This is a genomic window from Pseudomonas sp. WOUb67 (genome assembly GCF_050058005.1).
GTDB classification, from domain to species: domain Bacteria; phylum Pseudomonadota; class Gammaproteobacteria; order Pseudomonadales; family Pseudomonadaceae; genus Aquipseudomonas; species Aquipseudomonas putida_R.
The window spans coordinates 6,334,575-6,389,620 of sequence record NZ_CP170112.1 but is presented as its reverse complement, the minus strand read 5'-3'; the positions used below and the strand labels follow the sequence as shown (position 1 = coordinate 6,389,620).

Annotated in this window: 54 protein-coding genes, 1 tRNA gene and 1 riboswitch (1 of these 56 only partly in view); of the genes, 29 read left to right on the top strand and 26 right to left on the bottom strand. The window is 63.0% G+C overall.

Annotated features, from left to right (window positions below):
• The 9 genes from ABOC32_RS28260 to ABOC32_RS28220 all read right to left on the bottom strand — a co-directional run.
• Positions 1–587, bottom strand: partial view of a SulP family inorganic anion transporter gene (locus ABOC32_RS28260; protein WP_426809684.1) — the start only. It extends 1,126 nt beyond the left edge of the window; only the first 587 of its 1,713 coding nucleotides appear in the window; it begins with the start codon at positions 585–587; its stop codon lies beyond the left edge, outside the window.
• Positions 588–1,458: 871 nt separating this feature from the next.
• Positions 1,459–2,559 carry a redox-regulated ATPase YchF gene (ychF, locus tag ABOC32_RS28255; RefSeq protein WP_426809683.1) on the bottom strand — a complete coding sequence of 367 codons (1,101 nt, stop codon included), beginning with the start codon at positions 2,557–2,559 and terminating at the stop codon, positions 1,459–1,461.
• A 24-nt stretch (positions 2,560–2,583) separates the two neighbouring features.
• Positions 2,584–3,168, bottom strand: coding sequence for an aminoacyl-tRNA hydrolase (pth, locus tag ABOC32_RS28250; protein ID WP_196132817.1), 585 nt, complete (start codon positions 3,166–3,168; stop codon positions 2,584–2,586).
• Between the two features lie 79 nt (positions 3,169–3,247).
• Complete coding sequence (locus ABOC32_RS28245) at positions 3,248–3,841, bottom strand: 50S ribosomal protein L25/general stress protein Ctc (protein ID WP_043204082.1); 594 nt, start codon at positions 3,839–3,841, stop codon at positions 3,248–3,250.
• A gap of 118 nt (positions 3,842–3,959) precedes the next feature.
• Entirely contained in the window at positions 3,960–4,901 is a 942-nt protein-coding gene (locus ABOC32_RS28240) for a ribose-phosphate pyrophosphokinase (RefSeq protein WP_003247410.1), read from the bottom strand.
• 47 nt (positions 4,902–4,948) lie between these two features.
• Positions 4,949–5,023, bottom strand: a tRNA-Gln gene (locus tag ABOC32_RS28235).
• A gap of 20 nt (positions 5,024–5,043) precedes the next feature.
• On the bottom strand, positions 5,044–5,904 hold the full coding sequence (gene ispE / locus ABOC32_RS28230; protein ID WP_426809682.1) for a 4-(cytidine 5'-diphospho)-2-C-methyl-D-erythritol kinase: 861 nt from the start codon (positions 5,902–5,904) through the stop codon (positions 5,044–5,046).
• 4 nt (positions 5,905–5,908) lie between these two features.
• Positions 5,909–6,526 (bottom strand): lipoprotein insertase outer membrane protein LolB, encoded by a 618-nt coding sequence (lolB, locus tag ABOC32_RS28225; protein WP_426809681.1) that lies wholly within the window; start codon positions 6,524–6,526, stop codon positions 5,909–5,911.
• 4 nt (positions 6,527–6,530) lie between these two features.
• Positions 6,531–8,252 (bottom strand): tetratricopeptide repeat protein, encoded by a 1,722-nt coding sequence (locus ABOC32_RS28220; protein ID WP_426809680.1) that lies wholly within the window; start codon positions 8,250–8,252, stop codon positions 6,531–6,533.
• A 741-nt stretch (positions 8,253–8,993) separates the two neighbouring features.
• Between ABOC32_RS28220 and ABOC32_RS28215 the strand changes: the two genes are divergently transcribed.
• From ABOC32_RS28215 to ABOC32_RS28185, 7 genes are all read left to right on the top strand, one after another.
• Positions 8,994–9,164 (top strand): hypothetical protein, encoded by a 171-nt coding sequence (locus tag ABOC32_RS28215; protein WP_426809679.1) that lies wholly within the window; start codon positions 8,994–8,996, stop codon positions 9,162–9,164.
• Positions 9,165–9,258: 94 nt separating this feature from the next.
• On the top strand, positions 9,259–10,536 hold the full coding sequence (hemA, locus tag ABOC32_RS28210; RefSeq protein ID WP_426809678.1) for a glutamyl-tRNA reductase: 1,278 nt from the start codon (positions 9,259–9,261) through the stop codon (positions 10,534–10,536).
• Positions 10,533–11,615, top strand: a complete 1,083-nt coding sequence (gene prfA, locus ABOC32_RS28205) for a peptide chain release factor 1 (protein ID WP_016501505.1) — start codon at positions 10,533–10,535, stop codon at positions 11,613–11,615. The genes hemA and prfA overlap by 4 nt, the downstream gene beginning before the upstream one ends.
• Positions 11,615–12,445 carry a peptide chain release factor N(5)-glutamine methyltransferase gene (prmC, locus tag ABOC32_RS28200; protein WP_426809677.1) on the top strand — a complete coding sequence of 277 codons (831 nt, stop codon included), beginning with the start codon at positions 11,615–11,617 and terminating at the stop codon, positions 12,443–12,445. The genes prfA and prmC overlap by 1 nt, the downstream gene beginning before the upstream one ends.
• Positions 12,439–13,194 (top strand): molybdopterin-synthase adenylyltransferase MoeB, encoded by a 756-nt coding sequence (locus tag ABOC32_RS28195; RefSeq protein WP_426809676.1) that lies wholly within the window; start codon positions 12,439–12,441, stop codon positions 13,192–13,194. The genes prmC and ABOC32_RS28195 overlap by 7 nt, the downstream gene beginning before the upstream one ends.
• Complete coding sequence (gene murI, locus ABOC32_RS28190; RefSeq protein ID WP_426809675.1) at positions 13,187–13,984, top strand: glutamate racemase; 798 nt, start codon at positions 13,187–13,189, stop codon at positions 13,982–13,984. Before ABOC32_RS28195 ends, murI begins: the two co-directional genes overlap by 8 nt.
• A gap of 106 nt (positions 13,985–14,090) precedes the next feature.
• A complete protein-coding gene (locus ABOC32_RS28185; protein WP_086978183.1) occupies positions 14,091–14,609 on the top strand; it encodes an acyloxyacyl hydrolase in 519 nt (172 codons plus the stop codon).
• Between the two features lie 122 nt (positions 14,610–14,731).
• Here the strand turns inward: ABOC32_RS28185 and ABOC32_RS28180 are convergent, their stop codons facing one another.
• From ABOC32_RS28180 to ABOC32_RS28160, 5 genes are all read right to left on the bottom strand, one after another.
• Positions 14,732–15,430: an SDR family oxidoreductase gene (locus ABOC32_RS28180; protein ID WP_426809674.1), complete on the bottom strand. Its 699-nt coding sequence runs from the start codon at positions 15,428–15,430 to the stop codon at positions 14,732–14,734.
• 11 nt (positions 15,431–15,441) lie between these two features.
• Positions 15,442–16,869, bottom strand: coding sequence for a deoxyribodipyrimidine photo-lyase (phrB, locus tag ABOC32_RS28175; protein WP_426809673.1), 1,428 nt, complete (start codon positions 16,867–16,869; stop codon positions 15,442–15,444).
• Positions 16,860–17,759: a MerR family transcriptional regulator gene (locus tag ABOC32_RS28170; protein ID WP_426809672.1), complete on the bottom strand. Its 900-nt coding sequence runs from the start codon at positions 17,757–17,759 to the stop codon at positions 16,860–16,862. The genes phrB and ABOC32_RS28170 overlap by 10 nt, the downstream gene beginning before the upstream one ends.
• Positions 17,749–18,717, bottom strand: a complete 969-nt coding sequence (locus tag ABOC32_RS28165) for a YbgA family protein (RefSeq protein ID WP_426809671.1) — start codon at positions 18,715–18,717, stop codon at positions 17,749–17,751. Before ABOC32_RS28165 ends, ABOC32_RS28170 begins: the two co-directional genes overlap by 11 nt.
• 100 nt (positions 18,718–18,817) lie before the next feature.
• The gene (locus ABOC32_RS28160; protein WP_426809670.1) at positions 18,818–19,804 is read right to left on the bottom strand and encodes an NAD(P)/FAD-dependent oxidoreductase; all 987 of its coding nucleotides are present in this window, start codon (positions 19,802–19,804) and stop codon (positions 18,818–18,820) included.
• Positions 19,805–19,991: 187 nt separating this feature from the next.
• Between ABOC32_RS28160 and ABOC32_RS28155 the strand changes: the two genes are divergently transcribed.
• Both ABOC32_RS28155 and hemH read left to right on the top strand, forming a co-directional pair.
• Complete coding sequence (locus ABOC32_RS28155; RefSeq protein WP_426809669.1) at positions 19,992–20,897, top strand: TIGR01777 family oxidoreductase; 906 nt, start codon at positions 19,992–19,994, stop codon at positions 20,895–20,897.
• Positions 20,898–20,910: 13 nt separating this feature from the next.
• Entirely contained in the window at positions 20,911–21,924 is a 1,014-nt protein-coding gene (gene hemH / locus ABOC32_RS28150) for a ferrochelatase (protein WP_426809668.1), read from the top strand.
• Between the two features lie 104 nt (positions 21,925–22,028).
• On the opposite strand, the gene ABOC32_RS28145 is transcribed toward hemH, so the two are convergent.
• Positions 22,029–23,303, bottom strand: coding sequence for a uracil-xanthine permease family protein (locus ABOC32_RS28145; RefSeq protein ID WP_016501493.1), 1,275 nt, complete (start codon positions 23,301–23,303; stop codon positions 22,029–22,031).
• A 2-nt stretch (positions 23,304–23,305) separates the two neighbouring features.
• The gene (upp, locus tag ABOC32_RS28140) at positions 23,306–23,944 is read right to left on the bottom strand and encodes a uracil phosphoribosyltransferase (RefSeq protein ID WP_016501492.1); all 639 of its coding nucleotides are present in this window, start codon (positions 23,942–23,944) and stop codon (positions 23,306–23,308) included.
• Between the two features lie 160 nt (positions 23,945–24,104).
• Between upp and ABOC32_RS28135 the strand changes: the two genes are divergently transcribed.
• The 3 genes from ABOC32_RS28135 to ABOC32_RS28125 all read left to right on the top strand — a co-directional run bounded on the left by ABOC32_RS28135 (position 24,105) and on the right by ABOC32_RS28125 (position 25,542).
• Entirely contained in the window at positions 24,105–24,662 is a 558-nt protein-coding gene (locus ABOC32_RS28135) for a hypoxanthine-guanine phosphoribosyltransferase (RefSeq protein ID WP_338799373.1), read from the top strand.
• A gap of 50 nt (positions 24,663–24,712) precedes the next feature.
• Positions 24,713–25,183, top strand: coding sequence for a hypothetical protein (locus ABOC32_RS28130; RefSeq protein WP_426809667.1), 471 nt, complete (start codon positions 24,713–24,715; stop codon positions 25,181–25,183).
• Positions 25,184–25,251: 68 nt separating this feature from the next.
• The gene (locus tag ABOC32_RS28125; RefSeq protein WP_426809666.1) at positions 25,252–25,542 is read left to right on the top strand and encodes a PA4642 family protein; all 291 of its coding nucleotides are present in this window, start codon (positions 25,252–25,254) and stop codon (positions 25,540–25,542) included.
• Positions 25,543–25,719: 177 nt separating this feature from the next.
• On the opposite strand, the gene mqo is transcribed toward ABOC32_RS28125, so the two are convergent.
• Positions 25,720–27,228, bottom strand: a complete 1,509-nt coding sequence (gene mqo, locus ABOC32_RS28120) for a malate dehydrogenase (quinone) (protein ID WP_426809665.1) — start codon at positions 27,226–27,228, stop codon at positions 25,720–25,722.
• A 601-nt stretch (positions 27,229–27,829) separates the two neighbouring features.
• Positions 27,830–28,063: a hypothetical protein gene (locus ABOC32_RS28115; RefSeq protein ID WP_426809664.1), complete on the bottom strand. Its 234-nt coding sequence runs from the start codon at positions 28,061–28,063 to the stop codon at positions 27,830–27,832.
• A gap of 145 nt (positions 28,064–28,208) precedes the next feature.
• Between ABOC32_RS28115 and ABOC32_RS28110 the strand changes: the two genes are divergently transcribed.
• Positions 28,209–28,793: a YajG family lipoprotein gene (locus tag ABOC32_RS28110; protein ID WP_426809663.1), complete on the top strand. Its 585-nt coding sequence runs from the start codon at positions 28,209–28,211 to the stop codon at positions 28,791–28,793.
• Between the two features lie 169 nt (positions 28,794–28,962).
• Here the strand turns inward: ABOC32_RS28110 and ABOC32_RS28105 are convergent, their stop codons facing one another.
• The gene (locus tag ABOC32_RS28105; protein ID WP_003247353.1) at positions 28,963–29,169 is read right to left on the bottom strand and encodes a hypothetical protein; all 207 of its coding nucleotides are present in this window, start codon (positions 29,167–29,169) and stop codon (positions 28,963–28,965) included.
• A gap of 159 nt (positions 29,170–29,328) precedes the next feature.
• On the opposite strand from ABOC32_RS28105, the gene ABOC32_RS28100 reads away from it, so the two are divergent.
• A complete protein-coding gene (locus ABOC32_RS28100; protein WP_426809662.1) occupies positions 29,329–29,589 on the top strand; it encodes a hypothetical protein in 261 nt (86 codons plus the stop codon).
• A 117-nt stretch (positions 29,590–29,706) separates the two neighbouring features.
• On the opposite strand, the gene ABOC32_RS28095 is transcribed toward ABOC32_RS28100, so the two are convergent.
• The gene (locus ABOC32_RS28095) at positions 29,707–30,873 is read right to left on the bottom strand and encodes a 1-acyl-sn-glycerol-3-phosphate acyltransferase (RefSeq protein WP_426811668.1); all 1,167 of its coding nucleotides are present in this window, start codon (positions 30,871–30,873) and stop codon (positions 29,707–29,709) included.
• A gap of 125 nt (positions 30,874–30,998) precedes the next feature.
• Here ABOC32_RS28095 and ABOC32_RS28090 point away from each other — a divergent pair, with 125 nt between their 5' ends.
• From ABOC32_RS28090 to ABOC32_RS28075, 4 genes are all read left to right on the top strand, one after another.
• Entirely contained in the window at positions 30,999–31,181 is a 183-nt protein-coding gene (locus ABOC32_RS28090; RefSeq protein WP_019472473.1) for a CPXCG motif-containing cysteine-rich protein, read from the top strand.
• Positions 31,181–31,441: a putative signal transducing protein gene (locus tag ABOC32_RS28085; protein WP_016501480.1), complete on the top strand. Its 261-nt coding sequence runs from the start codon at positions 31,181–31,183 to the stop codon at positions 31,439–31,441. The genes ABOC32_RS28090 and ABOC32_RS28085 overlap by 1 nt, the downstream gene beginning before the upstream one ends.
• A 15-nt stretch (positions 31,442–31,456) precedes the next feature.
• Positions 31,457–32,077 (top strand): SOS response-associated peptidase, encoded by a 621-nt coding sequence (locus ABOC32_RS28080; protein ID WP_426809661.1) that lies wholly within the window; start codon positions 31,457–31,459, stop codon positions 32,075–32,077.
• Positions 32,078–32,174: 97 nt separating this feature from the next.
• Positions 32,175–32,993, top strand: a complete 819-nt coding sequence (locus ABOC32_RS28075) for a M48 family metallopeptidase (protein ID WP_264361769.1) — start codon at positions 32,175–32,177, stop codon at positions 32,991–32,993.
• Between the two features lie 151 nt (positions 32,994–33,144).
• Here the strand turns inward: ABOC32_RS28075 and ABOC32_RS28070 are convergent, their stop codons facing one another.
• The 3 genes from ABOC32_RS28070 to ABOC32_RS28060 form a co-directional block, all read right to left on the bottom strand.
• Complete coding sequence (locus ABOC32_RS28070; RefSeq protein WP_234227570.1) at positions 33,145–33,726, bottom strand: TMEM165/GDT1 family protein; 582 nt, start codon at positions 33,724–33,726, stop codon at positions 33,145–33,147.
• A gap of 90 nt (positions 33,727–33,816) precedes the next feature.
• A riboswitch (yybP-ykoY riboswitch) is annotated at positions 33,817–33,957 on the bottom strand.
• 39 nt (positions 33,958–33,996) lie between these two features.
• Positions 33,997–34,995, bottom strand: coding sequence for a methyltransferase (locus tag ABOC32_RS28065; protein ID WP_426809660.1), 999 nt, complete (start codon positions 34,993–34,995; stop codon positions 33,997–33,999).
• A 52-nt stretch (positions 34,996–35,047) separates the two neighbouring features.
• Complete coding sequence (locus tag ABOC32_RS28060; protein ID WP_426809659.1) at positions 35,048–36,013, bottom strand: 2-hydroxyacid dehydrogenase; 966 nt, start codon at positions 36,011–36,013, stop codon at positions 35,048–35,050.
• A 160-nt stretch (positions 36,014–36,173) separates the two neighbouring features.
• Here ABOC32_RS28060 and ABOC32_RS28055 point away from each other — a divergent pair, with 160 nt between their 5' ends.
• From ABOC32_RS28055 to ABOC32_RS28015, 9 genes are all read left to right on the top strand, one after another.
• On the top strand, positions 36,174–37,856 hold the full coding sequence (locus ABOC32_RS28055) for a fatty acid--CoA ligase (RefSeq protein ID WP_426809658.1): 1,683 nt from the start codon (positions 36,174–36,176) through the stop codon (positions 37,854–37,856).
• A 332-nt stretch (positions 37,857–38,188) separates the two neighbouring features.
• Positions 38,189–40,075 carry a DUF1302 domain-containing protein gene (locus ABOC32_RS28050; RefSeq protein ID WP_426809657.1) on the top strand — a complete coding sequence of 629 codons (1,887 nt, stop codon included), beginning with the start codon at positions 38,189–38,191 and terminating at the stop codon, positions 40,073–40,075.
• 25 nt (positions 40,076–40,100) lie between these two features.
• Complete coding sequence (locus ABOC32_RS28045) at positions 40,101–41,465, top strand: DUF1329 domain-containing protein (protein ID WP_426809656.1); 1,365 nt, start codon at positions 40,101–40,103, stop codon at positions 41,463–41,465.
• A gap of 447 nt (positions 41,466–41,912) precedes the next feature.
• On the top strand, positions 41,913–44,630 hold the full coding sequence (locus ABOC32_RS28040; RefSeq protein WP_426809655.1) for a LuxR C-terminal-related transcriptional regulator: 2,718 nt from the start codon (positions 41,913–41,915) through the stop codon (positions 44,628–44,630).
• Positions 44,631–44,789: 159 nt separating this feature from the next.
• On the top strand, positions 44,790–46,397 hold the full coding sequence (locus tag ABOC32_RS28035) for a response regulator (protein ID WP_426809654.1): 1,608 nt from the start codon (positions 44,790–44,792) through the stop codon (positions 46,395–46,397).
• The gene (locus ABOC32_RS28030; protein ID WP_284356244.1) at positions 46,394–47,086 is read left to right on the top strand and encodes a sensor histidine kinase; all 693 of its coding nucleotides are present in this window, start codon (positions 46,394–46,396) and stop codon (positions 47,084–47,086) included. Before ABOC32_RS28035 ends, ABOC32_RS28030 begins: the two co-directional genes overlap by 4 nt.
• Positions 47,087–47,269: 183 nt before the next feature.
• Positions 47,270–47,467: a hypothetical protein gene (locus ABOC32_RS28025; protein ID WP_043200551.1), complete on the top strand. Its 198-nt coding sequence runs from the start codon at positions 47,270–47,272 to the stop codon at positions 47,465–47,467.
• Between the two features lie 962 nt (positions 47,468–48,429).
• Positions 48,430–49,074: an MBL fold metallo-hydrolase gene (locus ABOC32_RS28020; RefSeq protein ID WP_426809653.1), complete on the top strand. Its 645-nt coding sequence runs from the start codon at positions 48,430–48,432 to the stop codon at positions 49,072–49,074.
• A gap of 109 nt (positions 49,075–49,183) precedes the next feature.
• Positions 49,184–49,906, top strand: coding sequence for an OmpA family protein (locus ABOC32_RS28015; RefSeq protein WP_012270522.1), 723 nt, complete (start codon positions 49,184–49,186; stop codon positions 49,904–49,906).
• A gap of 90 nt (positions 49,907–49,996) precedes the next feature.
• Here ABOC32_RS28015 and pta read toward each other — a convergent pair whose 3' ends face one another.
• Complete coding sequence (gene pta / locus ABOC32_RS28010) at positions 49,997–52,084, bottom strand: phosphate acetyltransferase (protein WP_426809652.1); 2,088 nt, start codon at positions 52,082–52,084, stop codon at positions 49,997–49,999.
• A 31-nt stretch (positions 52,085–52,115) separates the two neighbouring features.
• Positions 52,116–52,418: a DUF3565 domain-containing protein gene (locus tag ABOC32_RS28005; protein WP_043200554.1), complete on the bottom strand. Its 303-nt coding sequence runs from the start codon at positions 52,416–52,418 to the stop codon at positions 52,116–52,118.
• Here ABOC32_RS28005 and ABOC32_RS28000 point away from each other — a divergent pair.
• On the top strand, positions 52,417–52,902 hold the full coding sequence (locus tag ABOC32_RS28000; RefSeq protein ID WP_016501463.1) for an FKBP-type peptidyl-prolyl cis-trans isomerase: 486 nt from the start codon (positions 52,417–52,419) through the stop codon (positions 52,900–52,902). The genes ABOC32_RS28005 and ABOC32_RS28000 overlap by 2 nt on opposite strands.
• 145 nt (positions 52,903–53,047) lie before the next feature.
• Positions 53,048–53,530, top strand: a complete 483-nt coding sequence (locus ABOC32_RS27995) for a glutathione peroxidase (protein ID WP_426809651.1) — start codon at positions 53,048–53,050, stop codon at positions 53,528–53,530.
• A gap of 257 nt (positions 53,531–53,787) precedes the next feature.
• Here ABOC32_RS27995 and ABOC32_RS27990 read toward each other — a convergent pair whose 3' ends face one another.
• Positions 53,788–54,978: a glycosyltransferase family 4 protein gene (locus ABOC32_RS27990; RefSeq protein WP_426809650.1), complete on the bottom strand. Its 1,191-nt coding sequence runs from the start codon at positions 54,976–54,978 to the stop codon at positions 53,788–53,790.
• Positions 54,979–55,046: the final 68 nt, after the last annotated feature.

Here is a 55,046-nt window from a genome sequence, read left to right as displayed (position 1 = left end):
GCGCCACCGACCATGAAGCTTGGCCAATGACCTTGGCCGGTGAGCAAGGCCTGGATCAGGTTCCAGACATCTCGCAGCGGGCCTTGGCTGTCCACGGACAGGCCGAACAGTTTGGGCAGCTGGCTGATCAACACCGTGAGGGCAATGCCGTTCATGTAGCCATAGCGGATCGGCTTGGACAGCAACTCGGTGATGAAGCCCAGGCGCAGCAGCCCGGCAATTACACAGAACGCCCCGGCGACCAGCGCCATCATGCTGGCGATGGCGATTGCCCGCTGTGGGTCGCTGGCGGCGTACTGCACCACCACCGCCAGGATCGGCGCGGCCAATGCCGAGTCCGGGCCCAGCACAAGGATGCGGCTGGGGCCGAACAGTGCGTAGGCCAGCAACGGGATGATGGTGGCATACAGGCCGTAGATACCGGGCACGCCGGACGCTTCGGCGTAGGCAATGCCCACGGGTACCAGCATGGTTGTCAGCACCAGGCCGGCGGCAATGTCCTTGGCTAGCCAAGCGCGTTGGTAGTGGAGCAGGGTGACCAGGCCGGGCAGCCAACGTTGCCAATCGAAGCGGGGCGGTTCGGGCATGGTGCGGGCTCTGGGGGAGGAGGGGGCTCCATCACAGCTTAGATGCTGACACCGGGGGCCGCTTTGCGGCCCATCGCGACACAAGGCCGCTCCCACAGGTACTGCATAAGCCTGAAGCCTGGGCGGTCCCTGTGGGAGCGGGCATGCCCGCGAAGAACCCCGCGCGGTGGATGGCACCGGCTTCGCCGGTGTTCGCGGCTAAAGCCGCTCCCACAGGTACTGCATAAGCCTGAAGCCAGCGCTGTCCCTGTGGGAGCGGGCATGCCCGCTCCCGCAGGTACTGCATCAAGCCTGAAGCCTGCGCAGTCCTTGTGGGAGCGGGTTCACCCGCGAAGAATTCAGCGCGGTGGATGGCACCGGCTTCGCCGGTGTTCGCGGCTAAAGCCGCTCCCACAGGTACTGCATAAGCCTGAAGCCAGCGCTGTCCCTGTGGGAGCGGGCATGCCCGCGAAGAGTCCAGCGCGGTGGATGGCACCGGCTTCGCCGGTGTTCGCGGCTAAAGCCGCTCCCACAGGTACTGCATAAGCCTGAAGCCTGCGCGGTCCCTGTGGGAGCGGGTTCACCCGCGAAGAATTCAGCGCGGTGGATGGCACCGGCTTCGCCGGTGTTCGCGGCTAAAGCCGCTCCCACAGGTACTGCATTAGCTTGCAGCCTGCGCGGTCCCTGTGGGAGCGGGCATGCCCGCGAAGAATCCTGCGCGGTGGATGGGACCGGCTTCGCCGGTGTTCGCGGGCACGCCTGCTACCACAATGATCGCGCAAATTCTTGGATTGTGAACAAGAAAGGTGCTCCCACCTGACCAGCGTCAGTGATGTGACAGAAACGAAAAAGCCGCGCTATTGCGCGGCTTTTTCGTGTTGAGTCGGCTAAATCAGACGTTGAAGCGGAAGTGCATCACGTCGCCGTCTTTGACGATGTAGTCCTTGCCTTCCAGGCGCCATTTACCGGCTTCCTTGGCACCGCTTTCACCCTTGAACTGGATGAAGTCGTCATAGGCCACCACTTCAGCGCGGATGAAGCCTTTTTCGAAGTCGGTGTGGATAACCCCGGCCGCTTGCGGTGCGGTGGCACCGATGCGAACGGTCCAGGCACGCACTTCCTGCACGCCGGCAGTGAAGTAGGTCTGCAGGTTCAGCAGCTCGTAACCGGCGCGGATCACGCGGTTCAGGCCAGGCTCTTCCAGGCCCAGGGCCTCGAGGAACATGTCCTTCTCTTCGCCGTCGTCCAGCTCGGCGATTTCTGCTTCGATCTTGTTGCACACCGGCACAACCACCGCGCCTTCTTCCTCGGCAATGGCCTTGACCACGTCCAGGTGCGGGTTGTTGTCGAAGCCGTCTTCGGCGACGTTGGCGATGTACATCACCGGCTTGCTGGTCAGCAGGTGGAAGCCACGGATGACGGCTTTTTCGTCGTCACCCATGTTCTTCATCAGGCTGCGCGCAGGCTTGCCTTCGGTGAAGTGCGGGATCAGCTTTTCCAGAATGGCCTTTTGCGCCAGGGCTTCCTTGTCGCCGCCCTTGGCGTTGCGGGTAACCTTCTGCAGTTGCTTCTCGCAGCTGTCGAGGTCGGCGAAGATCAGTTCGAGGTCGATGATCTCGATGTCACGCTTGGGGTCGACGCTGTTGGAAACGTGAATCACGTTCTCGTCTTCGAAGCAGCGCACCACGTGGGCAATGGCGTCGGTCTCGCGGATGTTGGCGAGGAACTTGTTGCCCAGGCCTTCGCCTTTCGATGCACCGGCCACCAGGCCGGCGATGTCGACGAATTCCATGGTGGTCGGCAGGATGCGGTTTGGCTTGACGATTTCAGCCAGCGCAGCCAGACGAGCGTCGGGCATCGGCACGATGCCGCTGTTGGGCTCGATGGTGCAGAAAGGGAAGTTCTCCGCCGCGATGCCAGACTTGGTCAGTGCGTTGAACAGGGTGGACTTGCCGACGTTGGGCAGGCCGACGATGCCGCAATTGAAACCCATGGGTATTCCCCTCTCTAAAGGAAATCAGGCCTTTTGGCTGTGCAGCTCGCGCATCGCCTTGGCAAAGTCGCCGGCAAGCACGTCCGGCAGCACGCCGAGGGCAAAATCGATGCTGGCGTCGAGCTTCTCCTGCTCGGCGCGCGGCGCGCGGCCCAGGACGAAGTTGGAGACCAGTTTGGCGTCGCCCGGGTGGCCAATGCCAAGCCGCAGGCGGTGGAAGTCGTTCTGGTTGCCGAGCTGCGCGATGATGTCGCGCAGGCCGTTGTGCCCACCATGGCCGCCGCCGCGCTTGAGCTTGGCAACGCCCGGAGGCAGGTCGAGTTCGTCGTGTGCCACCAGGATTGCTTCCGGCTTGATGCGGAAGAAATTGGCCAAGGCCGCTACGGACTGGCCGCTGCGGTTCATGTAGGTGGTAGGGATCAACAAACGAACGTCGTTGCCCTGATGGCTGAATTTAGCCGTCAGGCCGAAATATTTTTTGTCAGCGGCGAGCGAAATACGCTGGGCGCTGGCAATGCGTTCAACGAAAAGAGCCCCTGCGTTATGCCGGGTCTGTTCGTATTCGGGGCCGGGGTTACCCAGGCCAACGATCAACTGGATGGCGGTCACGTCAGGGGCTCTTCCTTGGAGTTGGTGGGTCACAGTGCGCGCGGCACTGTAACCCGATCAACGCCGGCGTGCGAGTGGATTACTCGGCAGCGCCTTCTGCTTCTGGAGCAACGCGTGGAGCGTGAACGTTGGCAACAGCTTTGTCATCACCGTGGGCCAGAGCTACGAACTCTACGCCTTTCGGAGCTTTCAGGTCCGACAGGTGGATGATGGTGCCGACTTCGGCGTTGGCCAGGTCAACTTCGATGAACTCAGGCAGGTCTTTGGCTTCGCAGGAAACTTCGATCTCGGCAACAACGTGGGAGATCTCGCCGCCTTTCTTGACCGGTGCTTCTTCGTTGATGAAGTGCACTGGAACAACAGCGGTCAGTTTCTGGCCAGCAACAACGCGAACGAAGTCGGCGTGCATGATGAACTGCTTGGCTGGGTGGCGCTGCATGGCCTTGATGATGACGTTCTGCTTAACACCGTCAACATTCAGCTCGATAACGTGGCTGAAAGCAGCTTCGTTTTCGAACAGCTTGGTGATTTCCTTGGCCAGGATGGTCAGGGATTGAGCTTCTTTATCGCCACCGTAGACAACGGCCGGGATGTTCAGCGCATGACGCAGGCGGCGGCTCGCACCTTTCCCCAGGTCAGTACGCGCTTGGGCGTTCAGAATAAAATCAGTCATTTTGTTTCTCCAAAATAGCCCCCCGAAGGCGTTTGCGACCAGCGCCAACGGGGATGGCAAAAAAGCCCCGCCCCAACACATGCTGGGGCGGGGCGCTTCACATCAACACGCGTTCCGCTTAGCGGAACATCGCGCTGATCGATTCTTCGTTGCTGATGCGGCGGACCGCTTCAGCGACAACCGGTGCGATATCCAGCTGGCGGATACGGTCACAGGCTTGAGCAGCGGCGGACAGCGGAACGGTGTTGGTCACCACCAGCTCGTCCAGTACCGACTTCTCGATGTTCTCGATCGCGCGGCCCGACAGGACAGGGTGCGTGCAATAGGCGTAAACCTTGGCAGCGCCGTGTTCTTTCAGGGCTTTGGCCGCGTGGCACAGGGTGCCGGCGGTGTCGACCATGTCGTCTACCAGGATGCAGGTGCGCCCTTCGACGTCGCCGATGATGTGCATAACCTCGGAGTGGTTAGCCTTTTCGCGGCGTTTGTCGATGATACCCAGGTCGACGCCCAGGGACTTGGCAACGGCACGTGCGCGCACGACACCACCAATGTCCGGGGAGACGATCATCAGGTTCTCGAAACGCTGGTCTTCGATGTCGTCGACAAGTACGGGCGAGCCGTAGATGTTGTCGACGGGGATATCGAAGAAGCCTTGGATCTGGTCAGCGTGCAGGTCGACGGTGAGTACACGGTCGATACCTACGACAGTGAGCATGTCAGCGACAACTTTGGCGCTGATGGCTACACGTGCCGAACGCGGACGGCGGTCCTGGCGGGCATATCCGAAGTAAGGAATCACGGCGGTGATTCGGGATGCTGAGGAGCGGCGGAAGGCGTCGGCCATCACTACCAGTTCCATCAGGTTATCGTTGGTCGGGGCACAAGTCGGCTGAATAATGAAAACGTCTTTACCGCGAACATTTTCATTGATCTCAGTGCTGATCTCGCCGTCGGAGAATTTACCGACAGAGACGTCACCGAGAGGGATATGCAGCTGACGTACGACACGCCGAGCCAGATCGGGGTTAGCGTTCCCCGTAAAGACCATCATCTTGGACACGCGCAGTACCTGAAGGCTGAGGGTATACCTGGATGAGTATAGGAAAATGGCAGGGGCGGCTGGATTCGAACCAACGCATGGCAGGATCAAAACCTGCTGCCTTACCGCTTGGCGACGCCCCTGTATCTGTTGCTGCGAACGCTTATGCGCTCGACTTCTTGACCAGACTTTGCAGCTTGCGATGCAACATCGAAATATTGCTTCCTTTCGCCACAAACCCTGTTTGGGTCGCTGAAAGAAGGGCCAGAACTTTATCAGCTTCGGCTTTGCTTGGGAAGGCCCCAAACACACAACTTCCAGTGCCGGTTAGTCGAGCCTCAGTGAATTTACCCAGTGAATTCAACGCATTGCGAACTTCTGGGTAACTCTGCTCTACCACCGGTTGGCAGTCATTTCGACTGTTTCCCTCGGGAACGGGGCGCATATTAAGGGGGAGGGAATCACGTGTCAACTGTGGATGTGAAAAAATTTCTACTGTGCTGACAGACACTTGCGGCACCAGCACGACATACCAGGGCTCATCCGGGTCGACCGGGGTCAGTTGCTCGCCCACGCCCTGGGCAAACGCCGCATGGCCGCGCACGAACACCGGTACGTCGGCGCCCAGGCTCAGGCCCAGTGCGGCCAGGCGGTCTTCGTCCCAGTCCAGTTGCCACAGGTGGGCGAGGGCCAGCAGGGTGGTAGCGGCGTCCGAACTGCCGCCGCCGATGCCGCCACCCATGGGCAGCACCTTGGTCAGCCAGATGTCGGCGCCCAACGGGCTGCCGGACTGTTCCTGCAATTTGCGTGCGGCACGCACGATCAGGTTGCTGTCGTGCGGTACGGCCTCGATCTCGGTGTGCAGGCGGATTACGCCATCGTCACGAACGGCGAAACTCAGCTCGTCGCCATGGTCGAGAAACTGGAACACGGTTTCCAGCTCGTGATAACCATCCGCGCGGCGGCCGATGATATGCAGCCACAGGTTGAGCTTGGCCGGGGCGGGCAGGGTGATTTTGTGCATGTGATCAGTGCCCCAGCTGGCGTGGCTGCCAGTCCTTGACCACCAGGGTCACGTCCAGGTCCTTGCCGTGCAGTTTCAGGCGTTCGGGCAACCAGTAGCCATTCTGCTCGGTGTAGCTCAGGTACTGCACCTGCCAGCCATCCTGCTCGAGGCTGGCCAGGCGGCTGTCGCCGTCCAGGGTCAGCTTGCTCTTGCTGTCGGGGGCGGGCAGGCCGCGGACCCACCAGACCAGGTGCGACACGGGCAACTTCCAGCCTAGCTGCTCTTCCAGCAGGGCTTCCGGGCTGGTGGCCTCGAAGCGGCCCTGGTTGGCCACTTCCAGCACCACGCCGCCGGGGCGGCCGGTCAGGCGTGCGGCACCACGGCCGAGCGGGCCGGCCAGGCGAATGTCGTAATAGTCCTGGCGCTGCAGCCAGAACAGCGTGCCGCTGCCGGAGTCGCGTGGGGCGCGGATCCCGACCTTGCCGTTGATCTGCCAGCCATCAAGGCTGCTCAGTTGCTCTTTATGGGCCCGCCACTGTTGTGGGTCGCCGTGGCCTTGCAGGGCCTCGCGGCTACCGAAGCCGGCACAGCCGGCCAGCAGGGCGATCAGGGTGAAGGTGATGCAATGGCGCAAAAACATGGCGTTAAAGGGTCTCGGATCCGGTCAGGCGCAGGATGGTCTTGCGCAGGATGGGGCTGTCGGCCTGGGCTTCGTAGCCCTTGGCCCATACCTGGCGGGCTTCGCGGCGCTTGCCGTTGGCCCACAGCACTTCGCCCAGGTGGGCAGCCACTTCGTGGTCGGGGAAGTTGGCAAAGGCTTGGCGCAGGTAGGTTTCAGCCGCGTCGAGGTTGCCCAGGCGGTAGTTGACCCAGCCCAGGCTGTCGAGTACCGCCGGGTCGTCCGGGGTCAGCTGGTGGGCCTTGTCGATCAGCGCCTTGGCTTCGGCGTAGCGGGTGGTGCGGTCGGCCAGGGTGTAGCCCAGGGCGTTCAGCGCCATGGCGTTTTCCGGTTCGCGGGCGATGATGGCGCGCAGGTCTTTTTCCAGCTGCACCATGTCGTCGCGTTTTTCGGCCAGCATGGCGCGGGTGTACAGCAGGTTGAGGTCGTCCGGGTAGCGCTGGATGGCTTGCTGCAGCACCTGGCTGGCCTGGGCGTCCTTGTTGTTGTTGCTGTAGCTTTCCGATTCGATCAGGAACAGCTGGATGGCGTAGTCCGGCTGGGCTTCGCGGGCCTCGGCGAGCAGGCGCGAGGCCTCGGTGCCGCGGCCGTTGGCAATCAGGATGTCGGCCTGGCGCAGCTGCGCCGGCAGGTAGTCGGGGCCAGGGCCGACCAGGGCGTATTCACGCAGGGCGCCAGCGGGGTCGTGGCGCTCTTCGCGGATGCGGCCCAGGTTCAGGTGCGCGGCGTCGACGTTGCTGTCACGCTCGACCAGTTCCTGCAGGTAGCCTTCGGCTTCATCCCAGTCTTTGTTCTCCAGGCACACCAGGGCCAGGGAGTAACGCAGTTCGTCATCGTCCGGGTATTGCTGGACCAGGCTGAGGAACTCGCCCTTGGCATCGGCGATGCGGTCCTGTTCGACCAGGGTGCGGGCGTAGGTCAGGCGCAGGCGCTTGTCATCCGGGTTGTCGCGGATTGCGCCGCGCAGCAGGGGCAGTGCCTCGGGGCCGCGGTCCAGGGCCTGCAGCAGGCGGGCGCGCAGCAGGATCGGGGCAATTTCGCCGTTGTGCGCCGGGTGCGATTCGAGCAGCTCCAGTGCTTCTTCGGCCTTGCCGTCCTGGTTCAGCAACAGGGCCTTGCCGAATACGAGCTGGCTGTTGTCCGGGTACTTCACCAGCAGGCGCTCGAAGCTTTGCAGCAGGCCGTCGCGGGTGCTCTGGTCGGTTTCGGCGGCGGACAGGGCGAGGAAGTCGAAGTGGGTGTCGCCCTGGCCCTGCAGCACCTTTTCCATGTAGGCCATGGAGTCGTCATAGCGGCCGGCGCGGGCCAGCTGGATGGCGGCGGCGCGCTGGGCGTCGAGGTTCTGCGGGTCGTTGCGGGCCCAGACCAGGGCATTGTCCAGGGAAGGCTCGTCGGCGCCGAGGTATTCGGCAATGCGGTAGGCGCGCTCGGAAACCGCGGGGTCCTGGGTTTTTGCCGCCTGGTCGGTGTAGTTGGCCAGGGCAATGTCGAAGCGGTTGCGCTGGCCGGCCAGCTCCGCGACCAGCAGGCTATACAGCGTGTCCTGCTTGAACGAGCCATACACCACGGGCTTATCCGCCTCGCCCTTGCCGGCTTCGGCGACGGGAGGCTCGGCCTTTTGCGGGGCCAGGCTCTGGCAGCCCTGGAGCAGGGCGAAGGCAAGCAGCAATGCGTATGGTTTGTTCATAGAAAGGCTTATAGGAGGACTCACCGGCGGTCGGAGCATGATGACACAAGCGCGGGGGCAAAACCCACCTGCGAAGGTATGAAGCATAGGCTTCGCACATGCAGACCGCGACATGCGCGGGTGGTTCGCTCCAGAGCCTGCCGCGATGCTGGTACCCGATGCTTGTGATCTTGCTTTGGCTTTTGCTTCTAAGCGCGCGGTAGTCCAGGCAACACAGATTGCGACTTCAGGAGGCCGAGCGCAGGGCTTGCGAAGGGAGGTGACGGGCATGGATGCCCGTCAAGCGCTGGGCCCCAGGATGGGGCCTGCAGCGCGGTCCTCCCGGGAGCAAGCCCGGAGCGAGGGGACCCCGGAGCGCAGCGTAGGGGCCGGATGATGGGAGCGGACGGCTTTGGTTACTTTGGCCAAGACCAAAGTAACCCGCCGGAAGGGCGGAAAGGTGACTCAGCGCCACCCGCGCGAACGAATGTCTACACTGTGTTGAGGCCCACCCCCAAGATCAAGGGCTTCTGCGGCGGTATTGAAACGGAGAACAGTCCGTTTGCGATGGCGACGCTTACTCACCTTTTCGCCCTTACGGCGAGTCACTTTTTGCCAAACGCGGCAAAAAGTAACCAAAAAACGCTGCGCTCCGATCATCCGGCCCCTGCGCTGCGCTGCGGGGTTCCCTCACTCCGGCCTTGCTCCCGGGAGGACCGCGCTGCAGGCCCCATCCTGGGGCCCAGCGCTTGACGGGCATCCATGCCCGTCACCTCCCTCCGCAAGGCCTGCGTTCGGCCTCCTGAAGTCGCGAAGATCAAGATCAAGATCAAAAGCCAGATCAAAAGCCAGATCAAAAGCAGATCAAAAGGCGGGCGAAAGCAGGGGTGGAACCTGAAAACCCTGCCGGTGCTCGCCTGCACGCGGCGATAGCCGCAGCGCTATCAGCGCAATAGCGAACGGTGGTTGTTCTAAAACCTGCGAAAGAGGACAATTATCGGCTTCCCGTCACAACCAGCGACCTTGCATGGCCTTTCTTGCACTTGGTATCAACCATAAGACTGCCTCGGTAGACGTACGCGAGCGCGTGGCGTTTACCCCAGAGCAGCTGGTAGACGCCCTGCAGCAGCTCTGCCGACTGACTTCCAGCCGCGAAGCGGCGATCCTGTCGACCTGCAACCGCAGCGAGCTCTATATAGAGCAGGACCACCTGTCCGCCGATGCCGTGCTGCAATGGCTGGCCGACTACCACCGCCTCAGCCTGGACGAGTTGCGCGCCAGTGCCTACGTGCATGAAGAGCACGATGCCGTGAAGCACATGATGCGCGTGGCTTCGGGCCTGGACTCGCTGGTGCTCGGCGAGCCGCAGATCCTCGGCCAGATGAAGTCCGCCTACGCCGTGGCGCGCGAGGCCGGCACCGTCGGCCCGCTGCTCGGGCGCCTGTTCCAGGCCACCTTCAGCGCTGCCAAGCAGGTGCGCACCGACACCGCCATCGGTGAAAACCCGGTATCGGTGGCGTTTGCCGCGGTCAGCCTGGCCAAACAGATCTTCAGCGACCTGGGCCGTAGCCAGGCCTTGTTGATCGGTGCCGGCGAAACCATCACCCTGGTCGCCCGCCACCTGCATGAGCAAGGCGTGCGGCGTATCGTCGTGGCCAACCGGACGCTGGAGCGGGCCAGTATCCTGGCCGAGCAGTTCGGCGCGCATGCCGTATTGCTGGCCGACATCCCCCAGGAACTGGCCAACAGCGACATCGTCATCAGCTCCACCGCCAGCCAACTGCCAATCCTGGGCAAGGGTGCGGTCGAGAGTGCGCTGAAACAGCGCCGGCACAAGCCGATCTTCATGGTCGACATCGCCGTACCGCGCGACATCGAACCTGAAGTCGGCGAGCTGGACGACGTCTACCTGTACACTGTCGATGACCTGCACGACGTGGTGGCGGAAAACCTCAAGAGCCGCCAGGGCGCTGCCCAGGCTGCCGAAGAGCTGGTATCGGTGGGCGCCGAAGATTTCATGGTGCGCTTGCGCGAACTGGCGGCGGTGGACGTGCTCAAGGCCTATCGCCAGCAAAGCGAGCGCCTGCGCGACGAAGAACTGCAAAAGGCCCAGCGCCTGCTGGCCAACGGCGGCAACCCCGAGGACGTACTGGCCCAGCTGGCCCGGGGGCTGACCAACAAACTCCTGCATGCGCCCAGCGTGCAGTTGAAAAAGCTCTCGGCCGAGGGCCGCCTTGATGCGCTGGCCATGGCCCAGGAACTCTTTGCCCTCCACGAGGGCTCCACGGACAAATCCCCGCAATGAAAGCGTCGCTGCTGAACAAACTGGATATCCTCCAGGACCGCTTCGAAGAGCTCACCGCACTGCTCGGTGATGCCGAGGTCATTTCCGACCAGACGCGCTTTCGCGCGTATTCCCGTGAATACGCCGAGGTCGAGCCGGTCTACGCTGCTTACAAAGAGTGGTGCAAAGTCCAGGGCGACCTTGAAGGTGCCCAGGCGCTGCTCAAGGACAGCGACCCGGACCTGCGCGAAATGGCCGTGGAAGAAGTGCGTGAAGCCAAGGAGCAGCTGCTGACGCTGGAGGCGAAGCTGCAACGCATGCTGCTGCCCAAAGACCCCAACGACGGCCGCAACGTGTTCCTCGAAATCCGCGCCGGCACCGGTGGCGACGAGGCGGCGATCTTTTCCGGCGACCTGTTCCGCATGTATTCGCGCTACGCCGAAAAACGCGGCTGGCGCCTGGAGATCCTGTCCGAGAACGAAGGCGAGCACGGCGGCTACAAGGAAATCATCGCCCGTGTCGAGGGTGAGAACGTCTACGGCAAGCTCAAGTTCGAGTCTGGTGCACACCGCGTCCAGCGTGTGCCCGAAACCGAATCCCAAGGCCGCGTGCACACCTCCGCGTGCACGGTGGCGGTGCTGCCCGAGCCGGACGAACAAGCGGCCATCGAAATCAACCCGGCCGACCTGCGCGTGGACACCTACCGCGCATCTGGCGCCGGTGGCCAGCACGTGAACAAGACCGACTCGGCGATCCGTATCACCCACTTGCCTACCGGTATCGTGGTCGAGTGCCAGGAAGAGCGTTCGCAGCACAAGAACCGCGCCCGCGCCATGTCCTGGCTGTCGGCCAAGCTCAACGACATGCAGACCAGCGCAGCCCAGAACGCCATCGCCAGCGAGCGCAAGCTGCTGGTGGGCTCCGGTGACCGTTCCGAGCGCATCCGCACGTACAATTATCCACAGGGCCGGGTGACCGATCACCGTATCAACCTGACGCTGTACTCGCTGGACGACATCCTCAGCGGTGGCGTGGACGCAGTGATCGAACCGCTTCTGGCCGAATACCAGGCCGACCAATTGGCTGCCCTGGGGGACTGATGACCATCATCGCCAGCTTGCTGCGCAACGCGCAGTTGCCCGAATCGCCCACCGAGCGGCTGGATGCCGAATTGCTGCTGGCGGCTGCCATCGGCAAGTCGCGCAGCTACCTGCACACTTGGCCCGAGCGTATCGTCAGCAGCGAAGATGCCGAGACCTACGCCGGTTACCTGCAGCGCCGCCGTGGCGGTGAGCCGGTCGCCTACATCCTCGGGCAGCAGGGTTTCTGGAAGATCGACCTGGAAGTGGCGCCGCATACCCTGATTCCGCGGCCGGATACCGAATTGTTGGTCGAGACTGCCCTCGAGCTGCAACCCGCCTCGCCAGCCAAGGTCCTCGACCTGGGCACCGGTACCGGTGCGATTGCCCTGGCCCTGGCCAGCGATCGCCCGGCCTGGCAGGTAACTGCGGTTGACCGCGTGGAAGAGGCCGCGGCCCTGGCCGAGCGTAACCGCCTGCGCCTGGGCCTTGCCAATGCCCAGGTGCGGGTAAGCCACTGGTTCGACAGCCTGGCCGGCGAGCGTTTCGACCTGATTGTCAGCAACCCGCCCTACATCGCCTCCGCAGACCCGCACCTGGTGGCCGGTGACGTGCGCTTCGAGCCCAGCAGTGCGCTGGTGGCCGGCGCCGATGGCCTGGACGACCTGCGCGTGATCGCGGCCCAGGCCCCCGCACACCTGTTGCCAGGTGGCTGGCTGCTGCTGGAGCATGGTTACGACCAGGCAGCAGCGGTACGCACCTTGCTGGCTGAGCACGGTTTTATCGAGGTCGCCAGCCGCACGGACCTGGGCGGCCATGAACGCATTACCCTGGGGCGCCTGCCATGCTGAGTGATCAGGAACTGCTGCGTTACAGCCGGCAGGTACTGCTGGCCCAGATTGACATCGACGGCCAGCTGCGGCTCAAGCAGAGCAGGGCACTGATTGTCGGCCTCGGCGGCCTGGGCTCTCCGGTTGCACTGTACCTGGCGGCCGCCGGGGTGGGCGAGTTGCACTTGGCCGACTTCGACACTGTCGACCTGACCAACCTGCAACGCCAAGTGATTCACGACAGTGCCAGCGTCGGCATGAGCAAGGTGGATTCGGCCTTGCAGCGCTTGCAGGCGATCAACCCGGAGATCGGCCTGGTCGCCCATCGCCAGGCCCTGGACGAAGATTCGCTGGCCGCTGCCGTGGCGGCGGTCGACCTGGTGCTGGATTGCTCCGACAATTTTGCTACCCGTGAAGCGGTCAACGCTGCCTGTGTAGCTGCCTGCAAACCGCTGGTAAGCGGCGCGGCGATCCGCCTGGAAGGGCAGTTGTCGGTGTTCGACCCTCGGCGCGACTACAGCCCCTGCTACCACTGTTTGTATGGGCATGGCAGTGAGGATGAACTGACCTGCAGCGAAGCGGGTGTTATCGGGCCTCTGGTGGGCCTGGTGGGCAGCCTGCAAGCGCTGGAGGCGATGAAGCTGCTGGCCGGGTTCGGCGAGCCGCTGGTTGGCCGCCTGCTGTTGATCGATGCCCTCGGCACCCGCATCCGCGAGCTGCGGGTCAAGCGTGACCCGGCCTGCACTGTTTGCGGCAAACGCGATGGCTGAGCGCTCGGCGCCGGTCGGCGTGATGGACTCGGGGGTCGGCGGTTTGTCGGTGCTCGCCGAGATCCAGCGCCTGCTGCCGAACGAGACGCTGCTGTACGTGGCTGACTGTGGCCATGTGCCCTATGGCGAGAAGTCGCCGGACTACATCCGTGAACGCTGCCGGCGTATTGCCGCGTTCTTCCATGCGCAAGGCGCCAAGGCCATGGTACTGGCGTGCAACACAGCCACGGTCGCGGCGGTAGCTGACTTGCGCGAGTTGTACCCGACCTGGCCGCTGGTGGGCATGGAGCCCGCCGTGAAGCCCGCAGCGGCGGCTACCCGCTCGGGCGTGGTCGGTGTGCTGGCCACTACCGGTACCCTGCAGAGCGCCAAATTCGCCGCTTTGCTCGACCGCTTTGCCAACGACGTGCAGGTCATCACCCAGCCTTGCCCGGGGCTGGTCGAGCTGATCGAAACCGGCGACCTGACCAGCCTGGCGCTGCGCCAGATGCTGCGTGGCTATGTGCAGCCGTTGCTGGCCGCCGGCTGCGATACGCTGATCCTCGGCTGCACCCATTACCCCTTCCTGCGCCCGTTACTGGCCGACCTGGTACCAGCGGACGTGGCTATCATCGACACCGGCGCCGCAGTGGCCCGTCAACTGCAACGGCTGCTGGGCGCAAGTGACCTGCTGGCCGACGGCCCTGCGCGGGACACCCGTTTCTGGACCAGCGCCGATCCGCAATCCCTCAGAAAAATCCTGCCTGTGCTGTGGCAGAAGTCCGACGATGTGCAAAGCTTTTCATTGTGAAAAAAACGTGAAAAACAGCTGAACTATCGTTCCACTTCTGCTTTCTACCGCTTTGCCTGAGATGAGGCGGACACTAATAACAGCATCAGGAAGAAGGATGTTTCTTATGAGGAAACTGCTCGGCTTGGCGGCGGCTGCTGCCTTTACCTTGGGGCAAGCGATGTCGGCACAGGCTGCCGACGTTTCGTTTTCGGTGGGGCAGACCGGTGACTCGACCATGGTCTATCGGTTAGGCCTGCAATCGAACTGGGACGCGAGTTGGTGGCAGACCAGCGTCGGTCGGCTGACCGGCTATTGGGATGGGGCCTACACCTATTGGGACGGTGACAAGACGGCAAGCAACCACAGCCTGTCGTTCGCGCCCGTGTTCGTCTATGAATTTGCCGGGGAGTCGGTCAAGCCCTACATCGAAGCAGGCATCGGTGTGGCGGCGTTCTCCAGCACAGAGCTGGAAAGCAACGAGCTCGGCTCGGCATTCCAGTTCGAGGACCGCATCGGCTTTGGTTTGCGCTTTGCCGGCGGGCATGAGATCGGGGTGCGGGCGATTCACTACTCCAACGCCGGTATCAAAGAGCCCAACGATGGGGTGGAGAGCTATAGCCTGCATTACCGCATGGCGCTCTGACTTTCCTGCACCGGCCCTATCGCCGGCAAGCCAGCTCCCACAGGATGGCACCGCCTTAAAGCCCTGCGCCATACCTGTGGGAGCGGGCGCGCCCGCGAAGAAGGTCACGCTGTGTTCAGGGATTAGCGCGTCAACGGCCACAGGCTGCTGATGTCCAGGGCCTCCAGGACCAGTTCCGGTTCGGCCTGCGGCAAACGACGTAACAACTCCTCAGCGACCCTCTGTGGCGTCCATTCCTCCGGTATCGCCTGCGCCGACGTCACCGGAACCTTGAGCGACTGTGGCCCCACTATGGTCAGCTCGACCCCTTGAGCCTTCAGGGCCTTGCGCTGCTCACGCATCCACTGCGGCAGGGTGTTCCAGCCTGCAGTCACCTGCGTCGGCGCGTACATCTGCAACGCCGAATAGCGGTTGAACACCGCCATCACCTGCGGTGAGTCCCCCTTGGCCAGCAGCGGCAAGGCGTTGCCAAGGCATTGCTCGGCTGCCAGCTGATTGGTGGTGACGATGGCCTCGAACAGCTCGCTATCGGCTACATCATCCGGCAGGTAATCGCTGGTACCAGCATTGATGATCAGGCCATCCAGCGAGCGCCAGGCATGGCATATCTGCTGGCAGGCATCCGTTGCGTGTTGCTCGGCATGCAGCTGCCAGGGCAGGCGCAAAAAACGCCGACCATGTTGTGCTGCCAACTCGTTCAGTTCATCGCTTTCCTTCGCACTGGCGGCAACGCGATGGCCCTGTTCGAGCAAGCGTTCCACCAAAGCCAGACCTAGTCCATTGCTGGCGCCCGTAACCCAAAAACTACGTGAGTTGGACAAGACGTTTTCCTCTAATCCTGCCGACGTGGTAGGCCCTTGAAGGCTTCCAGTGCACGCAGGCGACTGCTGCTGAGATCGACTATAGGACTGTGATACAAACTATTACCAAAAAGATCCCTGGATTTCATCGGTTCATGGATATTTCTCTCATCTATGTCACGTAGTTCCGGCAGCCAGTGCCGAATGAAACGCCCCTGTGGGTCGAAACGTTGAGACTGTGAAACCGGGTTGAAGATACGGAAATAGGGCACTGCATCGGTGCCGGTGGACGCGCTCCACTGCCAGCCGCCGTTGTTGGCAGCCAGGTCACCGTCTATCAGGTGGCGCATGAAGTGCCGCTCGCCCTTGCGCCAGTCGATCAGCAGGTTCTTGGTCAGGAACATGGCCACGACCATGCGCAGCCGGTTATGCATCCACCCGGTGTGCAGCAACTGGCGCATGGCGGCGTCGATTATCGGGAAACCCGTGCGGCCCTGTTCCCAGGCTTCGAGGTCGGCCGGTGCATCGCGCCAGGGCAGGGCCTCGGTCTGCGCGCGAAAGGCGCGGTGTCGCGAGACCTGTGGATAACCGTTCAGGATGTGCTTGTAGAATTCGCGCCAGAGCAGCTCGTTGACCCAGGTCTGCACGCCCGTACTGCCACTGTCGAACTCGCCCCGGTTGCTGGCCAGTGCACCGTGCAGGCACTGGCGCGGCGAGATCACGCCAGCGGCGAGGTAAGTCGAAAGCTGGCTGGTGCCGGGCTTGGCAGGCAGGTCACGCTGTAACTGGTAGTCGTCGATGGCTTCGTCAAGAAAGCGGGACAGCCGCCCCTGCGCCTCGGCTTCACCCGCTGGCCAATGTTCACGCAAAGCGCGTGCGGGTGTTTCAAAACCGTCCACGTGTTGCGGAATCGGGTCGCTCTGGATTTGCAGCGGTGCCTGAGGCTTAACCCGGTGGGCCAGGGCAGGCAGGCTGCGGTGCAGGTGCTCCAGGCAGGTTTTCTTGAACTGGCTGAAGACCTGAAAGTAATCGCCACTGCGGGTGAGGATGGTGCCCGGGCGGAAGAACAGCTGGTCGAGGTGGCTGTGTGCCTGAATGCCAGACTTTTCCAGCAGGGCACGGGTGGCATCGTCGCGGCGCTGCTCGTTGATGCCGTACTCTTCGTTCCAGTGCACGCTTTGCACCTGGTGTTGGCGGCATACGTCGAGCACTGCCTGGGGGGCCTGGTCCCAGGTGTCGATCTTGCGGATCAGCAGAGGGATATGCAGGCCTTCCAGCGACTGGCGCAGGTCGCGCAGGTTGCGCAGCCAGAAATCGACTTTGCAGGCGGCGTCATCATGGGCCTGCCATTGCCCGGGGCTGACCAGCCACAGGGCGATGGTCGGGCCGCGCTCGGTGGCGGCGCTGAGTGCGGTGTTGTCATCGATGCGCAGGTCGCTGCGCAGCCAGGTCAGGTGCATGGGGCATTCATCTCTACAGGCTGGCGGTCATGGGCTTGAAGCAAGCGCAGTGCCACCTGCGGGGTGTCGAACAGGGCGAGGTTGGGCAACTCGAGGGCACGCAGCTGCGCTTCATGCAGCAACAGCGTCGGGCCGCCGGCCAGGATTGTCATGGGCAGGTTGTGCAGGGTGCGTTGCAGTGCCTTGCCATCGATGCGCGGCCCCAGGTGCAGGAGCACGGCGCGGGGGCTGAGTGTGCTGACGGCGCGTTGCAGGTGCGGGCCTGCAACGGGGTTTTCCAGTACCTCGACCGGGAACCCGTTGCTGGTGAACAGCCAGGCGCATAGCCATAAACCGGGGCTGAAGGCACGTTCACTGTCTTCCACCAGCAACACCGCAGGGCCTTGCAGCAACTGGTTGTCATGGTAGACGCGGGCACCAAGCTTGCTGCGAAGCCAGCCGTGGAAAAATACCTGCTCCAGCTGCGCATTGAAGTAACTGCGCCAGCGCAGGTCGAGGAGGTCGAGCAGCGGTAGCAGCAGTTGTTCGCACAGGGTAACGGCCGGGTACAGGGCCATCGCCTGGTTAAGCTGTTGGTCAAGGGCGCGCTGTGACAGGTTGGCAATGGCCTCGATCAGCTGGAACTGCCGGGCCTGCCAGTCACCCTTGGGCGGCGTGCTGGACGGTTTGTCGAGCAGCTCGCGCACTTGGCCGACCGATGCCCCACGCTGCAACCAGCTAAGGATTGCCTCGACCCGATCAATCTGATCCAGCGGGTACAGGCGATGCCCTTTGGCGGTGCGCTGGGGCTTGAGCAGGCCATACCGGCGTTCCCAGGCGCGCAGGGTGACCGGGTTGACGCCGGTGCGGCGGGCCAGTTCGCCGATGGGCAGCAAGTCATCAGACCGCATTGCGCAAGCCCAGGCTCTCGGGGTGCGGCTGCAGGTACGCTTGCTGCTGCAGATAGGGGTCGGGGTGCTTGCGCAAATGGTGCTTGAGCAGTGTCAGCGGCACCACCAACGGCACCACACCTTGCTGGTACTGGCTGATGATTGTCTGCAACTCGTCTTTGTCCTGTTGCGTCAGGCTGTCCTTGAAGTAGCCGCTGAGGTGCTGCAGCACATTGCAGTGTGTGCCGCGGCTGGCACAGCGGCTCAGGGCCTGCATCAGCTGGCTGAAGTAGCGGGGGCCGATGCTGTGAGGGTCGTCATCCTTGCTCATGCTGCCGAGCAGGCGGCCCAGGGTGCGGTAGGCCTGGGGGTTGTTGGCCATCACCAGGTATTTGTAACGCGAATGAAAGCGCACCAGGGCGCCGCGGCTAAGGCCCTCGGCCAGCAGGCGCTGCCAGTCGGCGTAGGCGTACACGCGGCTGATGAAGTTCTCGCGCAGCACGGGGTCATGCAGGCGGCCTTCTTCTTCGACGGGCAGGTCCGGGCGTTGCTCGCAGAAGGCCTGGGCATAGACGCCGCGCCCACCGTGAAAGGCCGGGTGGCCGTTGTCCTGATACACCTTGACCCGCTCCAGGCCACAGGAGGGCGACTTCTGCATGAAGATATAGCCGCAGATATCGTCGAGCTCGGCGGCCATCTGCTCACCATATCGGCTCAGCGGGCCGGTCAGGTCCATGCCCGGGTTGCGGGTGCCGACCACTTCCGGTCGTTCGGGGTTGCCGACCAGGCGGATCGGGTCACGGGGTACGCCCAGGCCGATGGCGACTTCCGGGCACACCGGCAGCCATTCGAAATGAGCATCCAGTTGCGTACGGCACAGGTCTGAGGCCTTGTGGCCGCCGTTGTAACGCACGCTGTGCCCGGTCAGGCAGGCGCTGATGGCGATACGCGGCTTGCTGTGGGCTGAGGGGTCGTGCATGGCTGCCTCCGGTAAACCTGTACGAAACTAAAATCTTGTACAAGTTTATTCCAGCACAGCCCGGACGTTATGCAAACTAGAATTTGTGTATGGCGCCCCATCACTCCAAGTGTTCGAGCAGTCGTCGCGCGGCTTCCTGGCCGCTTAGCCAGGCGCCTTCTACCCGCCCGGACAGGCACCAGTCGCCGCAGGCGTACAAGCCTTGGTCAGCATCGGCCAGTGCGCCCCACTCATGATTGCTGCTGGGGCGCGCATAGAGCCAGCGGTGGGCCAGGGCGAAAGTGGGCGCCGGCACCACGCAGCCGACCAGCTCGGCGAATTCGCCCCACAGCTGTTCGATCACTTCTTCCTTGGGCAGGTCGATGTGCTGCCGGCTCCAGTCTGACGTGGCGTGCAGTACCCAGGTATCGAGTTGTTCGTCGCGGCCGGGCTTGCTGCGGTTGCGGGCCAGCCAGTCAAGCGGGTTGTCCTGCACGAAGCAGCCTTGCATCGGGGTGTCGAGAGGTGTCTGGAAGGCCAGGGCGACCGCCCAGACAGGTTCCATTTGCACACCCGCAGCCACGGCCGCCAGTTTCGGGGTGGAGGCCAGCAGTGGTGTGGCCTGCGGTGCTGGCACGGCGATCACCACGCGGCTGTAGGGGCCATGGCTGCAGCCCTCTGTGTCTTGCAGGTGCCAGTACTGCTTGCCGCGGAACACCTCGGCGATGCGGCAGCCGAAGTTCACCGTCACATCCTTGAGCAGGCCACGGGTGATGGCGCTCATGCGTGGCACGCCGACCCAGCGCGTCTGTTCGTCAGGGGAGGGGGTGAGCTCGCCATCACGGTAGTTGTACAGTTGTGGCTTCCATTGCTCGGCCCAGCCGGCGGCAACCCAGTGTTGCACCTGCTCCACGAAGCGCCGGTCACGGGCAGTGAAGTATTGGGCGCCGAGGTCCAGCGCGCCGGCCTCGCTGCGCTTGCTGGCCATGCGCCCGCCACTGCCGTGGCCTTTGTCGAAAAGATGCACGGATTGCCCGGCCTTTTGCAAGGCCTGGGCCGCTGACAAGCCGGCGATACCGGCCCCGATGATGGCAATAGGTACTGTCATGATGGCCTCTTCAAACCTTGCTGTGAGCAGACTACGCTGTCAGGCAAACCTGTACAATCCAGAAATTCTGTATAAGGTTATTCCGCTTTGGCGGGCAGGTTGGCCTATGTTTATCCGAGAGCGTCGGGTCAAAAAAGTGCCTTGATGTTAAAAATAGACCACCGCTGCATTCTGCGAGGACACAGCCATGCATATATTGCTGACAGGTGGCACCGGATTGATTGGCAAGCATCTGTGCCAGTACTGGCTTGGCCAGGGGCACCGGCTTACGGTATGGAGCCGGCGACCCGAGCAGGTGGCGAAAATATGTGGCACTGGCGTACGTGGCATCGCCCGCCTGGAGCAACTGGAGGCGGACGATCAGCTTGATGCGGTGGTCAACCTGGCTGGTGCGCCGATTGCCGATCGGCCCTGGACGGCGGCCCGACGCAACCTGCTGTGGGCCAGTCGGGTCACCCTGACCGAGCAATTGCTGACCTGGTTGGGCACCCGTGAGCAACGCCCGCAGGTGCTGATTTCCGGCTCTGCGGTGGGCTGGTACGGTGACGGTGGCGAACGCGAACTGACCGAGGCCTCGCCACCGGTGCGCGAAGATTTCGCCAGCCAGTTATGCATTGCCTGGGAAGAGACCGCCCAGCGCTCCCAGGCACAGGGCATCCGCGTGGTGCTGGTGCGCACCGGGCTGGTGCTGGCCAGCGATGGCGGCTTTTTGTCGCGCCTGCGCGTGCCCTTCAAACTGGGGCTGGGCGGGCCATTGGGCGACGGGCGGCAGTGGATGCCGTGGGTCCATATAGACGACCAGGTCGCCCTGATTGATTTTCTCTTGCAGCACAAGGATGCCAGCGGTCCTTATAATGCCTGCGCCCCGGAGCCGGTGCGTAACCGTGAGTTCGCCAGGCGCCTGGGCCGGGCCCTGCATCGGCCGGCACTGCTGCCGGTGCCGGCATTGCTGCTGCGGGCTGGCCTGGGCGAGATGTCGACCTTGCTGCTGGGCGGCCAGCGAGCGCGCCCGGTACGCTTGCTGGCGGCTGGCTTCAACTTCCGCTTCAACGATCTGCAATCGGCCCTGGACAACCTGTCCAGCCGCCTCTGACATAGGACGCTGCATGACCGATCACGCCCTGCTGCTGGTCAACCTGGGTTCCCCGGCCTCCACCTCGGTGGCCGATGTGCGCCGCTACCTCAACCAGTTCCTCATGGACCCGTACGTGATCGACCTTCCCTGGCCGGTGCGGCGCCTGCTGGTGTCGCTGATCCTGATCAAGCGCCCGGAGCAGTCGGCACATGCCTATGGCTCGATCTGGTGGGAGGAGGGCTCGCCGCTGGTGGTGCTGACCCGTCGTCTGCAGGCAGCAATGGTCGAGCACTGGCCCCATGGCCCGGTAGAGATTGCCATGCGCTATGGTCAGCCGGCCTTGCCCGACGTGCTGGAACGCCTGGCAGCCCAGGGCGTACGCAAGGTGACCTTGGCGCCGCTTTATCCACAGTTCGCCGACAGCACGGTGACCACGGTGATCGAGCTGGCCAAACAGACGGTCAGCGAGCGCCAGTTGCCGCTGCAGATGCGCGTGTTGCAGCCGTTCTACGAACACCCTGACTACATCGAGGCGCTGGCTGCCAGCGCCCGCCCATACCTGGAGCAGGATTACGATCACCTGCTGCTGAGCTTCCATGGCCTGCCGGAACGGCACTTGAAAAAGCTGGACCCGACCGGCAAGCACGACTTCCAGGCCGCCGACTGCTGCAAGGATGCCAGCGCCGAGATGCGCGCGGTGTGCTACCGCGGGCAGTGCCTGGCCACGGCCAGGGCCTTTGCGCAGAAAATGGGCATACCGGATGGCAAATGGTCGGTGTCGTTCCAGTCGCGGCTGGGGCGGGCCAAGTGGATCGAGCCCTATACCGAGGCGCGGTTGGACGAACTGGGCAAGGCAGGGGTGAAGAAGCTGCTGGTGATGTGCCCGGCGTTTGTGGCCGATTGCATCGAGACGCTGGAAGAGATCGGTATGCGCGGTAGCGAACAGTTTGTTGAGGCTGGCGGGCGGGAGCTGGTGCTGGTGCCGTGCCTGAATGATCACCCGGAGTGGGTGAGGGTGCTGGCTGATATGTGTGAAAAGGCCTGATTTTTCAGGTTGCCTGTACCGGCCTCTTCGCGGGTAAACCCGCTCCCACAATACCTGTGGGAGCGGGTTTACCCGCGAAGAGGCCAGGTCAGGCTAAAGCCGGATCAAGGCAACTGGTCATCCAGTTTCTTGTGTTTCCAGCCATCATTGCCCGGCAGGATCAGGTTCAGGGCAATTGCCACGATGGCGCACAGGGCGATGCCCTTCAGGCCCCAGTCATCCGGGCCGTCACCGCTGCCGATCAGCACGCCGCCGATACCAAACACCAAGGTTACCGACACGATCACCAGGTTGCGCGCTTCGGCCAGGTCGATCTTGTGGCGGATCATGGTGTTCATGCCCACCGCCGCGATCGAACCGAACAGCAGGCACAGAATGCCGCCCATCACCGGTACCGGGATGCTTTGCAGCAGCGCGCCGAACTTGCCGATGAACGCCAGGGTGATGGCGAACACCGCCGCCCAGGTCATGATTTTCGGGTTGTAGTTCTTGGTCAGCATCACCGCGCCAGTCACTTCGGCGTAGGTGGTGTTGGGCGGGCCGCCGAACAGGCCGGCGGCAGTGGTGGCCAGGCCGTCACCCAGCAAGGTGCGGTGCAGGCCAGGCTTTTTAAGGTAGTCACGGCCGGTCACGCTACCGACCGCAATCACCCCGCCGATGTGCTCGATCGCCGGTGCCAGGGCAACCGGGACGATGAACAGGATGGCCTGCCAGTTGAATGCTGGTGCGGTGAAGTTAGGAATTTCCAACCACGGTGCGGCGGCGATCTTGGCCGTGTCGACCACGCCAAAGGCGAAGGCCAGGGCAAAGCCCACCAGTACGCCGGAGATGATCGGTACCAGGCGGAAAATGCCCTTGCCGAACACGGCGACGATCAAGGTGGTCAGCAGGGCTGGCATGGAGATCAGCATGGCGGTCTTGTACGGCATCAGTGCTGCGCCGTCCCCACCTTTGCCCATCGCCATGTTGGCGGCGATCGGCGCCATGGCCAGGCCAATGGAGATGATCACCGGGCCGATCACCACAGGTGGCAGCATACGGTCGATGAAACCGGTGCCTTTGATTTTTACCATCAGGCCCATGAAGGTGTACACGAAACCTGCAGCCATCACGCCGCCCATGGTCTCGGCCAGGCCGAACTGGCCCTTGGCGAGGATGATCGGGGTGATAAAGGCGAAGCTGGAGGCCAGGAACACAGGTACCTGGCGGCCGGTGACCAGCTGGAACAGCAGGGTGCCGATGCCGGCGGTGAACAGCGCGACGTTCGGGTCGAGGCCGGTGATCAGTGGCATCAGCACCAACGCGCCGAATGCCACGAAGAGCATCTGCGCGCCCGAAACGACCTGGCGCCAGAGCGGGTCGTTGAAGCCGTCCTGCATGGTCAGGCGTCCTTTTGCTTGGTGCCGAAGATCTTGTCACCGGCATCGCCCAGGCCCGGCACGATGTAGCCGTGTTCGTTCAGGCGCTGGTCAATCGAAGCGGTGTAGATCTTCACGTCCGGGTGGGCTTTTTCCACCACTTCGATGCCTTCTGGCGCGGCGACCAGTACCATCGCGCGGATTTCCTTGCAGCCGGCCTTTTTCAGCAGGTCGATGGTCGCGACCATCGAGGCGCCGGTAGCCAGCATCGGGTCGATGATCAGGGCCAGGCGCTGGTTGATGTCCGGCGCGAGCTTTTCCAGGTAGGTGTGGGCTTCGAGGGTTTCCTCGTTGCGGGCGACACCCACGGCACTGACCTTGGCACCCGGGATCAGGCTGAGCACGCCGTCAAGCATGCCAATACCCGCGCGCAGGATCGGTACCACGGTGATCTTCTTGCCGGCAATTTTTTCAACTTGCACCTTGCCACACCAGCCATCGATCTCGTAGGTTTCGAGTGGCAGGTCCTGGGTGGCTTCGTAGGTCAGTAGCGCGCCGACTTCCTGGGCGAGTTCGCGAAAATTCTTGGTGCTGATGTCAGCACGGCGCATCAGGCCGAGCTTGTGGCGGATCAGCGGGTGGCGGATCTCACGAGTGGGCATAGGGGGCTCCGAAAGGCGGGCAAAAAAACCGCGCTAGATTAATCTATTCAACCTGTGCTGTCGTCTGGTCATTTTGGACGTTAGTCCATAAATGCTTGATCTGGGACGAGCGGATGCGTACCTTTGCCCGCTTTTCCAAAATGCACCCCCGGAGAGCGCCATGTCCGCCGATCTCGAGCACATCCGTCAAGTCATGCGTGAAGCTGACTGCCTGTACACCGAAGCCGAAGTCGAAGCGGCCATCGCCAACGTCGGCGAGCAGATCTGCAAGGACCTGCACGACAAGAACCCCGTGGTGTTCTGCGTCATGAACGGTGGCCTGATCTTCTCCGGCAAACTGCTGACCCACCTGCAGTTCCCGCTGGAAGCCTCGTACCTGCACGCCACCCGCTACCGCAACCAGACCAGCGGCGGCGAGCTGTTCTGGAAGGCCAAACCGGAAGTGTCGTTCATCGACCGTGACGTGCTGATCGTCGACGACATCCTCGACGAAGGCCACACCCTCAGCGCCATCATCGAGTTCTGCAAACATGCCGGCGCGCGCTCGGTGCACACCGCAGTCCTGATCGACAAGGACCACGACCGCAAGGCCAGCCCGGACCTCAAGGCCAACTACGTGGGCCTGCCGTGTGTCGACCGCTACATCTTCGGTTACGGCATGGACTACAAAGGCTACTGGCGCAACGCCAACGGCATTTTCGCCGTCAAGGGGCTGTAATCAAGCGCCGCCCTGCATGCTAGAGTGCTCCTTCATTCAAGGAGCCTCACATGCGTGCGATTCTTCCCCTCCTGTTGGCGGTCAGCCTGCCACTGGCCGCCGCACCGCTGCACAGCCAGTTCCTGCCGCCTGACGACCAGGCCCTGCGCCAGGAAGCGCCGACCGCCCAGCAATTGCTGCAAGTGACCGACTACGCGGTGGTGGTGGGGGCCCAGCGCCAGTCCGACCAGCAGCCGATCCCGATCACTTCGTCGTTGCAGGTGCGTTTGAAGGGCAAGCCGTTGAGCAAGGGCGCGACCATCGGCCAAGTGCTGCTGACCTTCGACGGTGAAGCGGCCAAGAGCCTGAAGAAGCCCGTGTATGACGAAAAAAGCCGCACCTTGAGCCTGAATTACCCGGTCAGTGACTACCGGGTAATCATGGACCTGCTGCGCAACGAGACCTTGTACGTGCAGTTTCTCACCTATGGCAACGGCCACATCTGGGCCGACCTGCACACCGGTACCGTACGTACGCGTTGAGGCACGCGGCCTGCGAGGGGTAAACTGCCGGCCTTCGAAATCCCGTGATGGTCCAGTTGGAGTCGGCAATGCGTAAAGACAAGAAACAGGTAATCGGCGACGAAATCAGCGACGACTACATCAAGTCGTACCTTCAGTTTGAACCGGCCGATGGTGTGACCTCGCCGTCGCTGCACAAGCTGGTCAAGGCCTACCGCGGGCTGCGCGTCGACGATTTCGAGCGCTTTGTCGGCTTCTTCGTCGAAGCTGGCCTGGACCTGGATGGCAAGGACGAGCACGGCAAGACCTTCGTCGAGCAAATTGCCGACCAGCGCAACGCGCCTGAGTACATCGAGATCATCGACAACGCCCGCGCCTGATTTGTAAGCCTGTACCGGCCCTTTCGCGGGCGCGCCCGCTCCCACAGGGATAGCGCAGAGCCTGAGGGCAGCGCCGAACCTGTGGGAGCGGGCAAGCCCGCGAGGAGGCCGGCACAGGCTGATAGAGATCCAGGCACAAAAAAACGCCCCGAGGGGCGTTTTTTCGTTAGCGGGGGGTCAGGCGTAGTGCTTGGCCGCCGGGCTGCTTTCCACCAGGTCCAGCGCCACGTCGTTCTCGGCACTGATCTTCTGGTACAGGGCAGCATCGGTTGCCAGGGTCTTCTCGCGCGCCGGGAAGATTTCCTTGAGCTTGGCAGCCCAGGCACCTTTGGCCTGCTCGGGGAAGCAGCGTTCGATCAGTTCCAGCATGATCGACACAGTCACCGAAGCGCCTGGGGAAGCGCCGAGCAGTGCGGCCAGGCTGCCGTCCTGGGCCGAGACCAGCTCGGTACCGAACTGAAGCACGCCGCCTTTTTTCGGGTCTTTCTTGATGATCTGCACGCGCTGACCAGCCACTTCCAGGCGCCAGTCTTCGGCTTTGGCCTGTGGATAGAAGCGACGCAGGGCTTCCAGGCGCTGCTCCATCGACTGCATCACTTCGCTGACCAGGTACTTGGTCAGGTCCATGTTGTCACGGGCCACCGCCAGCATCGGGCCGATGTTGCCCATGCGCACCGACAGCGGCAGGTCCATCAGCGAACCGTGCTTGAGGAACTTGGTGGTGAAGCCGGCGTACGGGCCGAACAGCAGCGACGTCTTGCCGTCCACCACGCGGGTATCCAGATGCGGTACCGACATCGGCGGGGCGCCCACGGCGGCCTGGCTGTAGACCTTGGCCTGGTGCTGCTTGACGATTTCCGGGTTGTCGCAACGCAGCCACTGGCCGCTGACCGGGAAGCCGCCAAAGCCTTTGCTTTCCGGAATGCCGGATACCTGCAGCAGCGGCAGTGCCGCGCCGCCGGCGCCGAGGAAGACAAAGCGGGCGTCGACTTCGCGGCTGCCGCCGCTGTTGACGTCCTTGATGCTCACGGTCCAGCCGCTGCCGTTACGGCGCAGGCCGACGACCTTCTTGCTGTACTTCACCTGCGCGTCCGGCGAGTCGCCCAGCAGCTTGAGCAGCTTGTTGGTCAGGGCGCCGAAGTTGACGTCGGTGCCTTTGGCTACTCGGGTAGCTGCAATGTGCTGGTCGGCCGGGCGGCCTGGCATCATCAGCGGCATCCAGTCGTTCATCACCGCCTTGTCTTCGGTGTATTCCATGTCAGCGAAGGCATGGTGCTGCTTGAGCAGCTCGAAGCGCTTCTTGAGGAAGGAAACACCCTTGTCACCCTCGACGTAGCTCAGGTGCGGGACAGGGTTGATGAACGCACGCGCCGAGCCGAAGTTGCCCTTCTTGCTCAGGTAGGCCCAGAACTGGCGCGACACCTCGAACTGGGCGTTGATGTGCACGGCCTTCTTGATGTCGATGCTGCCATCGGCGGCCTGAGGCGTGTAGTTAAGCTCGCACAGACCAGCGTGGCCGGTGCCTGCGTTGTTCCAGGGGTTGGAGCTTTCCGCGGCTCCGGAGTCCATCGCCTCGACGACCTCAAGCTTCAGGGTCGGGTCAAGCTCCTTCAGCAGTACGGCCAGGGTGGCACTCATGATGCCCGCGCCTACCAGTACTACATCAACCGATTCGTTCTGCGCCATTTAACGCGTCTCCACAATCTACAGCTACCTAATTGACAGCATAGGACCTGGGTTAGCCAGGGTCGCCATGTCCGACTTTTCGCAGTTCTTGCAACTTCCGCGGACACCGCCAATCAGTCTTCGGGTTCAGCTATTGAACGCCGTTTGCCACGGGTGCGGCAATTCGACTTATGGTCAAGGTGTCGTGCGTGCGTTATGGAACGGTTCAGACACTCATACGGGATGAGCGCATTTGCCGCCTGTTCAGGGCTGTTCGGGACACATCTGCCGCTTTTGCACATGCCAGACTGTTCATTTGCTCGCCACACTCTTGTGAAGTTGTGAAAACCGTTTTTTCACGCTCTTTTGGAGACGTGAACCTCAAAAGGGGACTGCGCGATGGCAACCCGCAGGTTCATGCAGTGTGAAGGGCCGGAAAAGCAGGCACGACAGCCGATGCAAGACCTGAGTGGAAGGCTCTCTGTGGGCGAAGCGGGTGAAGTTGCCGGGGTCAATCGGCGAGTGCGGGGCCCGATCAGGAGACGTCCTTATAATCGGGGGGAGATTATAGCGATGTCGCGGGCAGAAATGTCGCCATTCGTGGTTTTTATTGCAGCGTTTGTCAGGCCGCGAGGATGCGCTGGTGCCAGCGGCGGCTTGCGCGGGCGCAAACCCGGGCGTCGGCGGGCAGCTCGCGGCCCAGCCAGGCCAGCTGCACGTCACCGACCTGGACCCAGCCGCTGCCGCTTGGCGCCTGGCTGCATTGCTTGAAGGCCAGGCATTTGCCTTGGCCATCGAGGCGGGCGTAGGTGTTGTGGCGCGGGCGTTGGAAGAGCAGAGTCCAGAGCGAGGCCATGGCGGCGAGTCCTTTGTGTGAGGGCTTGGCGCAAGGATAAGGGCGTGGCCATGAAACGATTGTGACAAGCGGTGCGAGCCGATGACTGGTCTGTGCCTGGCTAGGTATACTGTGGGCCTTTGCCGCATTTTCTGGAGAAACGCGCATGTTGCAACGTCTGTTGTTCGGTTTGATCGCCGTGGCCAGCCTCAGCCTGGTCGGTTGTGCCCACAGCCCGCAACAACTCAACCCGCAACCCACGCTCAAGGCCCAGCTTGCCCCGGTAGGCCACGGCCAGCCGGTGGTGGTCCGGGTGGTTGACGGCCGGCCTTCGCAGTCCCTGGGCACCCGTGGTGGCATGTACCCCGAGACCAGCACCATCAGCGTCAGCGGTAACGACGTAGTACCAAAGCTGCAGGCCCAGGCCGAAGCTGCTGTGCGCCTGCTCGGCTTCACCCCGACGCCGAACGCCGGTAATGCGCCACAGCTGACCGTGACCCTTGCCGAGCTGAAGTATCAGTCGCCCAAAGACAACCTGTACGTGACCGAGGCCACCATCGGTGCCACCTTCCGTGCCGACGTGCGCAACGGCGGCCGCAGCTACAGCGGCCGTTACGGCGCTTCGCTGGACCAGCGCTTCGGCATGGCGCCGAACCAGGACACCAACACGCAACTGGTGGGTGATGTGCTGAGCGATGCGCTGACCCGCCTGTTCAAGGACCCGACCATCGGGCAGGTGCTGGGCCAATAAGCCTCATGCTGTAAACGAAAACCCGCTGCCTGAGTGCCAGGCAGCGGTTTTTTTGTTGTCTGTGCGGGCCTCTTCGCGGCTAAAGCCGCTCCCACAGGTGCGGCGCAGACCTTGATTTTGGCGCGGTCCCTGTGGGAGCGGGTTCACCCGCGAAAGGGCCGGCACAGGCTCAAGCGGCTTCTATGTGGAAATCCAGCAAGCTGAAGCCCGTCCCGGCATCCACCTCCGGCAAGTCTTCATGCACATGCCCGCCCAGCGCACAGTAGACCAGCCACTGGCGGTCCTGCACATTGATGGCAAAACCATCGATCAGCGCCTGTTGTTCATCGCTCTGGGCGACGAGGTAGAGGCGGTCCTGGTTTTCGGCGTGCAGCATGAACAAGCTCCGGGTCATGAAAGGCCGACAGGGTGGCCTGTTCAGATGACGAGCGAATGACAGATGAAATTTAATGACACTTTGTCGCCCATGCCGGGCGCCGAACAGCGACTTGGGTAGAATGCGGGCCTTTGCCGCTGCTCACACCGAGGTTGCGTGATGTCCTTGCAAGTGCTCTGGGGGTTCCTGGCCGCCCACCCCACCAAATTGATCAACCTGCTGGCGCTGCTGCTGACCTGCCCGGGCGGATTGCTACTGCACAGCGCACGGCGGCGCGAGGCCGAGACCCGCGAATACATGGCGGTGGAGGAGGGGGTGGTGGACGCGTTCGACCTGCGGGTGCCCAAGTACTTCTACATTCTAGGGTTCGCTTGCCTGGCGATGGCGCTGCTGCTGTCCTGGTTCAGTACCTGGGTCTGAGAAATTGGGGCCGCTTTGCGGCCCATCGCGACACAAGGCCGCTCCTACAAGAGATCGCGTTCCCCTGTAGGAGCGGCCTTGTGTCGCGATGGGCTGCAAAGCAGCCCCGGCAATCTTTCAGGCTACAGGTGCCTGCTGCCTGACCTGGTACTGGTTACGCACCGGCGTCGCATACTGCAACACCAGGTAAGGCCGCTGCTCTTCAGGGCACGCATCCAGCCGGCGCTGCCATTCTTCCCTGGCCTTGGCCAACTCGTCCGCCGGGAACACCTCCTCGGCACTCGGCACCTGCAGCGCCTCGTCTTTGCTGTCCCACATCGCATACGCCAGGTAATGCACCGGGAACAGGCGGTAGCTGCCAAGGATCTGCCGGTCGATTTCGGCTGCCAGCTGCTTGGTGTCCTCGTGGTACGCGGTCACCGGCGGGGTGAACGTGATGTGCACCCGGCCCTTGTAGCCGGTAATGCCCTTGGCGATGCTGTTGTCATCCTCGCCGGGCGCCTTCTTGTAGGTACCGGTGGTGGCGCGGATGTACAGCTCGCGGGCCTTGGCCTGGTCGCACGGGTCGTATTCGTAGCTGATCGACACCGGCGTCAGGTTCAGGCTCTGGATCACCGCACCGAACGGCTCGTCCTTGCGGCTCATGTGGAACATCTTGAGGATCGCCGAATCGGTGCGGTCGTCACCGTCCTTGGCGCGGCCTTCGGCCTGGGCGATCCAGATCGACGTGGCGTCGTTGCGGATCGAGTGGCTGATGTAGGCCGAGAGCAACTGATAGGCCGCCAGCTTCTCGCGGCGCCCGCTGATCGAACGGTGCACGATGAAGCTTTTGTTCAGGCGCATCATGTCGCTGACAAAGGGCTTTTGCAGCAGGTTGTCACCAATGGCAATGCGCGGGGTGGGCAAGCCTGCGTGGTACACCGCGTAATTGACGAAGGCCGGGTCCATGACGATGTCACGGTGGTTGGCCAGGAACAGGTAGGCGGTGCCGGCCTTGAGCTGTTCCACGCCCGAATAGGTAACGCCGTCGGTGGCGCGGTCGATGGTCTGGTCGACGTAGTACTCGACTTTGTCCTGCAGGGTGGAAACGCAGGTGACGCCGGCGAATTCCTTGCGCAGGCGACGGGCAATCAGCGGCTTGAGCAACCAGCCGAGGGCCCCGGCCGCACGCGGGAAGCGGAAGTGGGTGAGGATATCGAGGAATGCCGGGTCGCTGAGCAGGCGTGCCAGAACGGCAGGGACCTCAGCGTCGTCGTACGGTCGGATGGCATCGAATTCGCCCATCATGCTCTCTTGTTGGAAACGGCTAGGGTAATAAGGTAGGGGCGGGTTCCGAAAAACGGCTCGGACACACACAGGCCCTGTAAACAGACCGGCAATTATACGCACAAGTCACCCCGGAGGCCGCGATGCTGGAAACTGCGAACTACGATTGCCCTTATTGTGGCGAGGAAGTCGAAACCACGGTGGACCTGTCCGGTGGCGATCAGGAGTACATCGAGGACTGTCAGGTGTGCTGCAAGCCTATCCGCTTCGTGCTGCAGGTTCATGGCGAGGAATGGATGCTGGACGTCTTCGGTGAGAACGACTGATGCGGCGTATCTACGAACCTGAAAACCTGCTCGAAGCCGAAATGCTGGTCGGTATGCTGGCCAGTGAAGGCATCAACGTGCAGCTGGTGGGCCGTGACTTGATGGGGGGTGTGGGCGAACTGCCCCTGCAAGGCCTGCTCGGGCTGGCGGTGGCGGATGAGCAGGCCGAGTACGCACGGCAGCTGATCGATGCGTACAATGATGCCCAGCCACTGGTTGGCGACGAACCGGAGAGCTTCCCCGGTACCTTGATCTGCTAGGTTCTGAATTCGCCCATGTGTGGACGTTATGCCCTGTTTCGCTGGCCCCAGGCGCTTGCCAGCCTGCCTGGCTTCCCCGAAGGCCAGCCGGCCCAATGGAACATTTCGCCCGGGGCTTCGGTGTTGATCCAGCGCCAGCTCGACGGCCAGCAGCAACTGGCCAAGGCGCGCTGGGGGCTTACCCCGGCCTGGCTCACCGACCTGTCCCGCACCCCCGCGCATGCCCGCGCCGAAACCCTGGTCGAGCAGCCCATGTTTCGCGATGCATTTCGCCAGCGTCGCTGCCTGATGCCGGCCAACGGCTTTTACGAGTGGCGTGGCAATGTGCGTAAACGCCCGTACTGGTTGACCCCGGGGGAAGGCTCGTCGCTGTTTTTTGCAGCAGTGTGGGAGGCCTACCCGGTGCAGGACCAGGTGTGGCTGAGCTGCGCGGTGGTGACCCAAGCGGCCATGAACCAGCGTCGGCCGCTGATACTGGACGAGGCGGGGCAGGCGGCGTGGCTTGACCCGGATACGCCGATTACCCGCTTGCACGAGTTGCTGGCCAGCCCGCCGGCAACCTTGCGGGAGCGTGCCTTGGCCAATTTCGTCAATGACCCGAAGCTGGATGCGCCGGAGTGCCTGACCCCGGCTTGATGTATTGCCGGTACAGGCGAAGAAATCTTCCCTACGGCTATAGCGGGCACTGGCGACTCGGCCTAGGATACGGCGCATGTAAAAAGGGAGTGTTTTCATGCGTAAGTCTTTTGTCGTCAGCCTGTTGAGTGCTGGCATCCTGCTGGCTGGCTGCCAGGCGGTGAACACCACCAGCGGCGGCGCAGTCGGCGTGCAGCGCCAGCAGTACATGTTCAGCATGCTCTCGACCGATGAGGTCAACCAGATGTACGCCCAGTCGTACCAGCAGACCCTGGGTGAGGCATCGAGCAAAGGTGTGCTCGACAAGTCCAGTGCCGATGCCAAGCGCGTACAGGTCATCGCCAACCGCCTGATCGCCCAGGCGCCCAAGTTCCGCCCGGATGCCGCGCAATGGAACTGGGAAGTCAACGTGATCAAGAGCGATGAACTGAACGCCAACTGCGGCCCGGGCGGCAAGATCATCGTCTACACCGGGCTGATCGATCAGCTCAAGCTCACCGATGCGGAAATCGCCGCGGTGGTGGGGCACGAGATTGCCCACGCCCTGCGTGAGCACAGCCGTGAAGCCATGTCCAAGGCGTACGGCGTGGAAATGGCCCGTCAGGGTGCCGGTGCCATCTTCGGTCTCGGCCAGGGCAGCATGGCCATGGCCGACACCGTGGTGAACTACGCCATGACCCTGCCCAACAGCCGGGCCAACGAGAACGAGGCCGACCTGATTGGCCTGGAGCTGTCGGCGCGTGCCGGTTATGACCCGAATGCCGCGATCACCCTGTGGAACAAGATGAGCAAGGCTTCCGAAGGTGCACCGCCTGAGTTCATGAGCACTCACCCGGCGTCCGAAAGCCGCATTGCCTCGCTGCAGTCGGCGATTCCGAAGGTGATGCCGCTGTATCAGGCTGCGGCCAAGCCGTAAGGCTCTGTTTCCGGTGCACGCGGTCCCCTTGTAGGAGCAGCCTTGTGCTGCGAAAGGGCCGGTAGGGCCAACCCATTTCGGGATGCCTGGACCGGCCTCTTCGCAGCGCAAGGCTGCTCCTACAGGCTTTGCGTCAAGCTGTTACTTTCGGTTAACCCACCCAGCCACTGGCCTTCATCGCCGAGTACACGGCCACGATCGCCAGCACGAAGAACGCCGTGGCCGCCAGGCGACGGATCAGGGTCAATGGCAGTTTGTCTGCCGCGAAGTTACCCGCCAATACCACCGGCACGTTGGCAATCAGCATGCCCAGCGTGGTGCCGATAATGACCATGATCAGGTGTGGGTACTGCGCTGCCAGCATCACGGTGGCGACCTGGGTCTTGTCACCGATTTCGGCCAGGAAGAACGCGATCAGCGTGGTCAGGAACGGCCCGAAGCGGCGCGCCGGGTTTTCGTCCTCATCCATCTTGTCCGGGACCAGGGTCCACAGGGCCGTGGCGATGAAGCTCGCGGCGAGGATCCAGTGCAGCGTCGAGTCGCTGAAGAAGCTGCCGAACCAGGCACCCACAGCACCGGCCGCAGCATGGTTGGCCAAGGTGGCGGCGACGATACCGGCAATGATCGGCCAGGGCTTGCGGAAGCGGGCAGCGAGAATGAGCGCGAGCAGTTGCGTCTTGTCGCCGATTTCGGCGAGGGCAACGATGGCGGTGGGGACCAGCAGAGATTCCAGCATCAGGTTTCCTACGGGGGCGGGTCGACACGGCTATGACACGTACAGCCTCCCCGCCCCGGGTAAGGTGTGCGTGTCATAGGTCTTGTCAAACCCTGGATCCGTCTCTGCGGATCTCTCCATGCAGGCTGGCATGGTGGGTCGCACGCGCCATGGTCTGTTGACCAAGTATGTTGACGCGTACCGGGCGAGCTGGGTGCTCGCGGGAGACTACTCCCCTAGGACGGTGCGGATTCTGCCTAGGCAAAACGCTTTCGGCAAGCGCTGTTTTTATCGGCGTGTTGCCTGATAGATCCGGAAACCGTCAGCGTCGTCGCGCACCTGGCAGTTGCCGAGCGCCCCTTCGATCAGCGGCTGGTAGCGCAGGAAACTGTTGGCAACAAGGCGCATTTCGCCGCCTTTTCGCAGATGAACGGCCGATTTTTTCAGCAGGTTTTCCGAAGCCTGGTAGTTGGTGTGTACCCCGGTGTGGAACGGCGGGTTACTCAGGATCAGGCTGAGGTCGGTCGGTGCCGCGTCGATACCATCCCCGCTGATCACCTCGCCTTCCAGGCCGTTGGCCGCCAGCGTCAGGCGGCTGGCCGCCACGGCGAAGGCATCCACGTCCAGCAGGGTTACCCGGCTTTGTGGATAGCGGCGCTTGACCGTTGCGCCCAATACCCCGGCGCCACAGCCGAAGTCCAGCACATGCCCGCTCGGCAGGCCGTCGAGGTGCTTGAGCAGCAGGGCGGTACCGCGGTCGAGGCGCCCGTGGCTGAATACGCCAGGCAGGCTGACCACTTGCAACGGGCCGTCCTCCAGGGCCAGCTCGAAGCGTTCGGCCAGGCTTTCCAGCGGCTTGGCCTCGGGCGCCTGCTCGATGGTGACTTGCCACAGCTGGCAGTGCCGGGCGCTGTCGAGCTTGCGCGGTTTGCCAAAGGCCTGCAGCTGTTTGGCCGCGCCTTCGATGCCGCCGCGCTTTTCGCCGACCAGATACAGCTCACGGCCGGCCAGGCGCGACGCCAGGGCATTGAGCAAGTAAGCAGCCAGTTCGCGGGACTTGGGCAGGAACAGCACAGCGCTGTGGAAGGGCACTTCAGGCGGTTCGACACCATGGTGGCTGCGGCCGGCAAAGCGGCTGTCTAGCAGGGCCTGATCGCCTGCGTGCCAGGTCCAGGCCTGGGCCTGCGGCAATTGGCCGAGCAGGCCATCGGCGGGGGCGCCGGCGATCAGCAGCGGCCCCTGGAACAGCTCTGCCTGGCGGAGCAACACTTCACTGCGCGGGTCCATGGACGACGCCTCCTGAAAAAGTGGCGCAGTGTAGCAGAGCCGGGCGCCCCGCTCAGCTGACCACGCGGCGTGGCTGGCCGTTGAAGAAGGCCTGTGCGTTCTCGCTGAGCTGGCCGACGATGCGTTGGCGCGATTCCACCGCCCCCCAGGCGCTGTGCGGGGTGATGATCAGGCGCGGGATGCCGGGTTCGAGCAACGGGTTGCCGTTGACCGGCGGCTCCACGCTGAGCACGTCGGTGGCCGCGCCGCCCAGGTGGCCATTGCGCAGGGCATCGGCCAGCGCCTGCTCGTCGATCAGGCCGCCACGGGCGGTGTTGACCACCAGCGCACCGGGCTTTAGCAGGGCCAGTTCGCGGGCACCGAGCATGTGCCGGGTGTGCTCGTTCAGCGGGCAGTGCAGGGTCAGGGCGTCGACGTGTGGTAGCAGTTCGTCCAGCGGCACGCGGTCGGCGCGGTCCGGGCGGCCGGGAATCTGCCCGCTCAGTACGCGCATGCCGAAGGCTTCGGCCAGCCGCGCCACTGCTCCGCCCAGTTCGCCGTGGCCGAGCAGGCCGAGGGTTTTGCCTTCCAGTTCGACGATGGGGAAGTCCAGCAGGCAGAACTGGCTGGCCTTGGCCCACTGGCCGTCGGCCACCGCCTGGTTGTAGTCGCACAGGCGAGTGGCCAGGGCCAGCAGCAGGGCGAGGGTGTGCTGCGCGACGGACGGCGTGCCGTAGCCCTGGCAGTTGCACACCGTGATGCCCTGGGCGCGCGCCGCTGCCAGGTCGACATTGTTGGTGCCGGTGGCGGCCACCAGAATCAGCTTGAGCTGGGGGTTGGCGGCCAGGGTCGCGGCGTCAAGCATGACCTTGTTGCTGACCACTGCCACGGCGCCCTGCAGGCGCTCTGCGACTTGCTCCGGGCGTGTGGCGGCGAACAGCTCGAACTCATCGAACTGGCTTCGTAGCGGGGAAAGGTCGAGGTCACCGAGGTCCAGGGACTGGTGATCGAGAAACACGGCGCGACGCGGGCTGGGCATCAGTAAGGCTCCGTTGGCAGGGCAGGGATGATCCATCACCGGACAATGCCACTCATACCCCGCACAGCCAAATCATTCCTTCGGCTGATTTAGCCGTCACATTCGCGAACTACAGTAGTTACCAGATTTGTCCGGCACGCTTTTCAGAAAAGGGATACCCATGCTGCAGACCCGCATCATCAAGCCCGCCGAGGGCGCCTATGACTACCCGCTGCTGATCAAACGCCTTCTGATGTCCGGCAGCCGCTATGAAAAGACCCGCGAAATCGTCTACCGCGACCAGTTGCGCCTGACCTACCCACAGCTCAACGAGCGCATCGCGCGCCTGGCCAATGTGCTGACCGAGGCCGGGGTAAAGGCCGGTGACACGGTGGCGGTCATGGACTGGGACAGCCACCGCTACCTGGAGTGCATGTTCGCCATCCCGATGATCGGCGCCGTTGTGCACACCATCAACGTGCGCCTGTCGCCCGAGCAGATCCTCTACACCATGAACCACGCCGAAGACCGCGTGGTACTGGTCAACAGCGATTTCGTCGGCCTTTACCAGGCCATTGCCGGGCAACTGACCACCGTCGACAAGACCCTGTTGCTGACCGATGGCCCGGACAAGACCGCCGAGCTGCCCGGACTGGTGGGCGAGTACGAGCAGCTGCTGGCAGCCGCCAGCCCGCGCTACGACTTCCCGGACTTCGACGAAAACTCGGTGGCCACCACCTTCTACACCACCGGCACCACCGGCAACCCCAAGGGCGTGTACTTCACCCACCGGCAACTGGTACTGCACACCTTGGCCGAAGCGTCGGTCACCGGCAGCATCGACAGCGTGCGCCTGCTGGGGAGCAACGACGTGTACATGCCCATCACCCCGATGTTCCATGTGCATGCCTGGGGCATTCCGTACGCCGCCACCATGCTTGGCATGAAACAGGTCTACCCGGGGCGCTACGAGCCGGACATGCTGGTCAAGCTGTGGCGCGAAGAAAAGGTCACGTTCTCCCATTGCGTCCCTACCATCCTGCAGATGCTGCTCAACTGCCCGAACGCGCAAGGGCAGGACTTCGGCGGCTGGAAGATCATCATCGGCGGCAGCTCGCTCAACCGTTCGCTGTACCAGGCTGCCCTGGCGCGTGGCATCCAGCTGACCGCCGCGTATGGCATGTCCGAAACCTGCCCGCTGATCTCCGCTGCGCACCTGAACGACGAGCTGCAGGCCGGCAGCGAGGATGAGCGCGTCACCTACCGCATCAAGGCCGGTGTACCGGTGCCGCTGGTCGAGGCGGCCATTGTCGATGGCGACGGCAACTTCCTGCCGGCAGATGGCGAAACACAGGGCGAGCTGGTACTGCGCGCGCCGTGGCTGACCATGGGCTACTTCAAGGAGCCGGAAAAGAGCGAGGAGCTGTGGCAGGGGGGCTGGCTGCACACCGGCGATGTTGCCACCCTCGACGGCATGGGCTACATCGACATCCGTGACCGCATCAAGGATGTGATCAAGACCGGTGGCGAGTGGGTTTCCTCCCTCGATCTGGAAGACCTGATCAGCCGTCACCCGGCCGTGCGCGAAGTGGCGGTGGTGGGGGTAGCCGACCCGCAATGGGGCGAGCGCCCGTTTGCCCTGCTGGTGGTGCGCGACGGCCAGGCCATCGATGCCAAGGTGCTCAAGGAGCATCTCAAGCCATTTGTCGAGCAAGGGCACATCAACAAGTGGGCGATTCCTAGCCAGATTGCCGTTGTTACTGAAATTCCCAAGACCAGTGTCGGCAAGCTCGACAAGAAACGCATCCGCCAGGACATCGTCCAGTGGCAGGCCAGCAACAGCGCGTTCCTTTCCACGCTGTAACCACCGTGCGGGTCGCGAACGTCAGAACGTGACCCGCACGCTAGAGGCCCCGGCGCCTTGCCAAATGGCAGAAATGCGCCATCCTTGAGCTCTGCCAGCCCGCAACCGGGACAACACTGCAGCGAGTTGGCGGCATGGAGCGCAAATCACACTTTAGAGGGATCAAGCGCCTGTGCCTTGCTGGCTATAGTCGGGGCCAGGGGATTTTCAGGAATGGGGGAGGGCGATACGCGCAAGCCGTGTCGCCGCAGGTGCAAACCTGCAAACCGGTCGCTCGGGCCGTTCTTGAAAGGACTCACTGCCATAACAATAAAGTACATGGAGTAGCGTCGATGAAATCTGCAAACCTGTTCTGGCGCCGGGCCAAGTTGCCCCTGGCCGTCAGCCTTGCTTCCACGCTCGCAAGTCCTGCTTTCGCTGTCAGTTTCAACATTGGTGAAATCGAAGGCCAGTTCGACTCGTCGCTCTCCATTGGCGCCAGCTGGTCGACGGCCAACCCCAACAAGAACCTGATCGGGGTGAACAACGGCGGCAAGGGCCTGTCGCAGACCTCCGACGATGGCCACCTGAACTTCAAGAAGGGCGAAACGTTCTCCAAGATCTTCAAGGGCATCCATGACCTTGAGCTCAAGTACGGCGATACCGGCGTATTCGTGCGCGGCAAGTACTGGTACGACTTCGAGCTGAAGGACGAAAGCCGCGAGTTCAAGGACATCAGCGACTCCGGCCGCAAGGAGGGCGCCAAGTCGTCCGGCGCCCAGCTGCTCGACGCCTTTGTCTACCACAACTATTCCATCGGCGATCAGCCGGGCTCGGTGCGCCTGGGCAAGCAGGTGGTGAGCTGGGGGGAAAGTACCTTCATCGGCGGCGGCATCAACTCGATCAACCCCATCGACGTGTCGGCCTTCCGCCGCCCGGGTGCCGAGATCAAGGAAGGGCTGATCCCGGTCAACATGTTCTACATCTCCCAGAGCCTGACCGACAACCTGTCGGCCGAGGCCTTCTACCAGATCGAGTGGGACCAGACCGTCGTCGACAACTGCGGCACGTTCTTCTCTCAGCCTGACATCATTGCCGACGGCTGCACCGACAACCTGCGCGTGCTCAACAGCAGCCGCACAGTGCCGGCAGCGGCCCAGCAGTTCCTCGCCACCCGTGGCGTGAACATCAATGAAGAAGGTGTGATGGTGGCCCGCGGCGCCGACCGCGACGCCCGTGACAGCGGGCAGTTCGGTGTGGCCATGCGCTACATGTTCGAGCCGCTCGACACCGAATTCGGCGCCTATTTCATGAACTACCACAGCCGTGCGCCGATCTTCAGCGCCACCGGTGCTGCGCCTTCGGTATTTGCCGGGTTGAGCGCGCTGCCAGCGCAGCTGCGTGCGCTGGCGCCGTTGATTGTCGCGGGTAACTCGAAGTACTTCGTCGAATACCCCGAAGATATCCGCCTGTATGGCCTGAGCTTCTCCACCACCCTGCCTACTGGCACCGCCTGGAGCGGCGAGCTCAGCTACCGCCCCAATGCGCCAGTGCAGCTCAATACCACCGACATCCTGTTCGCCGGGGTCCGTCCAATTGGCGGCGCCTTGAGCAATGCTTCGTTGCTGACCGGTACACCGGGGCAAGACCTGCACGGGTATCGCCGTAAGGAGATCACCCAGTTCCAGACCACCCTGACGCACTTCTTCGATCAGGTAATGGGTGCCAGCCGGATGACCGTGGTGGGCGAAGTAGGGGTCACCCATGTTGGTGGCCTGGAAAACGCACGTGAGACCCGCTATGGCCGTGACCCGGTGTTCGGGCCTGGTCCGCTGCCTGCCACCGGCGGTGCAGACACCTGCCAGGCACTCAACACCAGCACCATCGCCGGCGCAGGTGCCGGGGCATCCACCACCAACCTGAACCGCAAATGCGAGAACGACGGCTACACCACCAGCACTTCCTGGGGCTATCGCGCCCGTGTCATCTGGGACTACAACGACGTGTTCGCCGGGGTAAACCTGAAACCGAGCGTGGCCTGGTCGCATGACGTTTCCGGCTACTCGCCGGGCCCTGGTGCCAACTTCGAGGAAGGCCGCAAGGCAGTCAGCCTGGGCCTGGACGCCGAGTACCAGAACACCTACACGGCGAGCCTGTCGTACACCAACTTCTTCGACGGCAAGTACAGCACCGTGGATGACCGTGACTTTGTCGCGCTCAGCTTCGGCGTGAACTTCTAAGCATTCAGATCCAGGACGACACGACATGAACAAGACCAGAAGTCTGCTGCAAGCCGGTGTACTGGGCCTGTCCCTGCTGGCGACCAGCGTCATGGCTGCGGTATCCGCCGACGAGGCGGCCAAGCTGGGCAGTACCCTGACCCCGATGGGCGCCGAGAAGGCCGGCAACGCCGATGGCTCGATCGGCCCGTGGGAGCCGCTGTCGAAGAGTGCGGGCAGCGTCGACGGCAAGGGCTTTTTGGCCGACCCGTATGGCAGTGAAAAGCCGCTGTTCACCATCACTGCGCAGAACGCCGATCAGTACAAGGACAAGCTCTCGCCGGGCCAGCTGGCCATGTTCAAGCGCTACCCGGACACCTTCAGGATCCCGGTATTCAAAACCCATCGCGGCTCCACGGTACCTGCCGACGTGTTCGCCGCCATCAAGAAAAACGCCACCCAGACCACGCTGGTGGAAGGTGGCAACGGCCTGAACAACTTCGACACGGCGGTGCCGTTCCCGATTCCGAAAAGTGGCCTGGAGGTGATCTGGAACCACATCACCCGTTACCGGGGCGGCAGTGTCAGCCGCCTGGTGACCCAGGCGACGCCACAGCAGAACGGCTCTTTCAACCCGGTGTACTTCTCCGACCAGTTCGTATTCCGCGACAGGATGAAGGATTACGACCCGAACAACCCGGGCAACATCCTGTTCTACTTCAAGCAGGAAGTGACCGCGCCAGCACGCCTGGCCGGTACCGTACTGCTGGTACACGAAACCCTCGACCAGGTGAAGGAACCGCGCAAGGCGTGGATCTACAACGCCGGCCAGCGTCGCGTACGCCAGGCACCGCAAGTGTCGTACGACGGCCCGGGTACCGCTGCCGACGGCCTGCGTACCTCGGACAACCTGGACATGTTCAACGGTGCGCCAGACCGCTACGACTGGAAGCTGGAAGGCAAGAAGGAACTGTACATCGCCTCCAACGCCTTCAAGCTGGATGACCCCAAGCTGAAGTACAGCGACATCATCAAGGCCGGGCACATCAACCAGGACCTGTCCCGTTACGAGCTGCGCCGCGTCTGGCACGTGGTCGCAACCCTCAAGCCGGGCCAGCGGCACATCTACGCCAAGCGTGACTTCTACATCGATGAAGACACCTGGCAGGCCGCAGTGATCGACCAGTACGACGGCCGTGGCCAGCTGTGGCGCGTGTCCGAAGCCCATTCCCAGCCGTACTACAACAAAGAGGTGCCTTGGTATACCCTGGAAACCATCTACGACCTGCAATCGGGTCGTTACCTGGCCCTGGGCATGAAAAACGAAGAGAAGCGCGCCTACGACTTCGGCTTCAGTGCCAGCAAGGCCGACTTCCAGCCTGCGGCCTTGCGCCAGTCGGGTATTCGTTGATCTGAAAACCCTTTACTCCGCGTGATCCCCAGAACGCCCCGGCCTGCCCGGGGCGTTTCTGTTTGCTGCCCCGGCGATAATTTCCAGTCAAACACAGGCCCTGTAGGAGCAGCCTTGTGCTGCGAAGAGGCCATTGCAGCCAAAGATATTCTTCAGCCTTACCGGCCTCTTCGCAGCACAAGGCTGCTCCTACAGGTACTGCACTGGCCTTGAAAGCTGTGCAATCCCCTGTAGGAGCGGGTTTACCCGCGAAGAGGCCAGTACAGGCAATAAATCTGCTGAATACCCACCCAAACCCCCGCCTCAGCCTTTGTCCATCAGCCATGTTGCTTTTTGTCGCAGTCTTTTCCGGTGCAATTGCGCCCATCATCTTCAAATACGCTGCGTTACCGGCTAGTCTCGCAAGCATCCATAACGCCGTAGTCCTCCACCCAGAACGAGCCGGCCATGACAGATTTGTCCCGTACGCATGGATTCGCCAGTCAGGCCCTGGGCCTGCTGGACGGGCGTTTCTTCCGGCCGCCGCTGCCGGACGGCCATGTGCCGCGCTTGCGCCTGTGTCAGCGTCTGCAGGCCGGGCTTGGTGGCCGGCTGTTGTTGGTCAATGCCCCGGCAGGTTTCGGCAAAAGCTCCCTGGCCATCGAATTCTGCCAAGCGCTGCCCGAGCACTGGCGCAGCCTGTGGCTTGGCCTGAGCCAGCGGGATGCCGACCCTGGCCGCTTCCTTGAACGCCTGCTCGAAGGCCTGCAGCAGTACTGCCCGGCACTGGGCGGGCAGGCCATGGGCTTGCTGAAAATGCGCCAGCGCCACCAGCCGTTCGCCTTCGAGGAGTGGATCGACGGCCTGCTCGACGAGCTGGCGCTGTACCTGCAAGCCGATACCCCTTTGCTGCTGGTACTCGACGACTATCACCTGGCCCAGGGGCCGGTACTCGACCGTTGCCTGCAGTTCTTCCTCAATCACCTGCCCGCCGGCCTGGTGTTGCTGGTGACCAGCCGCCAGCGCCCGGACTGGCACCTGGCGCGTTTGCGGCTGTCGCGCCAGCTTGTCGAACTGAACGAACAGGATTTGCGCCTCACCGAGGAGGAGTCGCTGGCGGTGATCGGCCGGCAGCCAACGGCCCTGCGCGGCCAGGCACTGGACAACCTGATCCAGCGCAGCGACGGTTGGGTGGCCGGTTTGCGCTTTTGGCAACTGGCAGCCAGCGAGTCGGCGGACGAGCAAGCCTTGCCCCAGGCCTTGCATGGCGGCGAAGGCCTGATCCGCGACTACCTGCTTGAAGAAGTCATCGACATGCTGCCCGACGACGTACAGGCGTTCCTGTACGACACGGCCTGCCAGGAGCGCTTCTGCGCCCCGTTGTGCGACGCCTTGCGTGGCCGCCAGGACAGCGCCGCAGTGCTGCGCTTCCTGCAGGCGCACCAGGTGTTCCTGGTGCCGCTGGACGAGCATGGCTACTGGTTCCGCTACCATCACCTGTTCTCCGATCTGCTGCGCAGCCGGCAGGCCAGCGAGCCACTGGCCGGTTTGCAACTGCGTGCCTGCCGCTGGTTCGAAAAGCAGGGCCTGCTGGACGAGGCGGTGGAGCAGGCCCTGCGTGCCGGCCACCTCGATGTCGCTGCCGACCTGGTGCAGAGCCTGTCCGAGGAGCAACTGCTGGCTGAACAGAACATCGGCATGTTGCTGCGCTGGAAGATGGACCTGCCCGACAGCCTGCTGATCAGCACGCCCCGGTTGATCGTGCTGTACAGCTGGGCGTTGGGCCTGGCGTGCCAGCTGGACGCCGCCGAGGAACTGGCCGGCTACCTCAGCCGCTTTCTGCCCGCGCCTTCGGCGACCGCGCAAAAGTCGATGCTGGCCCAGTGGCTGGCGCTGAGTGGGGTCATTGCCCGTGGCCGTGGCGACCGCGAACGCACCCTGGCCTATTGCGGCGAAGCGCTGGAGAGCCTGCCGAGCAAGCGTTATGGCCAACGCCTGGTGTGTTTGTCCACGCTGTCCAACCTGGCCGTTGCCGATGGCGACTTCTGGCGGGCCCGGGGCTGGAACCGCGAAGCCCTGGAGCTGGCCCAGCGGGTCGGCAACCCGTTGTTCGAGGCGCTGGCCCACTACGACCGGGCGCGGGTGCTGCACGCCCGTGGCGAGGTGGTGCGCGCACTGGACGAAGTGCGCCAAGGGCTACAGCGGCTGCAGGGGCTTTCGGCGCAGCGGCTGTATGCCGTGCGTGCGCGCCTGACGCTTTACGAAGGTTACCTGCTGGTCTCGCGCCTGCAGCCGGCCCAGGGCCGTGCGCGTTTGCGCGCGGGGCTGGGCGAGGCGCGGGCCTGCCGGGATATCAGTGTGCTTATCGGCCATTGCGTGATTGCTACGCTCGATGGCCGGGAAGGGCACTTTGCCGAGGCCTTTGCCGAATTGGCCGAGGCCGAGCGCCTGATGCATATCTGGGACGTGCCCCCGGTCTACTACCTGGCCATGATTACCCTGGTCAAATGCGAACTGTGGCTGGCCCAAGGGCGTACCGACCTGGCCGAGTCCTGGCTGCTGCGCCTGGGCCAGACCTACGGCGGCGAGCAGCCGGCAGTAGCGCCGGAGTTCCACCCGCTGCTGCCATTGCACATTGCGTTGCAGCAGGCGCTGCTCGAGCGCATCCAGTTACGCGGCGACGACGCCGTACAGCGCCTGGCAAGCCTGGTCGAGCGCGGCCAGGCCAGTGGCGGCATGCTGCTCACCGTCAGCGCCCTGTGCCAATGGCTCTCGCTGCTGCTGGACGAAGGCCGGGAGGGGCAGGCCGCGCAGTTGCTGCCAAGCCTGCTGGCCTGCGCTCATGGCGGCTTGCTGCAACCGTTCCAGCCGCTGCTGAAAAAGCACCCGCAATGGCTTTATGAACAATTGCAGGCAGGTTCGTCCTGCCCGGTTCAGTCCGAACTGCTCAAGCGCCTGCCACAGCAGCCAAGCGCCACCACCGGCACCGGCGAAGCCCTGAGCGGCCGCGAACTGGCTGTGCTCGAACTGATTGCCCAGGGTTGCTCCAACCAGCAAATCAGCGAGCGGCTGTTCATTTCCCTGCACACCGTGAAAACCCACGCCAGCCACATCAACAGCAAACTGGGGGTCGAGCGACGCACCCAGGCGGTGGCCAAGGCCAAATCCCTGGGCGTGCTGGCGTGATACTGGCCCTGCAGGTCTTTGCCCGCTAAAGTGATGGCCTGAGGCCATGGATTGTGGCCGGCAATGCTCTACCCTCATCTTTCCCGACCAGCTGCCGATACAGCGATCGGTGGCATCGCTTCGCGCGATTTTTCAATCATTCCAAGGCAGGTCGTGTTGATGCTGCAGTACGGGCAAAAAAGCTTTCTGATCGTCGACGACTTTACCGACTTTCGCACGTCGACCCGTTCAATGCTGCGCGAGTTGGGCGTGCGCGACGTGGACACCGCCGACAGCGGCGAGCAGGCGCTGCGCATGTGCGCGCAGAAGCGCTATGACTTCATCCTGCAGGACTTCCACCTGGGCGACGGCAAGAAGAACGGCCAGCAGGTGCTCGAAGACCTGATCATCGACAAGCACATCAGCCATGAGTGCGTGTTCATCATGGTCACGGCCGAGAGCAGCCAGGCCATTGTCCTCAGCGCCATCGAGCATGAGCCCGATGCCTACCTGACCAAACCGTTCAACCGCGTTGGCCTGGCCCAGCGGGTCGAGAAACTGTTCCAGCGCAAGACGCTGCTCAAGCCGATTTTGCAGGCGCTGGACCGCAATCGCCCGGCCGAAGTGCTGGCTGCCTGTGCCGAGCTGTGCAAGAAAGACCCGCGCCTGGCACCCCTGTGCCTGCGTTATCGGGCCGATGCCCTGCGCAACCTCAACCGCTTCGAGGAACTGGAAAAGTTCCTCAAGGCCATCCTGGCCAGCCGCCCGCAGCCCTGGGTGTACGCCGCGCTGGGCGCCCTGATGCACAAGCGTGGCCAGAATGCCCAGGCTCAGGGTGTGTACGAGCAGGCGCTCAAGGCGTTCCCGATCATGCCCGGCCTGTACGACGGCATGGCCGAGGTGCTGGTGGCCCAGGGTGATACCCGGCGCGCGCAAAACCTGCTTGAAGAAGCCGTGCGGCTGTCGCCACTGTCGGTACGTCGGCAGTCGACGCTGGGCAAGCTGGCGCTGGAGAACGAAGACTTCGAGAGCGCGTCGAAGGCGTTTCGCCATGCAGTGAACCAGGGGCAGAGCTCGCGCTACAAGGATGCTGAAAACAACCTTGGCCTGGTGCAGGCGCTGATGAGCAAGAACGCAGGCTTTGGCCTGGACGCCCGTACCCGGGTCGAAATCAACACCACGCTCAGCGAAGTAGCCAAGGAAAACCCCGAGGACCAGGGCTTGCAGGTGCGTGCGCGGATGATGAAGGCCGCCAGCCTGCAACAGGCGGGTGACCCGGAAACGGCCGGCAAGCTGACCGAACAGGCGATCCAGCGCCTGGACAAGATGAACCAGTTCTTCTCGGTCGATTCGGCCCTGACCGTTGCCGCACAGTTGCAGGCAATGGGGCAGGAAACCGCCGCCCTCGGCGTGCTGAAGAACTGTGTGGAAAGTTATGGCGATGACCCCAAGGTCATGGAGAAAGTGGGCAAGCTGACGGACGACCCCAGCGTGCTCAACGCCATTACCGAAGCGGTCACCCTCAATCGCCAGGGTGTGCGCAGTTACCAGGGAGGGCAGCTTGGCGAGGCGTTGCAGATGTTCCGCAAGGCGCTGGGTATGCAGCCGAAGAACATCAGTATCGCCCTTAACACCGCCCAGGCGCTGCTGCGCATCGGCGGTGAAAACCCTCAGCCCGCGATCATGCAGGAATGCCAGGACGCCTTGACCAGCGTGGCCGGTATCCCTGCCAGCGACAATCGCTATGACCGTTACCGCAAACTGCACATCCGAGTGTTCGGCGCATGAATCAAGACAATCAGGGGCTGGATTTTTCCACGGTGATCGCCTCCACCGTGCACGACCTCAAAAGCTCTTTGTCAGCGCTGATCCAGTCCCACAACCAGTGGATGGAACGCTTGCCCGAAGAGCTGCGTGGTGGTGCCGAGCAGGGAATCATGGAGCACGAGTTTCGCCACCTCAACGGCATGCTGGTGCAGCTGCTGGGCCTGTACAAACTGGGTATCAACCAGTTGCCGGTGTGCCCGGACTACCACGAACTGGACGACTTCATCGAAGCCCAATTGGCGGCACACCAGGAAGTGCTCAAGCACAACGACATCCTCGCCACCTGGCGCATCGACACCGACAACCCGCTGGGCTTTTTCGACCGTGAACTGGTGGCCTCGGTAATCGCCAACGTCATCACCAACGCCACCCGCTTTGCCGGGCACGCCTTGCTGATCACCATCGAAGAGGCCGACAACCAGCTGGCCATCTGCGTAAACGATGACGGCCCGGGTTATCCGAAGCACATGCTCGAGCGCCAGGAGGAGTATATCCAGGGCATCGACTCGACCAGCGGCAGCACCGGCCTTGGCCTGTACTTTGCTGCGCGGATCGCGGCACTGCATGAAAGCGGCGGGGTGCGCGGGCGGATCGAGATCTCCAATGGCGGGGCGCTTGGGGGCGGGTTGTTCAGGTTGTTCCTGCCTTGAGATAGACGGGCCGCTTACGGCTTGGATTGATACATCGCGCAATGCTTAAGGCGAGATCAGGGGCGACGCTTCGTCGGATGCTGTAGGAGCAATCTGATCTCTACCAAACGAGCCTCGGAGCTCTTTGTGAATGGCGCTGATGCTGGTAGTTATTCGGTTTCGATGACTACCAGAGGAGCGGCTATGAAAAAACATACCCCGAAGTCGAAATACTGCTCACCAACCGAAAACATGAAGGTGAATAAGCACCAGGCGAACGCAGGCTCCGGTGTACCCCCCTATGATCTTGCTTCACTGCTCGGGCAGTGCGACTTCGACGTCCCGCATCCAAAGGATATGCAGATGTGGAACGACATGCGACCAGCAGGCCGCGAGTTCTGAATGGTGGTGGCTCCATTTCGGACGCGGTGCTTGCATGAGAAGGCGGATCAGTAAACTTCGGTATCAGATATATAGATCACAAGCTCGAACGCTCACTCATGAACTGCTGAATCGGCGGCCAGGCCTGTTGAGTGGAGATGTTGATGTCGGCCAAGTCCGGATGGAGCCGATAACGCACGAGGCTCTCACTGCTAGCCTGGAGTGGTCAGAAAGTCGGTGTCTGTTCCCTTGGGAGGAGATTGTCGACTGGAAAGATAGCGATCCCAAAGGGTTCGATCTTGCGATCTGGTTCGGTAGCGAGCTCTGCGGTCTTTGCTACGCAAGTCCTAGAAAGAGCCGCTTGTGCATCAAGGTCATACTGCTCCAAGGTAGTCCCTGCCCGTCGCATCCACTTAGGGGAGAGATCGCAGGTTTGGCGCTTACATCGATAGATTTCTATGCTCGTATGTTGGGCTGCCAGGAGATTGAGATACAAGACCCTCTGGAGGGCGCCCGGTCAGTGTATGAAGCGCTTGGCTTCACTTGGAGCGCTGAAGGTCGGCTTGTGATCGTGGTTGATCCCTAATAACATCGATAGCGTGTCGATCAAGCTTTTGGAGGTAACAATGCGGTCCAAAACGAGACAGGTAGAGTTGCTTGCGATTGCGAGATTTGAGGCTGAAGCAAGGCGTCTTGCTGGTCGAATCTCCAGCAACCAGCTGCGCTTCCTGCAGGTCGCAAAGGCGAAGGGGGCTGACTTTGAGCCCGCAGGCCCTCTGGCAGGCACTCCATCCTGAGCGAAAGCTCGTCAGGCTCTGGTGCAAGCCTCTACCGCGTATTCATATTGGTTGAGAACCGGCCTATTGGCCGGTTTTTTGTTTGGCTCCGGGAACGAGTTTGTAGCTTTTGTGACATGACTGCGCTTGATTGAATAAACAGACTTGAAGCTTTCAGTGTTCCCCGCTTTCCTCATGAGTAATGCAATGACCCAAGCCCCACCTGCACTCATCCGCGAAACCTTCCCCGTAGGCCCCTTGCAGTGCAACTGCACGCTGATCGGCGACCCGCTGACCAAGAAGGCCATCGTCGTCGACCCGGGCGGTGACCCGGAGAAGATCCTCGCGCGCCTGCAGGCCCATGGCCTGACGCTGGTCAGCATCATCCACACCCACGCGCATTTCGACCACTTCCTCGCCTCGGGCAAGCTCAAGGCGCTGACCGGCGCCAGCCTGCACCTGCACAAAGACGATCAGGTACTGTGGGACAACCTGGAAATGCAGTGCCAGATGTTCGGCGTCCCCTACACCCCGGTACCCGCACCCGATCGCTGGCTGGGCGATGACGAAGAGCTGGCCTGTGGCTGTGGCGTGGCCCTGCATACGCCTGGCCATACCCCGGGTTCGATGAGCTTCTGGTTCGCCGATGCCAAACTGCTGATCGCCGGCGACACCCTGTTCCGCCGTGGCATTGGCCGCACCGATTTGTGGGGGGGTGACCAGCGGGCCATCGTGCGTTCCATCAAGGAGCGGCTGTACCGGCTGGACGAAGAGGCCATCGTGGTGACCGGCCACGGGCCCGATACCCGCTTGGGTGATGAGATGCGTGAAAACCCCTTCGTGCGTGCCTGAGAGCACATGAAGGCACTTTCATTGAATTTTTCATTGCCGATGCAATCCAAGGCTGGCATAGATCCAGTTGTGATCTGCCGCATTTATGAATTTCAGTAGGAGCTTGTCCATGTTCACCATGCGTCGTCTGATTATCGTCGCAACTGCCGCTGCCCTGATGACTGGCTGTGCCAGCCAGAACCCTTATGACAACCAGGGTCAGGCGCAGGGCTCCACGGGGATGAGCAAGACCGCCAAGTACGGCGGCCTGGGCGCGCTGGCTGGCGCCATCGCCGGTGCTGCCATCGATCACAACAACCGTGGCAAGGGTGCACTGATCGGCGCCGCTGCGGTGGGCGCTGCTGCCGCGGGTTATGGCTACTACGCCGACAAGCAAGAGGCCGAGCTGCGCGCCCAGATGGCCAACACCGGCGTGGAAGTACAACGCCAGGGCGACCAGATCAAACTGATCATGCCGGGCAACATCACCTTTGCCACCGACTCGGCCAACATCGCCCCAAGCTTCTACTCGCCGCTGAACAACCTGGCAGGCTCGTTCAAGCAGTTCAACCAGAACACCATCGAAGTGGTCGGTTTCACCGACAGCACCGGCAGCCGCCAGCACAACATGGACCTGTCCCAGCGCCGTGCGCAGGCGGTCAGCACCTACCTGACCTCGCAGGGTGTGGATGCTTCGCGTATCTCGGTGCGTGGCATGGGCCCGGACCAGCCGATCGCCAGCAACGCCGACGCCAATGGCCGGGCGCAGAACCGCCGCGTGGAAGTTAACCTGAAGCCGATTCCAGGCCAGCAGTATGATCAGCAGCAAGGCCAGGTTCAGCAGTATCCCTGATTGATCCCCGGGGCCGCTCTCACAGGCACTACGCGATCCCTGTAGGAGCGGCCTTGTGCCGCGAACGGGCTGCAAAAGCAGCCCCAGCTATTAGCCCACCACGCTGGCCTGAATCGCCGTCAGGGCAATGGTATGCACAATATCGTCAACCTGAGCCCCGCGCGGCAAGTCGTTCACCGGCTTGCGCAACCCCTGCAGCATCGGCCCAAGGCTGACCCCGTCGGTACTGCGTTGCACCGCTTTGTGCGTGGTGTTGCCCGTGTTCAAGTCAGGGAACACGAACACCGTGGCACGCCCGGCCACCGGGCTATCCGGCGCCAGTTCCCGTGCAATCGCCGGGTTGGCCGCCGCGTCATACTGCAGCGGCCCATCGATCAGCAGCGCCTGCGCTGCACCTTGTGCCAGGCGTGTCGCTTCGCGCACTTTCCCCACTTCTTCATCGCTGGCCGAATCGCTTGAATAACTGATCATCGCCACCCGCGGGGCGATGCCGAAGGCCTGCGCCGATTCAGCACTCTGCCTGGCGATCTCGGCCAGTTCGGTAGCGCTCGGGTGGGGGTTCATCACGCAGTCGCCGTACACCAGCACCTGCTCGGGGAACAGCATGAAGAACACGGACGACACCAGGCTGGAGCCCGGCGCGGTCTTGATCAACTGCAGGGCAGGGCGGATGGTGTTGGCGGTGGAGTGCACCAGGCCCGATACCAGGCCGTCCACTTCGTCCAGGGCCAGCATCATGGTGCCGATCACCACCGGGTCTTCCAGTTGCTGCTCGGCCATCGGTGCGTTGAGGTTCTTGCTCTTGCGCAGCGCCACCATCGGCTCTACGTAGCGCCCGCGAATCAGCTCGGGGTCGAGGATTTCCAGGCCAGGCGGCAGGGTAATGCCTTGGGCGCGGGCCACGGCCTCGACATCCTCGGGCTTGGCCAGCAGCACGCAGCGGGCAATGCCGCGCGCCTGGCAGATGGCTGCGGCCTGCACCAGCAGCGGCTCGGCACCTTCTGGCAGGACGATGCGCTTGTTGGCCTGCTGCGCCCGCTGGATCAGCTGGTAGCGGAATACCGCGGGCGACAGGCGCATCTCGCGGGGGGTACCGCAGCGTTGGTGCAGCCAGGCCGCGTCGAGGTGGCTGGCGACAAAGTCGGTGATGAACTCGGCGCGCTCGCGGTCGTCGACCGGGATCTCGCGGTTCAGCGAATTGAGCTGGTTGGCAGTGTCGTACGAGCCGGTGCTGACCGACAGGATCGGCAGGCCGGCCTGCAGCGCGCCGCGGCACAGGCCGAGGATGCGCGCGTCGGGCTTGCTGTCGCTGGTCAGCAGCAGCCCGGCCAACGGTACGCCATTGATGGCCGCCAGGCTGACGGCAAGGATGATGTCGTCGCGATCGCCCGGGGTGACCACCAGGGTGCCCGAGGTCAGCAGCGGTACCGTGTTGGCCACGGTACGTGCGCAGATGATGATCTTGCTCATGCGCCGCTGTTCGTAGTCGCCGGCGTTGAGCACCTGGGCACCGAGCAGGTCGGCCACGTCGCGGGTGCGCGGGGCGTTCAGCTCAGGCTGGTAGGGGATGCAGCCGAGCAGGCGGAAGTCGTTGCCGCGCAGCAGGGGCGAGTGCTCGCGCAGGCGGGTGGCGAAGTCCGCCATGCTTTCGTCGGTGCGCACCTTGTTGAGGATGACCCCGAGCACCTTCGGGTCGCGTGGGCCGCCGAACAGCTGGGCCTGCAGTTCGACCCGGCCAGACAATTCGCTGAGCACTTCGTTTTCCGGGGCCGACACCAGGATCACCTCGGCATCCAGGCTCTTGGCCAGGTGCAGGTTGACCCGTGCCGCATAGCTGGCGTGGCGCGTGGGCACCATGCCTTCGACCACCACCACGTCATTGCCGACGCAGGCTTGCTGGTAGAGGCGGATGATTTCTTCGAGCAACTCGTCCAGCTGGCCGTCGCCAAGCATGCGCTCGACCTGGGCCAGGCTCAGTGGTACCGGGGGGTTGATGCCGTGGGTGCGGGCCACCAGTTCGGTAGAGCGCTCGGGGCCGGTGTCACCCGGGTGGGGCTGGGCGATCGGCTTGAAGAAACCGACCTTCAGGCCGGCGCGCTCGAGGGTGCGCACCAGGCCCAGGCTGATGGAGGTCAGGCCAACACCGAAGTCGGTCGGCGCAATGAAAAATGTCTGCATGCGTGCTTCTCGAAATAAGCGGTGCAAGAAATTAGCGGCCAAGGGTAGCGCCATCGGCCCCTTGTGCGCACCAGCCGCAAGCAAAAGCCTGGCCGATGCGCTGCGCGCGTTGTGCCGGGTCCAGCACCCAGGGGCGTGATTGCCACGGCGGTTGGTGGCGCAGGTGCTGGGTATGGCCGCAGGACAGTTCGGCCACCCAGTGGCCTTCTTCGTCCTGGTGAAAGCCGGTGATCCGACTGATGGGCCGTTGCTTGTCCGCAGTGCGTTCGCAATCGGACGATGGCTTGGTTACACTTGTCCGCTCTACATACTTTTGCAAAAGGTCTTGCCCCATGCTGATCGCCGCCAACAAGGCTGTCTCCATCGACTATACCCTGACCAACGACGCCGGGGAGACCATCGACAGCTCCGCCGGTGGCGCGCCGCTGGTCTACCTGCACGGTGCCGGCAACATCATCCCGGGCCTGGAAAAAGCCCTGGAAGGCAAACAGGCTGGTGACGAGCTGAACGTTTCCATCGAGCCGGAAGACGCCTACGGCGAATACCTGGCCGAGCTGGTCAGCACCCTGAACCGCAGCCTGTTCGAAGGCGTCGACGAGCTGGAAGTGGGCATGCAGTTCCACGCTTCGGCACCGGACGGCCAGATGCAGATCGTCACCATCCGTGACCTCGACGGCGACGACGTCACCGTTGACGGCAACCACCCGCTGGCCGGCCAGCGCCTGACCTTCCAGGTCAAGGTTGTCGACGTGCGTGACGCCAGCGAAGAAGAAATCGCTCACCGTCACATCCACGGTGAAGGTGGCCATCACCACTGATTTTCTGCGCTAAGCTCAGAAAGTCGCCAGGCGCTCGGGCAAGCCGATTTGCCTTCCTACGGGAGGTGAACGGTTTGGACGGGCGCCTTTTTAGTGGGCGGAATTCGCCTGCGCGGCAACCGGGAACCTGAGAGGGGATATCATCATGAGTGCATTTCACGACCTGAAACTGGACGCGCTGAACGGCGGGGAACTGCCACTCGCACCGTTCAAGGGCCAAGTGGTGCTGGTGGTCAACGTTGCCTCCAAATGTGGTCTCACGCCGCAATACAAGGCCCTGGAAAACCTCTATCAGGTTTACAAGGGCAAGGGCTTCAACGTGCTTGGCCTGCCGTGCAACCAGTTTGCCGGCCAGGAACCGGGCAGCGAAAAGGAAATCCAGGACTTCTGCAGCCTCAACTACGGGGTGAGCTTCCCGCTGGGCGGCAAGCTGGAAGTCAACGGGCCGCAACGCCATTCGTTGTACCGCCTGCTGGCGGGCGAGGGGGCCGAGTTCCCCGGCGACATCACCTGGAATTTCGAGAAATTCCTGGTGGGCAAGGATGGGCGGGTGCTGGCCCGTTTCTCGCCGCGCACGGCGCCGGATGACCCTACGGTGGTGCAGGCAATCGAGAAAGCACTGGTCTGAAGAGTGCCTGCCGCGGAATTTTTGCCGCCTGGTAGACCGCGCGCCGCCCGCGCGGCGCATCGCGAGCTGCGCTCGCTCCTACGTTTGTTTCTGGCCAATTTTTCCTGTTGGATTTGCGCGCGAATGCCTTGACGCATGGCTCGATACCGCGTCGTACAAACCAGGCGGTCGCGCGCGCCTATAACAGGCGTTACTGGCCAGAAATAAACGTAGGAGCGAGCGCAGCTCGCGATGCGCCGCGCGGGCGGCGCTCGATCTCACAGGCGCTGCACATATTGAGCAGAACGCCCAGTCGCAGCACCGGTTTGCTGGCAAGCACCATATAGATACCCCTCAAACTGCTCGACAATCGCCGCCCAGCCCTGACGGCTGGCATGCTGCCGCGCATTCAGGCGCACACGGCGCAATGTTTCCTCCTCCTCCAGCAGCCAGCAAGCCGCATCGACAAACGCCGCCTGGTCCCCCGGCATGGCCAGCGCACCGCTGTGGCCATGGCGAATATGCTGCGCAGCCGCCGCCTCGTCATAAGCAACCACCGCCAACCCCGAAGCCATGGCTTCGAGCACCACATTGCCAAAGGTTTCGGTCAGGCTCGGGAACAGGAACAGGTCACCGCTGGCGTAATGCTCGGCCAGCACCTCGCCGCGCTGGGCACCGCAGAAAATCGCGTCCGGTATCTGCTGTTGGAGGGCGGCGCGCTGCGGGCCGTCACCCACCATGATCAGGCGCAGGCGCTTCTGTGGATAAGCCTTCTGCAATGCATCAAGGCAAGGCCGCAGCAAGCCAAGGTTCTTTTCCACCGCCAGCCGCCCGACATGCAGCACGGCGAGATCGTCCGGGCCTAGCCCCCAGCTTTCGCGCAACGCCTGGCTGCGTCGGGCCGGGTTGAACAGGCAGGCATCGACACCACGGGCCAGCAGCTCCAGGCGCTCGAAACCACGGCGTTCAAGCTCCAGGCGCTGGCTGACACTGGGTACCAGGGTGATCGCCGTGCGCCGATGGAACCAGCGCAGGTAGTGGGTGAGCAGGCGTGCCAGCAAACCCAGGCCGTACTGGCCGGAGTACTGCGGGAAGTTGGTGTGAAAGCCGCTGACGACCGCGATCCCCAGGCGCCTGGCCGCGCGCAGTGCGCTGAGCCCCAGCGGCCCCTCGGTGGCGATATACAGCACGTCCGGGCGCTGCCGCCGCCAGCGGCGCAACAACTTGTGCATCGACACCTCGCCCCACTGCAAACCGGGGTAGCCAGGCAGCGCCCAGCCACGGCACAGCATCAGGTGTGGGTCGTTGTGCACGGGTGCTTCGCCAGCTTGGCGCGGGCGCACCACCTCGACCACATGGCCGCGCTGACGCAACCCTTCGCCAAGGCGGCCAAGGGTGTTGGCCACGCCGTTGATTTCGGGTGGGAAGGTTTCGCTGACCAGGGTAATGCGTAGGGCGGGTGTATTCATGACAAAAAGTTTCCGCCTGCCGGGTTGCGCCAATGTGACTGCAATGTGACAGGCAAATGACGCCTGAC

Coding starts and splice junctions, on each gene's coding strand:
- ychF (WP_426809683.1), bottom strand. CDS start 2,559: ATGGGTTTCAATTGCGGCATCGTCGGCCTGCCCAACGTCGGCAAGTCC.
- ABOC32_RS28245 (WP_043204082.1), bottom strand. CDS start 3,841: ATGACTGATTTTATTCTGAACGCCCAAGCGCGTACTGACCTGGGGAAA.
- ispE (WP_426809682.1), bottom strand. CDS start 5,904: ATGCACAAAATCACCCTGCCCGCCCCGGCCAAGCTCAACCTGTGGCTG.
- lolB (WP_426809681.1), bottom strand. CDS start 6,526: ATGTTTTTGCGCCATTGCATCACCTTCACCCTGATCGCCCTGCTGGCC.
- ABOC32_RS28220 (WP_426809680.1), bottom strand. CDS start 8,252: ATGAACAAACCATACGCATTGCTGCTTGCCTTCGCCCTGCTCCAGGGC.
- ABOC32_RS28215 (WP_426809679.1), top strand. CDS start 8,994: ATGCCCGTCACCTCCCTCCGCAAGGCCTGCGTTCGGCCTCCTGAAGTC.
- hemA (WP_426809678.1), top strand. CDS start 9,259: ATGGCCTTTCTTGCACTTGGTATCAACCATAAGACTGCCTCGGTAGAC.
- prfA (WP_016501505.1), top strand. CDS start 10,533: ATGAAAGCGTCGCTGCTGAACAAACTGGATATCCTCCAGGACCGCTTC.
- prmC (WP_426809677.1), top strand. CDS start 11,615: ATGACCATCATCGCCAGCTTGCTGCGCAACGCGCAGTTGCCCGAATCG.
- ABOC32_RS28195 (WP_426809676.1), top strand. CDS start 12,439: ATGCTGAGTGATCAGGAACTGCTGCGTTACAGCCGGCAGGTACTGCTG.
- murI (WP_426809675.1), top strand. CDS start 13,187: ATGGCTGAGCGCTCGGCGCCGGTCGGCGTGATGGACTCGGGGGTCGGC.
- ABOC32_RS28185 (WP_086978183.1), top strand. CDS start 14,091: ATGAGGAAACTGCTCGGCTTGGCGGCGGCTGCTGCCTTTACCTTGGGG.
- phrB (WP_426809673.1), bottom strand. CDS start 16,869: ATGCACCTGACCTGGCTGCGCAGCGACCTGCGCATCGATGACAACACC.
- ABOC32_RS28170 (WP_426809672.1), bottom strand. CDS start 17,759: ATGCGGTCTGATGACTTGCTGCCCATCGGCGAACTGGCCCGCCGCACC.
- ABOC32_RS28165 (WP_426809671.1), bottom strand. CDS start 18,717: ATGCACGACCCCTCAGCCCACAGCAAGCCGCGTATCGCCATCAGCGCC.
- ABOC32_RS28160 (WP_426809670.1), bottom strand. CDS start 19,804: ATGACAGTACCTATTGCCATCATCGGGGCCGGTATCGCCGGCTTGTCA.
- ABOC32_RS28155 (WP_426809669.1), top strand. CDS start 19,992: ATGCATATATTGCTGACAGGTGGCACCGGATTGATTGGCAAGCATCTG.
- hemH (WP_426809668.1), top strand. CDS start 20,911: ATGACCGATCACGCCCTGCTGCTGGTCAACCTGGGTTCCCCGGCCTCC.
- ABOC32_RS28145 (WP_016501493.1), bottom strand. CDS start 23,303: ATGCAGGACGGCTTCAACGACCCGCTCTGGCGCCAGGTCGTTTCGGGC.
- upp (WP_016501492.1), bottom strand. CDS start 23,944: ATGCCCACTCGTGAGATCCGCCACCCGCTGATCCGCCACAAGCTCGGC.
- ABOC32_RS28135 (WP_338799373.1), top strand. CDS start 24,105: ATGTCCGCCGATCTCGAGCACATCCGTCAAGTCATGCGTGAAGCTGAC.
- ABOC32_RS28130 (WP_426809667.1), top strand. CDS start 24,713: ATGCGTGCGATTCTTCCCCTCCTGTTGGCGGTCAGCCTGCCACTGGCC.
- ABOC32_RS28125 (WP_426809666.1), top strand. CDS start 25,252: ATGCGTAAAGACAAGAAACAGGTAATCGGCGACGAAATCAGCGACGAC.
- mqo (WP_426809665.1), bottom strand. CDS start 27,228: ATGGCGCAGAACGAATCGGTTGATGTAGTACTGGTAGGCGCGGGCATC.
- ABOC32_RS28115 (WP_426809664.1), bottom strand. CDS start 28,063: ATGGCCTCGCTCTGGACTCTGCTCTTCCAACGCCCGCGCCACAACACC.
- ABOC32_RS28110 (WP_426809663.1), top strand. CDS start 28,209: ATGTTGCAACGTCTGTTGTTCGGTTTGATCGCCGTGGCCAGCCTCAGC.
- ABOC32_RS28105 (WP_003247353.1), bottom strand. CDS start 29,169: ATGCTGCACGCCGAAAACCAGGACCGCCTCTACCTCGTCGCCCAGAGC.
- ABOC32_RS28100 (WP_426809662.1), top strand. CDS start 29,329: ATGTCCTTGCAAGTGCTCTGGGGGTTCCTGGCCGCCCACCCCACCAAA.
- ABOC32_RS28095 (WP_426811668.1), bottom strand. CDS start 30,873: ATGGGCGAATTCGATGCCATCCGACCGTACGACGACGCTGAGGTCCCT.
- ABOC32_RS28090 (WP_019472473.1), top strand. CDS start 30,999: ATGCTGGAAACTGCGAACTACGATTGCCCTTATTGTGGCGAGGAAGTC.
- ABOC32_RS28085 (WP_016501480.1), top strand. CDS start 31,181: ATGCGGCGTATCTACGAACCTGAAAACCTGCTCGAAGCCGAAATGCTG.
- ABOC32_RS28080 (WP_426809661.1), top strand. CDS start 31,457: ATGTGTGGACGTTATGCCCTGTTTCGCTGGCCCCAGGCGCTTGCCAGC.
- ABOC32_RS28075 (WP_264361769.1), top strand. CDS start 32,175: ATGCGTAAGTCTTTTGTCGTCAGCCTGTTGAGTGCTGGCATCCTGCTG.
- ABOC32_RS28065 (WP_426809660.1), bottom strand. CDS start 34,995: ATGGACCCGCGCAGTGAAGTGTTGCTCCGCCAGGCAGAGCTGTTCCAG.
- ABOC32_RS28060 (WP_426809659.1), bottom strand. CDS start 36,013: ATGCCCAGCCCGCGTCGCGCCGTGTTTCTCGATCACCAGTCCCTGGAC.
- ABOC32_RS28055 (WP_426809658.1), top strand. CDS start 36,174: ATGCTGCAGACCCGCATCATCAAGCCCGCCGAGGGCGCCTATGACTAC.
- ABOC32_RS28050 (WP_426809657.1), top strand. CDS start 38,189: ATGAAATCTGCAAACCTGTTCTGGCGCCGGGCCAAGTTGCCCCTGGCC.
- ABOC32_RS28045 (WP_426809656.1), top strand. CDS start 40,101: ATGAACAAGACCAGAAGTCTGCTGCAAGCCGGTGTACTGGGCCTGTCC.
- ABOC32_RS28040 (WP_426809655.1), top strand. CDS start 41,913: ATGACAGATTTGTCCCGTACGCATGGATTCGCCAGTCAGGCCCTGGGC.
- ABOC32_RS28035 (WP_426809654.1), top strand. CDS start 44,790: ATGCTGCAGTACGGGCAAAAAAGCTTTCTGATCGTCGACGACTTTACC.
- ABOC32_RS28030 (WP_284356244.1), top strand. CDS start 46,394: ATGAATCAAGACAATCAGGGGCTGGATTTTTCCACGGTGATCGCCTCC.
- ABOC32_RS28025 (WP_043200551.1), top strand. CDS start 47,270: ATGAAAAAACATACCCCGAAGTCGAAATACTGCTCACCAACCGAAAAC.
- ABOC32_RS28020 (WP_426809653.1), top strand. CDS start 48,430: ATGACCCAAGCCCCACCTGCACTCATCCGCGAAACCTTCCCCGTAGGC.
- ABOC32_RS28015 (WP_012270522.1), top strand. CDS start 49,184: ATGTTCACCATGCGTCGTCTGATTATCGTCGCAACTGCCGCTGCCCTG.
- pta (WP_426809652.1), bottom strand. CDS start 52,084: ATGCAGACATTTTTCATTGCGCCGACCGACTTCGGTGTTGGCCTGACC.
- ABOC32_RS28000 (WP_016501463.1), top strand. CDS start 52,417: ATGCTGATCGCCGCCAACAAGGCTGTCTCCATCGACTATACCCTGACC.
- ABOC32_RS28005 (WP_043200554.1), bottom strand. CDS start 52,418: ATGGGGCAAGACCTTTTGCAAAAGTATGTAGAGCGGACAAGTGTAACC.
- ABOC32_RS27995 (WP_426809651.1), top strand. CDS start 53,048: ATGAGTGCATTTCACGACCTGAAACTGGACGCGCTGAACGGCGGGGAA.
- ABOC32_RS27990 (WP_426809650.1), bottom strand. CDS start 54,978: ATGAATACACCCGCCCTACGCATTACCCTGGTCAGCGAAACCTTCCCA.